The 55963-nt window shown below is 49.4% G+C and carries 44 protein-coding genes and 3 pseudogenes; 33 read left to right on the forward strand and 14 right to left on the reverse strand.

What is annotated here, in order from left to right; translation table 11 throughout:
- Nucleotides 1–62 precede the first annotated feature (62 nt).
- From J7439_RS17775 to J7439_RS17805, 8 genes and pseudogenes are all read left to right on the forward strand, one after another.
- Nucleotides 63–1925, forward strand: coding sequence for an RING finger domain-containing protein (locus tag J7439_RS17775; RefSeq protein ID WP_209203297.1), 1863 nt, complete (start codon nt 63–65; stop codon nt 1923–1925).
- A 205-nt stretch (nt 1926–2130) separates the two neighbouring features.
- Nucleotides 2131–3978 carry an RING finger domain-containing protein gene (locus J7439_RS17780; protein WP_209203298.1) on the forward strand — a complete coding sequence of 616 codons (1848 nt, stop codon included), beginning with the start codon at nt 2131–2133 and terminating at the stop codon, nt 3976–3978.
- A 226-nt stretch (nt 3979–4204) separates the two neighbouring features.
- Nucleotides 4205–4474 (forward strand): annotated as a pseudogene (locus J7439_RS27535) (IS982 family transposase); the annotation flags it as partial.
- A gap of 96 nt (nt 4475–4570) precedes the next feature.
- Nucleotides 4571–6076 (forward strand): hypothetical protein, encoded by a 1506-nt coding sequence (locus tag J7439_RS17785; RefSeq protein ID WP_209203299.1) that lies wholly within the window; start codon nt 4571–4573, stop codon nt 6074–6076.
- Between the two features lie 15 nt (nt 6077–6091).
- Complete coding sequence (locus tag J7439_RS17790; RefSeq protein WP_209203300.1) at nt 6092–6538, forward strand: DUF2306 domain-containing protein; 447 nt, start codon at nt 6092–6094, stop codon at nt 6536–6538.
- Nucleotides 6531–6956, forward strand: a complete 426-nt coding sequence (locus J7439_RS17795; protein WP_209203301.1) for a hypothetical protein — start codon at nt 6531–6533, stop codon at nt 6954–6956. Before J7439_RS17790 ends, J7439_RS17795 begins: the two co-directional genes overlap by 8 nt.
- Nucleotides 6957–7395: 439 nt before the next feature.
- The gene (locus tag J7439_RS17800) at nt 7396–9093 is read left to right on the forward strand and encodes an RING finger domain-containing protein (protein ID WP_209203302.1); all 1698 of its coding nucleotides are present in this window, start codon (nt 7396–7398) and stop codon (nt 9091–9093) included.
- 317 nt (nt 9094–9410) lie between these two features.
- Complete coding sequence (locus tag J7439_RS17805) at nt 9411–11027, forward strand: RING finger domain-containing protein (RefSeq protein WP_209203303.1); 1617 nt, start codon at nt 9411–9413, stop codon at nt 11025–11027.
- 76 nt (nt 11028–11103) lie between these two features.
- On the opposite strand, the gene J7439_RS17810 is transcribed toward J7439_RS17805, so the two are convergent.
- From J7439_RS17810 to J7439_RS17820, 3 genes are all read right to left on the reverse strand, one after another.
- Complete coding sequence (locus tag J7439_RS17810) at nt 11104–15108, reverse strand: YhdP family protein (RefSeq protein WP_286198425.1); 4005 nt, start codon at nt 15106–15108, stop codon at nt 11104–11106.
- A 204-nt stretch (nt 15109–15312) separates the two neighbouring features.
- Entirely contained in the window at nt 15313–16791 is a 1479-nt protein-coding gene (rng, locus tag J7439_RS17815) for a ribonuclease G (protein WP_209203305.1), read from the reverse strand.
- A 313-nt stretch (nt 16792–17104) separates the two neighbouring features.
- Nucleotides 17105–17692 carry a Maf family protein gene (locus tag J7439_RS17820; RefSeq protein ID WP_286198422.1) on the reverse strand — a complete coding sequence of 196 codons (588 nt, stop codon included), beginning with the start codon at nt 17690–17692 and terminating at the stop codon, nt 17105–17107.
- 275 nt (nt 17693–17967) lie between these two features.
- Here J7439_RS17820 and J7439_RS17825 point away from each other — a divergent pair, with 275 nt between their 5' ends.
- The 3 genes from J7439_RS17825 (at nt 17968) to J7439_RS17835 (ending at nt 22853) form a co-directional block, all read left to right on the forward strand.
- Nucleotides 17968–19137, forward strand: a complete 1170-nt coding sequence (locus tag J7439_RS17825) for a hypothetical protein (RefSeq protein WP_209203306.1) — start codon at nt 17968–17970, stop codon at nt 19135–19137.
- A gap of 473 nt (nt 19138–19610) precedes the next feature.
- Nucleotides 19611–20792: a hypothetical protein gene (locus J7439_RS17830; RefSeq protein WP_209203307.1), complete on the forward strand. Its 1182-nt coding sequence runs from the start codon at nt 19611–19613 to the stop codon at nt 20790–20792.
- A 1110-nt stretch (nt 20793–21902) separates the two neighbouring features.
- Complete coding sequence (locus tag J7439_RS17835; protein WP_209203308.1) at nt 21903–22853, forward strand: hypothetical protein; 951 nt, start codon at nt 21903–21905, stop codon at nt 22851–22853.
- Between the two features lie 102 nt (nt 22854–22955).
- Here J7439_RS17835 and mreD read toward each other — a convergent pair whose 3' ends face one another.
- The 3 genes from mreD to J7439_RS17850 all read right to left on the reverse strand — a co-directional run bounded on the left by mreD (nt 22956) and on the right by J7439_RS17850 (nt 25886).
- A complete protein-coding gene (gene mreD / locus J7439_RS17840) occupies nt 22956–23441 on the reverse strand; it encodes a rod shape-determining protein MreD (RefSeq protein WP_209203309.1) in 486 nt (161 codons plus the stop codon).
- The gene (mreC, locus tag J7439_RS17845) at nt 23441–24364 is read right to left on the reverse strand and encodes a rod shape-determining protein MreC (RefSeq protein WP_286198426.1); all 924 of its coding nucleotides are present in this window, start codon (nt 24362–24364) and stop codon (nt 23441–23443) included. Before mreC ends, mreD begins: the two co-directional genes overlap by 1 nt.
- A gap of 484 nt (nt 24365–24848) precedes the next feature.
- Complete coding sequence (locus tag J7439_RS17850; protein WP_020585121.1) at nt 24849–25886, reverse strand: rod shape-determining protein; 1038 nt, start codon at nt 25884–25886, stop codon at nt 24849–24851.
- Between the two features lie 527 nt (nt 25887–26413).
- Between J7439_RS17850 and gatC the strand changes: the two genes are divergently transcribed.
- The 4 genes from gatC to J7439_RS17870 all read left to right on the forward strand — a co-directional run bounded on the left by gatC (nt 26414) and on the right by J7439_RS17870 (nt 30641).
- On the forward strand, nt 26414–26701 hold the full coding sequence (gene gatC, locus J7439_RS17855) for an Asp-tRNA(Asn)/Glu-tRNA(Gln) amidotransferase subunit GatC (protein ID WP_209203311.1): 288 nt from the start codon (nt 26414–26416) through the stop codon (nt 26699–26701).
- Nucleotides 26702–26830: 129 nt separating this feature from the next.
- Nucleotides 26831–28282, forward strand: coding sequence for an Asp-tRNA(Asn)/Glu-tRNA(Gln) amidotransferase subunit GatA (gatA, locus tag J7439_RS17860; RefSeq protein WP_209203312.1), 1452 nt, complete (start codon nt 26831–26833; stop codon nt 28280–28282).
- Between the two features lie 24 nt (nt 28283–28306).
- The gene (gatB, locus tag J7439_RS17865; RefSeq protein ID WP_209203313.1) at nt 28307–29767 is read left to right on the forward strand and encodes an Asp-tRNA(Asn)/Glu-tRNA(Gln) amidotransferase subunit GatB; all 1461 of its coding nucleotides are present in this window, start codon (nt 28307–28309) and stop codon (nt 29765–29767) included.
- Between the two features lie 274 nt (nt 29768–30041).
- Nucleotides 30042–30641, forward strand: coding sequence for an acyloxyacyl hydrolase (locus J7439_RS17870; RefSeq protein ID WP_209203314.1), 600 nt, complete (start codon nt 30042–30044; stop codon nt 30639–30641).
- Between the two features lie 26 nt (nt 30642–30667).
- Here the strand turns inward: J7439_RS17870 and nhaD are convergent, their stop codons facing one another.
- A complete protein-coding gene (gene nhaD / locus J7439_RS17875) occupies nt 30668–32032 on the reverse strand; it encodes a sodium:proton antiporter NhaD (RefSeq protein ID WP_209203315.1) in 1365 nt (454 codons plus the stop codon).
- Between the two features lie 328 nt (nt 32033–32360).
- Here nhaD and J7439_RS17880 point away from each other — a divergent pair, with 328 nt between their 5' ends.
- Nucleotides 32361–32861 carry an aminoacyl-tRNA deacylase gene (locus J7439_RS17880; protein ID WP_209203316.1) on the forward strand — a complete coding sequence of 167 codons (501 nt, stop codon included), beginning with the start codon at nt 32361–32363 and terminating at the stop codon, nt 32859–32861.
- Between the two features lie 89 nt (nt 32862–32950).
- Here J7439_RS17880 and J7439_RS17885 read toward each other — a convergent pair whose 3' ends face one another.
- Nucleotides 32951–33919 carry a pentapeptide repeat-containing protein gene (locus J7439_RS17885; RefSeq protein WP_353623081.1) on the reverse strand — a complete coding sequence of 323 codons (969 nt, stop codon included), beginning with the start codon at nt 33917–33919 and terminating at the stop codon, nt 32951–32953.
- Nucleotides 33920–34200: 281 nt separating this feature from the next.
- Between J7439_RS17885 and J7439_RS17890 the strand changes: the two genes are divergently transcribed.
- From J7439_RS17890 to J7439_RS17915, 6 genes are all read left to right on the forward strand, one after another.
- Nucleotides 34201–34641: a DUF1499 domain-containing protein gene (locus J7439_RS17890; protein ID WP_209203318.1), complete on the forward strand. Its 441-nt coding sequence runs from the start codon at nt 34201–34203 to the stop codon at nt 34639–34641.
- Between the two features lie 325 nt (nt 34642–34966).
- A complete protein-coding gene (locus tag J7439_RS17895) occupies nt 34967–35311 on the forward strand; it encodes an ArsC family reductase (RefSeq protein WP_353620160.1) in 345 nt (114 codons plus the stop codon).
- A gap of 30 nt (nt 35312–35341) precedes the next feature.
- The gene (gene dapD, locus J7439_RS17900; protein ID WP_209203320.1) at nt 35342–36379 is read left to right on the forward strand and encodes a 2,3,4,5-tetrahydropyridine-2,6-dicarboxylate N-succinyltransferase; all 1038 of its coding nucleotides are present in this window, start codon (nt 35342–35344) and stop codon (nt 36377–36379) included.
- Nucleotides 36380–36489: 110 nt separating this feature from the next.
- Nucleotides 36490–37068 carry a lysophospholipid acyltransferase family protein gene (locus tag J7439_RS17905; protein WP_209203321.1) on the forward strand — a complete coding sequence of 193 codons (579 nt, stop codon included), beginning with the start codon at nt 36490–36492 and terminating at the stop codon, nt 37066–37068.
- 164 nt (nt 37069–37232) lie between these two features.
- A complete protein-coding gene (locus J7439_RS17910) occupies nt 37233–39485 on the forward strand; it encodes a hypothetical protein (protein WP_209203322.1) in 2253 nt (750 codons plus the stop codon).
- A 174-nt stretch (nt 39486–39659) separates the two neighbouring features.
- Nucleotides 39660–40403, forward strand: coding sequence for an NYN domain-containing protein (locus tag J7439_RS17915; RefSeq protein ID WP_209203323.1), 744 nt, complete (start codon nt 39660–39662; stop codon nt 40401–40403).
- Nucleotides 40404–40484: 81 nt separating this feature from the next.
- On the opposite strand, the gene J7439_RS17920 is transcribed toward J7439_RS17915, so the two are convergent.
- Nucleotides 40485–41225 (reverse strand): GNAT family N-acetyltransferase, encoded by a 741-nt coding sequence (locus J7439_RS17920; protein WP_209203324.1) that lies wholly within the window; start codon nt 41223–41225, stop codon nt 40485–40487.
- 120 nt (nt 41226–41345) lie between these two features.
- Nucleotides 41346–42725, reverse strand: coding sequence for a DEAD/DEAH box helicase (locus J7439_RS17925; protein ID WP_209203325.1), 1380 nt, complete (start codon nt 42723–42725; stop codon nt 41346–41348).
- A 190-nt stretch (nt 42726–42915) separates the two neighbouring features.
- On the opposite strand from J7439_RS17925, the gene J7439_RS17930 reads away from it, so the two are divergent.
- From J7439_RS17930 to J7439_RS17950, 5 genes and pseudogenes are all read left to right on the forward strand, one after another.
- A complete protein-coding gene (locus J7439_RS17930) occupies nt 42916–43404 on the forward strand; it encodes a hypothetical protein (protein ID WP_209203326.1) in 489 nt (162 codons plus the stop codon).
- 361 nt (nt 43405–43765) lie between these two features.
- Nucleotides 43766–44611, forward strand: a complete 846-nt coding sequence (locus J7439_RS17935) for an MIP/aquaporin family protein (protein ID WP_209203327.1) — start codon at nt 43766–43768, stop codon at nt 44609–44611.
- A 37-nt stretch (nt 44612–44648) separates the two neighbouring features.
- Nucleotides 44649–45707 (forward strand): methyltransferase domain-containing protein, encoded by a 1059-nt coding sequence (locus tag J7439_RS17940; protein ID WP_209203328.1) that lies wholly within the window; start codon nt 44649–44651, stop codon nt 45705–45707.
- Between the two features lie 132 nt (nt 45708–45839).
- Nucleotides 45840–46151, forward strand: coding sequence for a divalent-cation tolerance protein CutA (cutA, locus tag J7439_RS17945; RefSeq protein ID WP_209203329.1), 312 nt, complete (start codon nt 45840–45842; stop codon nt 46149–46151).
- Nucleotides 46152–46322: 171 nt separating this feature from the next.
- Nucleotides 46323–46670, forward strand: a pseudogene (locus J7439_RS17950) (DJ-1/PfpI family protein); the annotation flags it as partial.
- A 47-nt stretch (nt 46671–46717) separates the two neighbouring features.
- Here the strand turns inward: J7439_RS17950 and J7439_RS17955 are convergent.
- Nucleotides 46718–46966: a hypothetical protein gene (locus J7439_RS17955; protein ID WP_209203331.1), complete on the reverse strand. Its 249-nt coding sequence runs from the start codon at nt 46964–46966 to the stop codon at nt 46718–46720.
- A gap of 202 nt (nt 46967–47168) precedes the next feature.
- Between J7439_RS17955 and J7439_RS17960 the strand changes: the two genes are divergently transcribed.
- Nucleotides 47169–47660, forward strand: coding sequence for a DUF2753 family protein (locus J7439_RS17960; protein WP_209203332.1), 492 nt, complete (start codon nt 47169–47171; stop codon nt 47658–47660).
- A gap of 95 nt (nt 47661–47755) precedes the next feature.
- On the opposite strand, the gene J7439_RS17965 is transcribed toward J7439_RS17960, so the two are convergent.
- Nucleotides 47756–49054: an NAD(P)/FAD-dependent oxidoreductase gene (locus J7439_RS17965; RefSeq protein WP_209203333.1), complete on the reverse strand. Its 1299-nt coding sequence runs from the start codon at nt 49052–49054 to the stop codon at nt 47756–47758.
- A 428-nt stretch (nt 49055–49482) separates the two neighbouring features.
- On the opposite strand from J7439_RS17965, the gene J7439_RS17970 reads away from it, so the two are divergent.
- Nucleotides 49483–50367 carry a protein kinase domain-containing protein gene (locus tag J7439_RS17970; protein ID WP_209203334.1) on the forward strand — a complete coding sequence of 295 codons (885 nt, stop codon included), beginning with the start codon at nt 49483–49485 and terminating at the stop codon, nt 50365–50367.
- Here J7439_RS17970 and J7439_RS17975 read toward each other — a convergent pair.
- Nucleotides 50356–51852, reverse strand: a complete 1497-nt coding sequence (locus J7439_RS17975; protein WP_209203335.1) for an aldehyde dehydrogenase — start codon at nt 51850–51852, stop codon at nt 50356–50358. The genes J7439_RS17970 and J7439_RS17975 overlap by 12 nt on opposite strands.
- A gap of 92 nt (nt 51853–51944) precedes the next feature.
- Here J7439_RS17975 and J7439_RS17980 point away from each other — a divergent pair.
- Nucleotides 51945–52577 (forward strand): annotated as a pseudogene (locus J7439_RS17980) (aminotransferase class III-fold pyridoxal phosphate-dependent enzyme); the annotation flags it as partial.
- A 26-nt stretch (nt 52578–52603) separates the two neighbouring features.
- Here J7439_RS17980 and J7439_RS17985 read toward each other — a convergent pair.
- Nucleotides 52604–52774 (reverse strand): XapX domain-containing protein, encoded by a 171-nt coding sequence (locus J7439_RS17985; RefSeq protein ID WP_209203337.1) that lies wholly within the window; start codon nt 52772–52774, stop codon nt 52604–52606.
- A gap of 108 nt (nt 52775–52882) precedes the next feature.
- Here J7439_RS17985 and J7439_RS17990 point away from each other — a divergent pair, with 108 nt between their 5' ends.
- The 3 genes from J7439_RS17990 to J7439_RS18000 form a co-directional block, all read left to right on the forward strand.
- On the forward strand, nt 52883–53671 hold the full coding sequence (locus J7439_RS17990) for a gamma-glutamyl-gamma-aminobutyrate hydrolase family protein (protein WP_209203338.1): 789 nt from the start codon (nt 52883–52885) through the stop codon (nt 53669–53671).
- A gap of 25 nt (nt 53672–53696) precedes the next feature.
- Nucleotides 53697–55043 (forward strand): glutamine synthetase family protein, encoded by a 1347-nt coding sequence (locus J7439_RS17995; protein ID WP_209203339.1) that lies wholly within the window; start codon nt 53697–53699, stop codon nt 55041–55043.
- A gap of 108 nt (nt 55044–55151) precedes the next feature.
- Nucleotides 55152–55963 (forward strand): IS1634 family transposase (locus J7439_RS18000; RefSeq protein ID WP_209203340.1); only part of this gene is annotated, 812 nt, incomplete at its 3' end.

Here is a 55963-nt window from a genome sequence, read left to right on the forward strand (position 1 = left end):
GATATTTTTGAAATCAACACAGTCAGAGTAACAATCCCAAAAACGTAAGGGAGTTACCTGGCATGAACAGCGTTCCCTCCAGTGCAGCCGTTGTTGTACCCACCGAGCCCCCAATCTGCCCAATCTGTCATGATGGCCTCTACTCACCCAAAAATCGGAAGTTTGTGGGCAGGCGCGTCGCTATTGCCAGGCCCTGCGGGCATAAGTTTCACTTTAAGTGCCTTTCCCGCTGGACAAAAGACCATCTGACCTGCCCTTACGGGCGGGAAGTCATTAACAATATGGTGGTGAAAAACCTGCCCCTGCCCCGGGGCTGGCGGCGTCAGATGGTCAACGCCGCAAAGGAGGGTGATATCAAGATCATCCAGACCCTGCTGCAACGGGGGGCAAAGGTGGATGCGGGCCGGACTTCAGGAAAAACCCCCCTGGCCTGGGCCGCTGCCAATAAGCACCTCGATGCAGCCCTGCTGCTGGCCAGAAGGGGCGGATCCGACCCGATCGGTCTGAGCAACCTGGGGGGTCTTTTCGAGGATGGTGATGAGGGCATTCCGATAGATCTGCACAAAGCGGAGCACTGGTACCTCAAGGCGGCTGAGTTGGGGGATATTGCAGCCATGTGGCAGCTGGGCCACCTGTATCAGCATGGTGGCAAGGGCTTTCCGGTAGATCTGCACAAAGCCGAGAGCTGGTACCTTAAGGCGGCTGAGCTGGGGGATATTGCAGCCATGAGCAGACTGGGCATCGTCTTTGCAAATGGTGGCGAGGGCTTTCCGGCCGATCTGCACAAGGCCGAGAGCTGGTACCTTAAGGCGGCTGAGCTGGGGGATATTATAGCCATGAATAACCTGGGCTGCCTGTATCATAATGGTGGCAAGGACTTCGCGGTAGATCTGCGCAAAGCGGAGCACTGGTACCGTGAGGCGGCTGGATTGGGGGATGCCTGCGCCATGACTAACCTGGCCATACTGTATCTGGATGGCGGCGAGGGCTTACCAGCAGATCAGGATCAGGCAAAGTTCCTGTTGTTCAAGGCGGCTGGAATGGGGGATGTTGGAGCCATGACCAGTCTGGGCTGGCAGTATTTCAAGGGTAACAATGGCTTTGAGAAAGATCTGCACCAGGCGAAATCCTGGTGGCTCAAGGCGATTGAGCTGGGATGTGCTAAAGCCATGCTTCACCTGGGTTACCTGTGTCTTCATGGTGGCGAGAGCTTTCCGGCAGATCTGCACCAGGCGAAAATCTGGTTGCTCAAGGTGGTTGAGCTGGGGGAAGATCCAGCCATTGTAGCTTCAGCCATGTACCAGCTGGTTTACCTTCATAACTATGCTGACCAGGACTTTGGTTTAGATCTGCGTGAAGCGGAGCGATTGTACCTGAAAGCCATTGAGCTGGGGTCTCCTCTGGCCATGAGTAAACTGGGTAACCTGTATCTGGGTGGTGGCAAGAACTTTCCGGTAGACCGGTACAAGGGAAAACGCCTGTTGCTCAAGGCGGCTGAGCTAGGAAATGCGCCAGCCATGAACACTCTCGGCAACCGTTATGTGCTTGGTGACGTGGGCTTTGAGGCAGATCCGCACAAAGCAAAACATTTTTTCCTCAAGGCCGCTGAGCTGGGATATGTTTCAGCCATGAGCAACCTGGGCTGGTTATATCTGTATGGTCGCGAACACTTTCAGATGGATCTGCAGCAGGCGAAGTTTTGGTTGCTCAAGGCGGCTAACCTGGGTAACGCTTGGGCCATGTTCCACCTGAGTCATCTATATGAGCATGGTGGGGCGGACTTCCCGGTAGATCTGGACCAGGCGAAGGCCTGGTTGCTCAAGGCGGCTGAGTTGGGGAATGACCTGGCCAGCAAAAAACTGGAAAAAGTCTCTAAACCACAACCAGCTAAAAAACGCGGGTTTGATGAAGCCTTTCCTGAATGAATCTGTATCTCTATACCTCCTGCATCCATAAAATTGTGTACGTTATAACCGTATAACCCCCTTCTTTTCGGATATTTTGACCTGTTCTGGAATTCAGTAAATCTACAAAGCTGTTTTTTTGATATTTTCAGAACCTGCTACGGGATATTTTTGAGATCAACACAGTCAGAGTAACAATCCCAAAAACGTAAGGGAGTTACCTGGCATGAACAGCGTTCCCTCCAGTGCAGCCGTTGTTGTACCCACGGAGCCCCCAATCTGCCCGATCTGCCATGATGGCCTCTACTCATCAAAAAATCGGAAGTTTGTGGGCAGACGCGTCGCTATTGCCAGGCCCTGCAGGCATAAGTTCCACTTTAAGTGCCTTTCCCGCTGGACAAAAGACCACCTGACCTGCCCTTACGGGCGGAGAGTCATTAACAAAATGATGGTGAAAAACCTGCCCCTGCCACGGGGCTGGCGGCGTCAAATGGTCAACGCGGCAAAGGAGGGTGATATCAAGATCATCCAGGCCCTGCTGCAACGGGGGGCGAAGGTGGATGCGGGCCGGACTTCAGGAAAAACCCCACTGGCCTGGGCCGCTGCCAATAAGCACCTCGATGTTGCTCTGCTGCTGGTCAGAAGGGGCGGATCCGACCCGATCGGTCTGAACAACCTGGGGAGGCTTTTCCGCGATGGTGGTGAGGGCATTCCGGTAGATCTGCACAAAGCGGAGCACTGGTACCTCAAGGCGGCTGAGTTGGGGGATATTGCAGCCATGTGGCATTTGGGTTACCTGTATCAGCATGGTGGCAAGGGCTTTCCGGTAGATCTGCACAAAGCCGAGAGCTGGTACCTTAAGGCGGCTGAGCTGGGGGATATTGAAGCCATGTGCAGCCTGGGCGTCGTATATGCAAATGGTGGCGAGGGCTTTCCAGCCGATCTGCACAAAGCCGAGAGCTGGTACCTTAAGGCGACTGAGCAGTGGGATATGGCAGCCATGAATAACCTGGGCTACCTGTATCATAATGGTGGCAAGGACTTCGCGGTAGATCTGCGCAAAGCGGAGCACTGGTACCTTGAGGCGGCTGGATTGGGGGATGCCTGCGCCATGTATAACCTGGCCCTGCTGTATCTGGATGGCGGCGAGGGCTTACCGGCAGATCATCAGGATCAGGGAAAGTTCCTGTTGTTCAAGGCAGCTGGGCTGGGGGATGTTGGAGCCATGACCAGTCTTGGCTGGCAGTATTTCAAGGGTAACGATGGCTTTGAGAAAGATCTGCACCAGGCGAAATCCTGGTGGCTCAAGGCGATTGAGCTGGGATGTGCTAAAGCCATGCTTCACCTGGGTTACCTGTATCTTCATGGTGGCGAAAGCTTTCCGGCAGATCTGCACCAGGCGAAAACCTGGTTGCTCAAGGTGGTTGATCTGGGGGAAGAGCCAGACATTATAGCTTCAGCCATGAACCATCTGGGCTACCTTCATCACAATGCTGGCCAGGACTTTGGGGTAGATCTGCGTGAAGCGGAGCGCTTGTACCTGAAAGCCATTGAGCTGGGGTCTCCTCTGGCCATGAGTAAACTGGGTCACCTGTATCTGCATGGTCGCAAGAACTTTCCGGCAGATCCGTACAAGGGAAAACGCCTGTTGCTCAAGGCAGCTGAGCTAGGGAATGCGCAATCCATGAACACCCTTGGCAACCATTATGTGCGTGGTGGCGAGGGCTTTGAGGCAGATCCGCACAAAGCAAAAGATTTGTACCTCAAGGCCGCTGAGCTGGGATATGTTGTAGCCATAAGCAACCTGGGCTGGTTATATCTGTATGGTCGCACACACTTTCCGGTGGATCTGCAGCAGGCGAAGTTTTGGCTGCTCAAGGCGGCTGACCTGGGTAACGCTACGGCCATGTTCAACCTGAGTCATCTGTATGAGCATGGTGGGGCGGACTTCCCGGTAGATCTGGACCAGGCGAAGGCCTGGTTGCTCAAGGCGGCTGAGTTGGGGAATGACCTGGCCATCAAAAAACTGGAAAAACTCTCTGAACCACAACCAGCTAAAAACGCGGGTATGTGAATAATGATTTAGTTAAATTAATTCATTATCACAACCAACGACTAAGCTGGACCGAGCCTAACCTCAGATAGAGTATCTGTACCACATACCCCATCCCAAAATGCTACTATATTTTGCCTTTTTTGTAATACATTAACGTGAATTCGACGTAAAAAAGACAAGAGGCCTCCGGACTGCTTAGCCATCTTTCAGATACCAAACCTTAGAACAGCTAACCAGAGGCCCCATGTCTATGACCAGTGTATTCTGTGATATCGATGATTTCTGCCTGATTTTTGAACCAGAATGGCATAAACAACTTATCTGTAATGCCAATAAGCCTCCAGTTATATCAAAATTGTCGCTCAGTGAAATAATGACCATCATCATTCATTTCCACCAGAGTGCCTTTCGGGATTTCAAGCATTATTACCTGAATCTCATCGTTAAATATAAGTCTGACTGCTTCCCGAACCTGGTTTCTTACAATCGCTTATACCCGGCAGCCCAGAAAGCATCATATTGATATAACAGCACTGACAGAAGGTTTGCCTATGGCTTTCTGAGCATCGAACTCACGTTACATTAGAGGGCAATGTCAATGAAAAGAGTCATGAAACATATTGAACACAGACAAAATATATTCCAACAACATAAACTATTTTCCCTCATAACTTCTGACCAGATCCCTCTGGACAAGAAGCTCCAATTAATGCCAATCATGATCCTTTTTGTCATGAATTTTAGAGATATGAATAAATGGGTCATCCGCTTTGATGATGAAAATGATCAGTTTAAACAAACCATAAATGGCAATACACGAGAGGATGAAACACACTCTCGTCTGTTCTTGGAGGACTGGCGCAAACTTGGCTTCGATAGATCTTTGAACTGGCGTATCAGTGATCTGTTGTGGTGGTTATTTTTTGCGGAAGACACAGAAGTTTTCCGCAAATGTGGTGTAGAATTCATGCGCTTGAATGTTGCAGATCAGGGCGATCCACTCATACGCTTTGCCCACTCAGAAGCCGGTGAAGCATGTGGGCATGTCTTTTTCGAGACCATTACACCAATCGCAAAAGCCCTTACGGCAGATAACGGAATCGACTATCGCTATTTTGGCCAATATCATCTGGATCGAGAGACTGGGCATATTCTCAACTCCACGGGCGTTTTTGAGGATGAGGCACTTACTGACGACCAGTATCGTTTATCGATAATGCTATCCGATCAGATGTTTCATATTTTTGATACCATTCATGACAGTTTTTACCAATACATCACACAATATTGTCTGCCCGATCGTGTGCCAGAAAAGAACAATGCCATTTTTTTCGACATCCCCTGTTATCCTGATGCTTCTTTTGCCCTAAAGCTACCAGATGCCACCCAAACAGACGCCACACAACAGCCGCTGGTTAAATACCTGCTTGAAAGAAAGCAACGTGTTGAATCCCATGAATTTTATCAATGGCTGCAATTTGCCGATTTACCAGCCATAGACAAACTGCGTCGTTTCTTTCCCTTATGGATTTTTGACTGCCTCGGCTACCGGGATCTCAACCATTACATAATCAACTATTCTTCCCCTCAAAATGCGTTTGAGGTACATGTCAATACTGTATCAAGCAACCTGGCACGCCACAGTCGACTGGCAATGGCCGACTGGCTTGCACTTGAACTTGACGATCACCTGGGCTGGCGGGCCAGTGATGCCTTGGAATTTTTTTTCCTTGATCCAATGATGGACAAACACAGACGTGCATTAATTAAGTTTGGCATGCTAATGCTGCAGTTCGAGGATCCGTTTCTGCGCCTGTGGTTCCTTGAAATACTTGAAGCCAGTGGTCATGCATTTTTCCACCATTGCCAGCCTGTAGCCGTGACCGCTGAGCAGCAAAATGGTATTCGCCTCAATTACCTGGCAAATCGCCACCATTTGGTTCATGACCATAACGGCAAACTGTTGGATACCATTGCCATCAAGTCTATACCCATTCATCAAGAGCAGGTAAAGGTCATTACCATGTTTATAGACACAATATTTGATGCATTGGAGCAGAACCTGAGTTCATCACTCAAATTTGTGCAAGCCAATCGTTTCTTTGGCAATTGTTAGAATTCATCAAAATCAATGCAATACCTTGGTTATACCAGCGATTTCGCGGTAGTGTCACACATTGCTTTAGCTCTTGCGTCCATTATCCTCGGTGCGATTATCTTACTACTAAAAAAAGGCGGTAGATTACACCGGCGACTTGGGCACCTGTGGGTTGCCATGGTATCCCTGGTCGCCATTGGCTCATTCTGGATAAAGGTGCTTAATCCCAACAGCCGTCTGTATGGCTTAAGTGCTGTACATAGTCTCAGCTTTGCGACACTTGTTTTTCTTGCTTTAGGCATTTATTTCGCCCGAAGGAGAAAAATCCATCAACATGAATTTTGTATGAAACTGGTGTTTTACTTTGGTTTACTGCTGGCAGGGACCATGACCCTGTTTCCTGGTCGAATGCTTTCCTATTATTTGTTCAATCTGGTTCATAATTTTGTTGTGCCGTTATTGTCACTCCATCATGACTAAACGATTATTAGAATATCTGACTTGGCTGATTATTGGTGCCAGCCTGCTGATATCTGTGTATGTGGGCGGAACGTATTATTTTCAGGTCTTTTCCATTCTGGAGGGTATTACAGCAGCACTGGCCCATTCACAAAACCAGGCCAACGATCAAACTATCTCCCCTGTGGCATGTTGCAGCTTGCTACTCATTGAGCCAAATCAATATATTCTTGTTATTGACCAGCTTGATTATTTTGCTGATGAGCACCCTGCACTCACATTCCGGGTTCAGAACACAACCATTCAGGATTGTCGTAAAATAGCAGGAAGGAATGGATTATTCATTGCCGATATGTGGTTGCCTAAACTATGCCGAACCAACCAACACAGTGAATTACCCGTTCTGGCCATCAAGGGCCCTCTCCCAGGGGAAATCTGATTCCCAACAAGATAAAGAACAGGCAAAAGCAAACTGGTGATCGGAAACTCGATTCACAGTACATCCAGGCAGAGAATGAATCAGGAGGATTATGTCGGCCAGGTTATTTTTTAGGCTTATTGGATAATAGACTGTTCAGGGTTATTTCAGGATTCTCCCGGGATCATCAAAGGAGCCATGAATCCGGTTACCAGTGCCGGCCTGTTAAAGTCCAGGTCGACTTAAACGACAATGAATTTGTATCTCTATACTTCCTGCATCCATAAAATGGTGTGCGATATAACCGTATAACCGCCTTCTTTTCCGATATTTTGCTCTGATCTGGAATTAAGGAAATCTACAAAGCTGTTTTTTTGATATTTTCAGAACCTGGTACGGGATATTTTAGAGATCAACACAGTCAGAGTAGCAATCCCAAAAAGTAAGGGAGTTACCTGGCATGAACAGCATTCCCTCCAGTGCAGCAGTTGTTGTACCCACCGAGCCCCCAATCTGCCCGATCTGCCATGATGACCTCTACTCACCCAAAAATCGGAAGTTTGTGGGCAGGCGCGTCGCTATTGCCAGACCCTGCGGGCATAAGTTTCACTTTAAGTGCCTTTCCCGCTGGACAAAAGACCATCTGACCTGCCCTTACGGGCGGGGAGTCATTAAACATATGGTGGTGAAAAACCTGCCCCTGCCCCGGGGCTGGCAGAATCAGATGGTCAACGCGGCAGAGGAGGGGGATATCAAGATCATCCAGACCCTGCTGCAACGGGGGGCGAAGGTGGATGCGAGTCAAACTGCGGGTGAAACTCCCCTGGCCCTGGCCGTTGCCAATAAGCACCTCGATGCTGCCCTGCTGCTGGCCAGACGGGGAGGATCCGACCTGATCGGCCTGAGAAACCTGGGGTGTCTTTTCCAGAATGGTGGTGAGGGCATTCCGGTAGATCCGCACAAAGCGGAGCATTGGTATCTCAAGGCGGCTGAGTTGGGGGATATTGCAGCCATGTGGCATCTGGGCTACCTGTATCAGTTTGGTGGCGAGGGCTTTTCGATAGATCTGCACAAAGCCGAAAGCTGGTACCTCAAGGCGGCTGAGCTGGGGGATATTGCAGCCATGTGCAGCCTGGGCATCATGTATGCAGATGGTGGCGAGGACTTTCCAGCCGATCCGCATAAAGCCGAGAGCTGGTATCTTAAGGCGGCTGAGCTGGGGGATACTACAGCCATGAATAACCTGGCCTATCTGTATCATAAGGGTGACAAGGACTTCGCGGTAGATCTGCGCAAAGCGGAGCATTGGTACCTGAAGGCGGTTGGATTGGGGGATGTCTGCGCCATGAGTAACCTGGCCCTAGTGTATCTGGATGGCGGCGAGGGCTTACCGGCAGATCACCAGGATCAAGGAAAGTCCCTGTTGATCAAGGCGGCTGGGCTGGGGGATGCTGAAGCCATGACCAATCTGGGCTGGCTGTATGCCACCGGTCACAAGGGCTTTGGGAAAGATCTGCACCAGGCGACATCCTGGTGGCTCAAGGCGGTTGAGCTGGGACATGTCAGCGCCATGCAACCGCTGAGTAACCTTTATCTGCATGGTGGTGTGGGCTTTGAGGCAGATCTGCACCAGGCGAAAATCTGGTTCCTCAAGATGGTTGAGCTTGGGAAAGATCCAGCCATTATAGCTTCAGCCATGTACATGCTGGGTCGCCTATATCATTTTGGTGGCGAGGGCTTTGAGGTAGATCTGCATGAAGCGGAGCGATGGTACCTGAAGGCGGCCGGGCTGGGGGATGTTTTAGCCATGTACAACCTGGGTCGTCTATATCAGTATGGTGGCGAGGGCTTTGAGATAGACCTGCGTGAAGCGGAGCGCTGGTACCTGAAAGCCATTAAGCTGGGGTCTCCTCTGGCCATGAGTGGCCTGGGTCACATGTATCTGCGTGGTGGCGAGAACTTTCCGGAACATAGGTACAAGGGAAAACGCCTGTTGCTCAAGGTAGCTCAGTTGAGGAGAGACTTGGCCATCAAAAAACAGGAAAAAGCCTCAAAACCGCAACCCGCTAAAAAACGCGGGCTTGATGAAGCCTTTCCTGAAGAATCCGGCCGCCCCCACCCAGAGGGCGCATCCACGGCAGCAGACTGTAAGGCATAAAACGATGGTAGAGCAGGCTTCCCGATAGATCCGCCAAATGCCCATGGCGGGTGACAATATTTTGCGTCCCCCGGGAGCGAAAAAAGGTTCAGCAAAATATGTTTCACGACAATGAATATATATCTATACCTCCTGCATCGATAAAATTTTGTGCGTTATAACCTTATAACCGCCTTCTTTTCCGATATTTAGATCTGTTCTGGAATTCAGCAATTCCAAAAAGCTGGTTTTTTGATATTTTCAGAACCTGGTACGGGATATTTTTGAGATCAACACAGTCAGAGTAGCAATCCCAAAAAGTAAGGAAGTTACCTGGCGTGAACAGCATTCCCTCCAGTGCAGCAGTTGTTGTGCCCACCGAGCCCACAATCTGCCCGATCTGCCATGATGGCCTCTACTCATCCACTAATCTGATGTTTGTGGGCAGGCGCGTCGCTATTGCCAGGCCCTGCGGGCATAAGTTTCACTTTAAGTGCCTTTCCAGCTGGACAAAAGGCCATCTGACCTGCCCTTACGGACGGGAAGTCATTAAAAAAATGGTGGTGAAAAACCTGCCCCTGCCCCGGGGCTGGCGGCGTCAGATGGTCAACGCGGCAAAGGAGGGTGATATCAAGATCATCCAGGCCCTGCTGCAAAGGGGAACGAAGGTGGATGCGGGCCGAACTTCGGGTAAAACTCCCCTGGCCCTGGCCGTTGCCAATAAGCACCTCGATGCTGCCCTTCTGCTGGCCAGAAGGGGAGGATCCGACCTGATCGGTCTGAGAAACCTGGGGTGTCTTTTCCAGAATGGTGGCGAAGGCATTCCGGTAGATCTGCACAAAGCGGAACACTGGTATATCAAGGCGGCTGAATTGGGGGATATTGCAGCCATGTGGCATCTGGGCCACCTGTATCAGTTGGGCGGTGAGGGCTTTCGGATAGATCTGCACAAAGCCGAGAGCTGGTACCTTAAGGCGGCTGAGCTGGGGGATATTGCAGCCATGTGCAGCCTGGGCATCGTCTATGCACGTGGTGGCAAGGGCTTTCCAGCCGATCTGCACAAAGCCGAGAGCTGGTACCTTAAGGCGGCTGAGCTGGGGGATACTACAGCCATGAATAACCTGGCCTACCAGTATCAGCATGGTGGCAAGGACTTCGCGGCAGATCTGCGCAAAGCGGAGCACTGGTACCTGGAGGCGGCTGGATTGGGGGATGCCTGCGCCATGAATAACCTGGCCCTACTGTATCTGGATGGCGGCGAGGGCTTACCGGCAGATCATCAGGATCAGGGAATGTTCCTGTTGTTCAAGGCGGCCGGGTTGGGGGATGTTGGAGCCATGTCCAGCCTGGGCTGCCTGTATTACCAGGGTGAACAAGGCTTTGAGAAAGATCTGCACCAGGCGAAATCCTGGTGGCTCAAGGCGGTTGAGCTGGAACATGTCAGAGCCATGTATCACCTGGGTTACCTGTATCTGTATGGTGGTGAGAGCTTTACGGCAGATCTGCATCAGGCGAAAATCTGGTTGCTCAAGGTGGTTGAGCTGGGGAAAGATCCAGCCATTATAGCTTCAGCCATGTACCTGCTGGGCTACCTTCATCACTATGCTGACGAGGGCTTTGGGGTAGACCTGCGTGAAGCGGAGCGGTGGTACCTTAAGGCGGCCAGGCTGCGCAATGATTCAGCCATGAAAAAGCTGGGCAGCCTTTATCTCAATGGTGACGAGGGCTTTCCGATAAATCTGGACCAGGCGACCTTCTGGTTGCTCAATGCGGCTGAGCTGGGTAGTGCTTCAGCCATGAACAAACTGGGCACCCTGTATGAGCTTGGTAGAGAGGGCTTTGGGGTAAATCTGTATGAAGCGGAGCGCTGGTACCGTAAGGCAGCCAGGCTGGGGAATGCCAAGGCTATTAAAAATCTGAGGAACCTCAAAAGCAGTGTGGAGATAGCTTCCTGATAGATCCGCTAAAAGCCTTTGCGTATTCAGAGTACATTCAGGCAGAGGATGAATCAGGAAGATTATATCGGCCGGGTTATTTTTTCGGCTTATTGGAGAACAGCCTGTCCAGGGTCATTTTAGGGTCAGCAAAGGAGCCATGAATCCGGTAACGAATGCTGGCCAGCTGATCCACCTGTTTGCCCACCAGTCTGTCCGCAATATAAATAATGCCCGCCACCTGGGGAGCAGTTCCCAGCAGTACGCTGAGAATCGGCAGATTGGATGACACAGGCAGGGTAACCACCAGGCTCAGATCCAGCTGTTCAGTATTGGTATCAATAGTGCCATCCAGTTTGAAGTCGGAAGACGGCCCTTCGATCACCATGGGTGAATTGAAGGTAATCAGTCCACGGTTAAAGTTCAGGCTGCCCTTGATTTGATCAAAACTGATACCGGACGAGTAGAGATCGGAAAAGTCCAGCCTTATCCTTCTGGTCAGTGCTTCGGTATTAAAAATACCAAATAATTTAAGTGCTTCCGACGAGCCATTATCGACTTTGCGCAGCCGCCCTTTCTTCAGCAGCAAATCGATCCGGCCTTTCATGGTGGCAATCGAACCTCCAAGAGGCGATCCATCCCAGTTCAGGCTGGCCTCGAAACGGCTTTCCCTGGCCTCAAGAAAACCTGAAGAGCCCAGGGCTTTCTGCAATGCTGTGATGTCCGTGCCTTTAAGTTCTCCCTGAACCCAGCTGCGCTGTTCACCGTCCATCAGCACCCAGTCTGCCAGACCATTCAGCGACATACCCGACAGCTCACCGGTAATATGATCGATCTTGACACCGTTGGGTCCATGACGAAGTTTAAAACCGATGCTTGCAGGCGTTCGGCCGCCAACCTGAATATGGTTGATGTTCACATCAAGATTGGGCAACGTTGCCGGATTGATGTCTGCCAGGCTGTCCCCGGATTCTAAAGGACTCTCCCCGGAAGCGTTTTCAGAAGCAGGCTCTGGCAGATGTACACGGTCAATATAAAGAGACCACGGTGCAGTTTGCTGGTCAGGAATCCATAAATCACCTTTCAGTGTCTGTCCATCAACGGCCAGTTTCATGCCTTTTCTGTCAGACTGTGACCTCTGATTCTGAACCGCCTGCTGAAGTGAAACCGATATATCCGGCCAGAGATAATCCCCATACTTCAGTGAACCGAGGTGAACATTGTCAAGGGCCAGGCGTGAGGCCAACTGTTGCTCGACAGGACTACCGGGCTGCCCTTCAAAGCGGGCCTTCCAGGGACCGAGATCCAGTTCCGGCAAAGTACCGGTCACCAGAAATTGATTCCCTGAAGGCCAGACAGAAAAGCCTGTACCGGGATGGGAAGCATCGTCACCCAGTGTCATCAAGGCAGACTCCGGGGAAAACTCTGGCGTCATTCTCATGTCCAGCCGCCCCAGTTTGCCCAGCGTCACACCCAGCAGCTGGTGACCTGCTTTTTTGGTCAGAGAAAACGTCAGGGGTAGCGGTGTATCGGCTGTTTTACCCACCGGCGCTGGCAGCTCTATATCAACGCCAAGCAATTCACTGCCGACCCTGAGTTCCGTGTTATTGTCGTCTAATCCCAGGGATAAGCTGGCGCGATAATCCGTTTCTCCCTCCAGCAAACTGAGCCAATCCAGCTTCAGCCAGTCCTGAAGTGAAGACACTGAGGCTCTGCCTGACCAGACAATATCGGTGGAAACGGGTTGTTGATTCTGTACCATCGAACGTATCTGAAATTGAGCCGGCTGACCAAACAGCTGACCAGATAACTGTCGTGCCGTAAGTCCACGGTCAGTGCTGTAGGAGAGATCACCGGCAATGCCTTTTGCGGCAATCCCCACCTCAGGAATTCCGAAGGTAAACGATTCCACTGCACCACGGATATCCACTTCAGAACGGCCCGGGTCATCCAGAGGAAGTGTTAAATCAAGTCCGGCATCCAGCTGCCCCTGTAACGTCCATTGTTCTGCTGCACCCTTCATCCAGTCATTAATGGGTGTCCGGGTAAGAAAGTGCTGCAGTGTCTCGCCACTGGCATTCAGCTGACTGCGGATCCTGAGTATCGATGTCCCGTCCAGCGGCACTCGCGCCACGATATCATTCAGTTGGCCACCCGCTGACTCTGCCTGCTGGCCCAGTACTTCCACCCGGTCATCGTTAACATAAACCTGCCCGGCCAGGCCGGTAATCACAGGCCAGTCAGGCGCATAGTCCAGCTCGCCATTCTGGAGATCAAAAAACAGTCCCCAGCGGGAATCCTGTGGGCCGATATCTCCACGCTTACCACCAGACAGCGCACCGTTATAAATAAACCCGCCCCCTGAGATATCCGCCTTGCGAATGGCGGTATCCAGCCAGTGAACCAGGCCGCTGTTCATGGGCAGCAAGGCTGGCAGGTACTTGCCCGTATAGCGGGCATCACCATTGCTCATGCCCACCGTCAATGCCATATCCAGGGTGTCACCTTCATGCCATTTTAACGGGATATCGAGCCTGAGCTTGCCTTTCAGATCACCTTCAGCACCCACCAGGGCGATGTCATCCGACTTCAAAATATAAAAGTCATCAATAACATCCCAGTAAAGGCGTGCTTTGGCAGTAGCAAACGTCCAGGTTTCCCGGAACAGTTTGGGAAAGCCCAGCTGGAAGTTCCGGGTATCCAGATCAAGATACCCCTGCAGCAGGTTCATCCTTAACTGACCACTGACATTGCCCCCGGAAGGAGCGCCGTGCCAGGCAGCCACCGACACATTGTCAAGCCGGGCACTCAAGTCGAAATCAAACGGTTGACGGGATGGGTAAAAACGGATGGCCAGATCATTCAACTGGCCAATGGGATTCAGGGTATTCACCAGATCAGCAACCGGTTCCGGAAGCGCATCTGTATCCAGTAACCATCGTTTCAGCAGATCCAGATCCAGGTTTTCGGTCGCTACGGTTACCGCATATTCTTCAGCCAGGCCACCGGCCAGATACCAGCTGTTTTCCCACTGATAAACCGTCCCGTTATGCAGGCGGTTTTCCAGATTGAGGCCATTCAGCCAGATCTGCCAGCTGGATTCTGACAACGGCTCCCGGGACAAAACGCCCTGCATAAATACATGGGTCTGCCCGGAAAGATGGTTCAACGCACCAGCGTTATCCCGATACGTTACATCAGGAGAAGCGACCTCTCCCTGTACTTGCCAGACCCCATCATCATACAGCCAGCGGGTCTCCAACTGTACCACTGCTGACAGCACATCATCATAACAACCAGACCACAGGACACAGAGCTGCTCAGCATCAAGATCACTGGCGACGGCCGCTCCCTGCCACCGGGAAAACTGACCAGGGCTGGCGATGCCAGAGCCATCGATGGCAAGATAACCAGCACCCGCTTCAAGGCGGACCGACAGATTTTTCTGGTCACCATCCGTCACGACCGTCAAATGCTGGCCATGAATATCACTGCTCTCACCATTGGCTTTGCGCATATTCAGGCGGATATCACGAATATCCACCTTCTTTTGCAGGGCAAGCCATTCCATCGCAGAACTCTGTTGATATTCAGGAGCCTGTAATGATGACCCGGCAACCCGTTGAATACCGGATAGTGCCCACTGGGCACCATCTCCACGGACCAGCTCAACATTGACTCCATTGATTTCCAGGGATGAAAATACTGGCGTCCAGTGAAATAGTGACTCCTTCAGGCTCAGTTCCAAAGCCAGCTGCGAGATACTGAACCCGGCCTGATCTGCCTCTTTACCTTTAAGCGTCAACCCTCTCATGGATAACCATGGCTCACCATCATTCCATTGCGCAGACATGGACTCAATTTGCAGGTCAGCCTGTAACCGGTCGCTGAGAAAACCTGAAAGCTGAGGCAGCAGAACCGGTAAAGCACTAAACGTCAGTCGCCCGAGCCCCACCAGAATGACCAGAATGGTTAACCCGGTCAGCAGCAGCCGCCAGCTCCATTTCATCAAACTATTCAGTAGACGGAGAGTGCCTGATGGTGCTTTTTCACCATCTGCCCCCTGAATACCCGGAGCACTCCGTTTGAGGCTGTTTACCATCCGCTTCAACAACCGAGTTCCCGCCCTGACAAACCATTGGACAACTGACCATTAACCAGCCGTATAACAAAAGTGACGCTCAACAAAATATCAATCCAGACTCAACAGTAACCATTACCAAATGCTAAAAAAACACTACCCGCTTCCCGTTAACCGCGCCCCTGAGAAGCGGGGTAGCGGGCAGCAGGAAGCGGGCAGCGTTCGTTACACCAGAACTACATCAAACTGTTCCTGGGTATAGATCGGCTCCACCTGAAAACGAATAGGCTTCTGGATAAACTCTTCAAGATCGGCCACATTATTGGACTCTTCATCCAGCAGACGGTCTATCACGGTCTCAGCTGCCAGCACCGTATAACTGTCGCCATCATAGGCCCGGACAGCCCGGAGAATTTCCCGGAAAATCTCGTAGCATACCGTCTCTGCCGTTTTCAGGGTACCACGGCCTTCACAGGTTGGGCAGGATTCACACAGAACATTCTCCAATGACTCGCGGGTTCGCTTGCGAGTCATCTCCACCAGGCCCAGTTCACTGACGCCGGTAAAATTGGTCTTGGCATGATCCTGCTCCATGGCCTTTTCAAAAGCACGCTGAACCTGCCGCTGATGCTCCGGATCTTCCATATCAATAAAGTCGATAATGATGATCCCCCCCAAATTCCGTAACCGGAGCTGACGGGCAATGGCAACGGCCGCTTCAAGGTTGGTTTTAAAGATAGTCTCTTCCAGATTACGATGACCGACAAAGGCACCGGTGTTGACATCGATGGTGGTCATGGCTTCGGTCTGATCAATAATCAGATAGCCACCGGACTTCAGCTGAACTTTACGGCTAAGCCCCTTGTTGATCTCATCCTCAACGCCAAACAGATCAAAAATCGGGCGTTCGCCGGGGTAATATTCAACCCGGCCATCGATCTCAGGTACCAGCTTTTTGACAAATTTGGACACTTTTTCAAACGTTTCCCGGGAATCAATGCGGATCTTTTCAATGTTGGGGTTGACCAGGTCACGCATGGTTCGCAAGTGCAGCGGCAAGTCTTCATAGACATTGGCCGGTGCCTTACTCTCCCGGATATTCTCTTCGATGGTGGCCCACAGCCTGCGCAGAAAGAGAATATCGGCACGCACCTCAGCTTCGCCGATGCCTTCTGCAGCCGTTCTCAGAATAAAGCCACCGGCACCATCATCACCGCCAAGGCAAGACTCAACCAATTGCCGCAGACGTTCCCGCTCCTCAACATCTTCGATGCGCAGCGAGATCCCCACGTGGTTGTTTTTTGGCATGTGCACCAGATAGCGGGCCGGAATGGAGATATGGGTGGTCAGACGGGCACCTTTGGTACCCAGGGGATCTTTGGTTACCTGAACCACCAGCGACTGGCCTTCATGCACCAGTTCATAAATCGGGCGTTCCTGGGTCTCTTCCCCGTTTTTTTCATGGCGGCTGTCCTGCCTGGGCGCAATTTCACTGGCATGAATAAACGCCGCCCGTTCAAGGCCAATATCAACAAAAGCGGCCTGCATTCCCGGCAGGACACGAACCACCTTCCCTTTATAAATATTGCCGACAATACCCCGACTTCGGGCACGCTCGACATAGATCTCCTGCAGCACCCCATTTTCAACCAGAGCCACCCGTGATTCCATGGGCGTGATATTCATGAGAATTTCTTCGCTCATCCCAGTCCCTCAATTCCTTTAATGCATTGACCTGTGGTGCCTCTTCAGACGGACGATGAGTTTCGTCTCAGGCATCACAGGTCAATACACTTTCCACCATTCCTTAAGAGGCCGTCTGAGGTTGACGTACTGGTAGAAACAAAATAGATCAGTCGATCATACCAGTAATTTGCATCCGGTTTTTGCTTCCTGACAAACTTTATACCAAAAACCGTTCCATGATGGTGTGAGAGCGTATTCACGCTCTTTTTTGAACGGCAAAAACGGCGAGAAAATGAGACACCTTAGTTGGAAATAAGATACAGAGTACAGATCAGTACGCTTGCCAGAATGGCACATTAAAATCTGTCAGAAGTCGTGCAGTCTCCATAAGCGGCAACCCGACAACACCGGAATAACTGCCAGACAGACTCGCTACCAAAACCGCACCGTAGCCCTGAATACCGTAGGCACCTGCTTTATCGGTCGGCTCCCCGGAGGCAATATAATCATCAATCAACGAATCAGACAGGTCATTAAACACCACATCTGTGACTGACAACTCAGTTTGCAGCTGACTGCCATCGGTTACCGCTACTGCGGTCATCACCTGATGAGCATTGCCGGACAGCATCACCAACATACGACGAGCATCGTTTGAATCCTGAGGCTTGCCGAGAATTTGATCATTACAGACCACCGTTGTATCTGCTGCCAGCAAGGGCATTTGGACAGAATCCCGGGTTAATAATGCCTGCCAGCCTGCCGCTGCCTTTTCCCGGGCCATTCGCAGCACATATTCTGCTGGAGCCTCACCGGGGAATGGGGTTTCATCAATATCACAGGCCAGTTGATGAAAGGAAACACCGATTTGCTGTAACAGCTCAGCTCGACGCGGGGATTGGGAAGCCAGATAGATCATATTCAACCTTTTTTTGAACGACACAGAACCGTAGTCACTTAGCCCGGATAGATGCCCGAAGCCTAACGTAATAAAGACGGATTATAAAAGAGTTGGAACTTATTCATTAGTTAGTGGTCAAAAACACCAGTAAAGCTTTAATACCGTACACCCCATTCATCCTGAGCGGATTCGAAGGATGGGAGCACCGCACTTCACTCAGTGCGAACGGTATGGGTATCAAAGAATCAACTACTTATAACAATACTCTTAATAAAGAAACATAGGAGGTTTCTATGACAGGCCCCACTGCCGGTAATCCAGCGCTTAATTCCCCCCAGAATGCGCAAAATAGTGAATGGACCTGCGTAAGCTGGTTTAAAAAAATTTCTGACGCTGTTGCCAGTAAAACATCTCGCTTTTTTGGGCGTGTTGTTGCCGCTGTGGTAACTGTAGCCACCTTCATTCCTTCACTGGGCGTTGATCTTGTTTATGCAGCCAAGAGCCTGTATGACAGAAAAGTCACCAATCTCCAGGCCAAGGTAGAGTGGATAAGAGACATTCATGATGGCGATGTCAAAACTACGATGGGAAAACACAATCGTTTTCTGGCAAATAACGTCTTACACCATCCAGAGGCTATCCCGGAAGCAGCTCACCAACAACTGGTTAAGGCCCTGAATGGTGATATTCCAGTTGAGTTGATTACTCCAGACCAAAATGCTTTTACAACATTTAAGTTTGGGGAAGAGCTAAGAATTGGTGAATCAAGACGTTACTACGATATTGGAGATGGACAGGCACTGGCAATGAATAATTGCCCACACCAATTCTATGATGAATTAATGATGAATAGATACCTTGAAAAATTAGGTGTTCCGACCATTGAAATCAAACCCGCTGTTATTCGTTGGGAATTCGAGGGTGAAAAATACACAATGGCAACCTACATCACAACATCATTTAGCGAATACGCAAAACAAAATGCTTTCTTAATGCATAAAAGATCTACTTCAGAGGAAACTGAACTACTGGATGGTAAGAAATTGTTAGCAGTAGACGAAGACGAAGACAAGTATATACTGACTCCTGAGCACTGGGATGAGGTTTTAAAGCCACTGGTTAATGATGTTAGAACCCTGATTGATAATGGTGTTTCTACACATGCTTGTTACGGAATTTCGGCTACCCACAAAGCCATCGTTGTCGGAAAAGGCAATAAATTCCACTCAGGTGGGCCTGCTGATTATGAGATTCGCGCATTTCCATATGAATTCGTAGACGAGACGACTCAACTTGATCAACTTCCACCTAAAAAGCGGCTTACAGCTAAAGAGGAGAAAGAAATATTGAGACATTATATCGAGTTAGCCGCTTTTGTTCAATTTAACCCTAAGGCATGGCGCTTGCCAAAAGAGTGGAAAAAACTTGTTAAAGATCTTGTCGAAAGACATATTCGCCGATGAATCTTCCTGTGAAAAGGCTGCGTTGGTTTTCTACACTCCCGGGAGAATCGCGGTTTGGTGTTTTTGCCTGCAGTCGCCTTTTCCCGGCAGGGGACTCACCGGGAAAAGGGTTTTCATTGAAGGCCAGTTTCTGGCAGGAAACACCAATTTGTTGTAACAGCTAAGCCCGACGCGGGGATTGGGAAGCCAGATAGATCATATTCAACCTTTTTTTGAACGAAACAGAACCGTAGCCACTTAGAGGGATAGATGCCTGATGCCTAACGTGATGAAGACGGATTATAAAATAGTTTGAACTTATTCATTAGTTAGTGGTCAAAAGCACCAGTAAAACTTTAATACCCGTACACCCATTCATCCTGAGCGAAGCCGAAGGATAGAAGCACCGCACTTCACTCAGTGCGAATGGTATGGTTATCAAAGAATCAACTATTTATAACAATACTCTTAATAAAGAAACATAGGAGGTTTCCATGACAGGCCCCACTGCCGGCAATCCAGCGCTCAATCCCCCCCAGAATGCGCAAAATAGTGAATGGACCTGCGTATGCTGGTTTAAAAAAATTTCTGACGCTGTTGCCAGTAAAACATCTCGCTTTTTTGGGCGTGTTGTTGCCGCTGTGGTGACTGTAGTCACCTTTATTCCTTCACTGGGCGTTGATCTTGTTTATGCAGCCAAGAGCCTGTATGACAGAAAAATCACCAAACTCCAGGCTCCTGCTCCAAATCTTCCGGTTATTCCAGGAGCCAAAGTACAATGGCGAAGATACATTCATGATGACGATGTTAAAGCTACGATGGAACGTTACGATCGTTTTCTGGCAGAAAACCTCACACATCATCCAAACGAGATTCCTGAAGCAGCATATCAACAATTAAATGAGGCAACCAAAGGTGATATGCCCATTGAGTTGATTACTGAAGATGGTGTCACAACCGTAAAACTCCATAATAAGCTGGGAGGTGGTGGATCCAAGACATTCTACGATATCGGCGATGGCCAGGCACTGGCAATGATCAGGGCCCCACATCAATTCTATGATGAGTTAATGATGCAGCGATACCTGGAAAAATTAGGTATTCCTACCAATGAAATCAAACCCGCTGTTATTCGTTGGGAATTTGAGGGCACCACATACACAAAAGCAACCTATATCGCACCATCATTTAACGAATACCCAAAACAAAATGCCTTCGTATTGGACAGCAAAGCCCCTTTTAATATTACCGATCAACTGAACGGTAAGAAAGTGTTATCAGCAGGCCAGAATCCATTGATACCTGAGAACTGGGATGAAGTTTTGAATCCACTGGTTAATGATATTAGAACCCTTATTGATAATGGAGTTTTCACCCGGCATGATTCTCTAAATGCCATTCTTGTGGGAAAAGGCAACAAATTCCACTCAGGGGGGCAAGCTGATTTTGAGGTGCGTGCATTTCCATTTGATTTCTCAAGCAAAGTCGAGCAGTACGATCAGCTCCCTGTTAAAAAGCGGCTTAAAGCGAAAGAGGAGGAAAGAACATTGAGAGCATATATTGAGCAAGTCGTTTTTATTCAATTTGATGCCAAAAAATGCGCCTTGCCAAAAGAGTGGAAAGACCTTGTTACGGACCTTACCAAAAGATACCGTCGTCGAAGATACTTCCTGTGAAAAAGTAGCGACAGATTTCTATCCCGGGAGAACCCCGGTTCAGTATTTCTGCCTGCAGTTGCCTTTTCCCGGCTGGGGACTCACCGGGAAAAGGGTTTTCATTGAAGGCCAGTTTCTGGCAGGAAACACCAATTTGTGGTAATAGCTCAGCACGACACAGCCATTGGTAAGCCAGATAGATCTTATTCAATCTTAAAAGAATTGAAACTTATTCACTGCATAGTGGTCTTAACAGTAGATAATCAACTATATCTCCAATTTATTATTTACAACTACATGATTTAAAGAGAAACACAGGAGGTTTCTATGTCAGACCCGATTGTTGGTAATCCAGCACTCAATACCCACCAGACTACAGAAAAGCGTAAATGGACCTGCTCAAGCTGGTTTAACAGAATTTCTGAGGCTGTTGCCAGTAAAACATCTCGCTTTTTTGGGCGTGCTGTTGCCGCTGTGGTGTCTGTAGTAGCTTTTATTCCGTCACTGGCGGTTGATCTTGTTTACGCAGTCAAGAGCCTGTATGACCGAAAAGTTACCAAACCTCAAACTATGACTGAAAACCAGCTGCCAGTGAGCAGAACACAAACTACGGCTCAAAACCCGACACCAGAGAGAAGGCCACAAACTACAGCTCAATCCCCGGTACCAGAGCGCAGGTCACAAACTACAGCTCAAAACCCGACACCAAAGAGTGGGTCACAAACTACAGCTCAAAACCCGACACCAAAGAGCAGGCCACAAACTACAGCTCAAAACCCGACACCAAAGAGTGGGTCACAAACTACAGCTCAAAATCCGACACCAAAGAGCAGGCCACAAACTACAGCTCAAAACCCGACAACAAAGAGCAGGCCACAAACTACAGCTCAAAACCCGACAACAAAGAGCAGGCCACAAACTACAGCTCAAAACCCGACAACAAAGAGCAGGCCACAAACTACAGCTCAAAACCCGACACCAAAGAGCGGGTCACAAACTACGGCTCAAAACCCGACACCAAAGAGCGGGTCACAAACTACGGCTCAAAACCCGATACCAAAGTACAGGCCAAAAACTCCAGCTCAACGCCCAATACCAAAGAGCAGGTTTAAAAGTACAGCTCATAATCGAATGGCAGAGGGTGGTTCAAAAACGCTGACTTCAAACCTTCAAGTTATTCCCGGAGCCAAAGTACAATGGCAAAGATACATCGATGATGGCAATGTCAGAGATGCGATGGAAAGATACAATCGTTTTCTGGCAGTTAACGTTTCACATCATCCTGAAGAGATTCCAAAAGCAGCCTACAGTCAATTGGAGAAGGCAAGAGATGGTGATATCCCCATTGAGTTGATTACTCAGGATGGTGTTAAGACAGTAAAACTCAAGAAAAGTCTGGGAGCTGGTGCATCAAAGACATTCTATGATACTGGCGATGGCCAGGCACTGGCAATGAATGCGGCCCCTCACCAATTCTATGATGAGTTAATGATGCACAGTTACCTGAAAAAATCAGGTATTCCAACCCTTGACATCAAACCTGCTGTTATTCGTTGGGAATTTCAGGGTACCAAATACTCAATAGCAACCCATATCGCGCCATCATTTAGCGAATACGCAAAACAAAATACTTTTGAATTGCTCAGCAAAACCGGTCTTGAGATTTTCAATCACCTGAACGGTAAGAAAGTGTTATCAGAAGGCCAGAAGCCGCTTAAACCTGAAGACTGGGATGCGACTTTAACTCCATTGGTTAAGGATATTAGAAACCTCATTGATAATGGAGTTTACAACCCGGGTGATGCCTTCAATATAATTCTCGTGGGAAAAGGCGCTAAATTCCACTCAGGAGGTCCTGCTGATTATGAGGTTCGTGCATTTCCAATTGATTTCTCAAGCAGGTTTTTTCACTATGACCGTCTTCCCGTTAAAAATAAGCTGACAGCGGCAGACGAGAAAACAATACTGAAGGCACATATCAAGGAAGTGGTTCTTATTCAATTTGATGCCAATGCACACCAGTTGCCAGAAGATTGGGAAAGTCTTGTTGACAGACTTGCTGAAAGATACCTTCGCAAATGAAGCTACCTGTAAAAAGGTAGTGCAGGTTTCCAGGAGGCCAATGAAGGAGCCTCCAATAACATTGAAACATGTACCAGTGGCAAATCCCATTCACACCGGGAACTAAACCACGCGGAAATAGCGCCTCAAAAAACGCAGCCCGGACATAACCCAGGGCCAGATAAGCGCGCTGGATAATGAAGGCAGCAAATACCAGACAGAGGGAATCGTATCCCCTGCTGCACTGCGAACCCAGAGTAGCAGCAGCTGATAAAAACCCACCATCAGGAACACCATGAAGGCCTGTTGCCAGACAGGAAATAACCTGAGCCGTCGATGCAGACTGAGCACAATAAAAGCGACCATGATCATACCCAGGGAGTTCAGCCCAAACAGACTGCCATGAAACACATCCAGCAGTAAACCAGTAATAAAGGCAAACAACAAACCAAACCGCTCCGGCAATGCCAGAACCCAGTAGATAACCACCAGCGGAACCCATGCCGGGCGAACCAGTGATAACCATTCAGGTAATGGCATAATACTGAACATTGCCGCCACCAGCAGGGTCATCCACACCACCCAGTGGGCATTAGCCTGCTGAACCATTATCGCCGCACCTCATCTGTTTTCTTCTCCGCCTTTGTCTCATCTGTCTGGGCAGCATTGATCGGCTCAATCAGGCCGGAGACTTCCCGAAAAACCAGAAGCACAACCCGGCTTCTATTCACTTCAGCAAGCGGCTTAACTTCAATAGAGGCAAAGGCATCGCCGGAATCATGGATAACCCGGGTAACCATCCCCACCGGGTATCCCTCAGGATAAGTGCCCCCCAGCCCCGAACTGGTCAGCAGATCGCCCTCCTGAAAATCTTCAGTAACAGGAATATGCTGCAATTCAAGGCGATCCGTACGACCGGTCCCCGTAGCAATAGCACGATATTTGGTTCGGTGATTTTGCACAGGAATGCGGGCCGCCACATCGGTCAGCATCAACACCCGACTGCTGACAGGGCTGACTTCAATGACCTGGCCCATTACACCATGAGCATCAAGAATGGCCTGCCCTTCGTAGACCTTATCAATGGCTCCCTTATTAATGATCACCCGGTGCCGGAAAGGATCAGGGTCAACGCCAACCACCTCGGCAACCAATACTTGCTCATCCACCAGTTCAGAAGAGTTCAGCAACTCCCGCAGGCGGATATTCTGGGCTGTTAATGAGGCAAGCTTCTGAACCTTCTGCTCAAGAATCAGGTTTCGTGCTTTGAGACGGGCGTTTTCCTGAAGCAAGTCGTTGTGCGACATGACCACCTGTGAAGCGGTTCCCCAGATACGCCCGGGCAGATCGGCAAGAAACAGGACAGGCGTAGCAGCAACAGTCAGCCACTGACGAACCTGTGACAGGGCTCGATAGCTATGATCAAAATACAAAATCGCCAATGACAGGATGATCAGCAAAACAAAGCGCGTGACCAATGACTGGCGTTGACTGAAAATCGGTTTAATAACCTGCTCCTTACCAGGCCTCAGAACTTAACCCGGATATTTCATAAACATACTCCCGTTCTCGCTTGTCCTTTGCCGCTCTTAGGGAGTTTTGTTCAGTCGACCGTACTCCCCGGTACGGCGCTCCCTCACAAAATCCCTTAGAGCGACAAAGTCCTCGGCTTTAGCATCCTGCGTCGCCCTATCTCCCACATCCATGTGGTCGTGCGCGAGATTCGGGGCAGTTTATGAAATATCCGGGTTAACTGCCTTGAGAATGCCATATCAAAAACCTGAAGCACCGTCCGATCGACACCCATGTCTGGCTGACAATTTCCAGTGATCAGCTATTAAAGGTGATGAGTCCAACAACACTTCCCGGAAAAACCGCGATTACAGAAAAAACACTGATCACCTGAAGAGAACTGCTAACTTTGCCTGATGGCAGACCAAAATAGCAAATCAGCAATACCTCGGGAAGAAATATTGCTGATCATTTTCCAAAACAGGTGCTTGATTAACAGAGCAGTTAATCCGTGGATAACAGATCCATACGGTGCTTATCCATCATCTCGATTGCCCTGCCGCCGCCACGGGCCACACAGGTGAGCGGATCTTCAGCGACCAGAACCGGCAGGCCGGTTTCTTCACTGATCAGTTTATCCAGATCCCGCAGCAATGCGCCACCACCGGTCAGAACCAGGCCACGCTCGGCAATATCAGAAGCCAGTTCTGGCGGAGATTGTTCCAGGGCACTTTTGACCGCCTGAACAATCGCCGTCAGCGACTCCTGAAGCGCTTCCAGAATCTCACCGCTGTTCAGGGTAAAGCTTCTGGGAATACCTTCCGCCAGGTTACGCCCGCGCACATCAATTTCCAGCAGTTCATCACTTGGGTAGGCGATGGCAATTTCCTGCTTGATACGCTCAGCAGTAGCATCACCAATCAGGCTGCCGTAGTTGCGGCGGACATACGTCACGATCGCGTCATCAAAACGGTCACCGCCAATGCGCACAGATTCAGAGTAGACAACACCGCTAAGGGAGATAATGGCAATCTCCGTAGTACCACCACCGATATCCACAACCATGGAGCCACTGGCTTCTTCAACCGGAAGTCCGGCACCGATAGCGGCCGCCATGGGCTCTTCGATCAAATACACTTCCCGGGCACCCGCGCCCAGTACCGATTCACGGATCGCCCGCTTTTCAACTTTGGTTGATTTGCAGGGCACACAGACCAGCACACGAGGGCTCGGCTGAATAAAACTGTTCTCATGCACTTTGTTAATAAAGTGCTGGAGCATACGCTCGCAGACATCAAAGTCCGCGATCACGCCATCCTTCATTGGACGAATAGCGGTAATATTGCCGGGGGTTCGCCCCAGCATCCGCTTGGCATCGGCACCAACAGCCACTACGCTTTTTTGAGTACCGAGATTGCGGATAGCAACCACAGAGGGTTCATTTAACACTATGCCCTTTTCGCGGACATAGACCAGTGTGTTGGCTGTTCCAAGATCAATCGAGAGATCGCTGGAAAACAGGCCACGTAACCTTTTCAGCATGTTATGGTGTACCTTGATTCAAGGCTTGGGTAATTCCAGAAACTCTAACAATGCTGCATCCGGAGGGCAAGCAGCAATTGTGCTCTGTGGCAACTGTGCCTGAATCATTTATCTCAGTAAAAGCATTCAAACAGCGGCTTCTTAAGTAGTTAACCAAATGAAATCATATATTTCTGACTAAGTTGTCAATCACTCTGCGGCGTTGCAACTCCGGTCACATAGCTACTGCTATGCTCCCTGCGTTGCGCCTTGCATAGTAACTGCCCACTTAGCCAGAAATATACGATTCCATTTGGCCAACTACTTATAGTGGGATTTACCGAAAAACCGGGTGACTGTCCGTGTGTTTTGTTAAACTGCAATACTCTATTTTTACACCAATCGCCCCCCCATTTACCATTCCTGCAGAGATGTTTCCGGTAATCATCCCATAGATCACCCGATAAATCCTTGAGAAATAGGTGGGCAGCCCATACATTAGCTTCTTATTTGTTTGATTGTTATTCATTTATGGAGAACCCTTACCAATGGCCATCGACGCCTCTGGAGTTAAAAAGGTTGCAAAGCTTGCACGTCTGTCCATTGACGACGATGCAGTGGAAGTAACCGCTGCCACCATCAGCAGCATACTGGAACTGGTCGATAGCATGCAGGCCGTTGATACACAGGGCGTGGAACCCCTGGCACATCCTCTGGATGCCATTCAGCGCCTGCGCCCTGACCAGGTCACCGAAGAAAACCAGCGAGAGCAATTACAGGGCTGCGCACCTGCCGTTGAAGAAGGCCTCTTTCTGGTTCCCCGTGTTATTGAGTGACGTCAGAAAATATTGCAGCAGTGATCGTGGTAGAAACGCCGAAAAGGCATTATTTTCATAATAACTGCTCTGAGTCCGGTAGAAGCTGAGCCTCTTCTATACCATACGTCTTCCAACCGACCGAATCCCATGTACGATAAAACCATTGCAGAACAGAGCCGGGCATTAGCCAGTGGCGAAATATCCAGTGTCGAGTTGACACAAACCTACCTTGACCGAATCAGGCAGTTCGATGGTGACATCAACAGCTTTATTACGGTGACTGAAACGTTAGCCCTGGAACAGGCGGCAGCAGCCGACCAACGCCGTGCAGCAGGCGATGCCCACGCCATGACCGGCATTCCCGTTGCCCATAAAGACCTGTTCTGCACACAAGGCGTGAAAACCTCCTGCGGTTCAAAAATGCTGGACAACTTTATTGCCCCTTATGAGTCCACCGTCACCGGCAAATTCAGGGATGCGGGTGCCGTTATGCTGGGCAAAACCAATATGGATGAGTTTGCCATGGGCTCTTCCAATGAAAACAGCCATTATGGCCCGGTCAAAAACCCCTGGGATAAATCCGCAATCCCCGGCGGCTCCTCCGGCGGTTCTGCGGCAGCTGTAGCAGCCCTGCTGGCGGCTGGCGCTACCGGCACGGATACCGGTGGCTCCATTCGCCAGCCAGCCTCACACTGCGGCATTACCGGACTGAAACCAACCTATGGCCGGGTTTCCCGCTGGGGTATGGTGGCCTACGCATCAAGCCTTGACCAGGCTGGCCCGATGACCCGCTCCGCTGAAGATGCCGCCATTATGCTGAACACCATGGCGGGCTTCGATAACCGCGACTCCACCTGTCTTGACCATGACGTACCGGACTACACAGCAACACTGAATGACGCCCTGGAAGGTCTGACCATTGGGTTGCCAAAAGAGTACTTCGCGGCCGGACTGGACAGTGAAGTGGAACAGCAGATCCGCAATGCCATTGCCGAATATGAAAAGCTCGGTGCAAACGTCAAGGAGATCAGCCTGCCCAATGCCAGGCTGTGCATTCCTGCCTACTACGTGATTGCCCCGGCAGAAGCCTCTTCCAACCTGTCACGCTTTGACGGCGTGCGTTTCGGACATCGCTGCGAAGACCCAAAAGACTTGATGGATCTCTACATTCGCAGCCGCAGCGAAGGGTTTGGTGAAGAAGTCAAACGTCGTATTATTGTGGGTACCTATGCCCTCTCGGCTGGTTACTACGACGCCTATTACCGCAAGGCTCAGCAAATCCGTCGCCTGATCCGTGACGACTTCCTCAACGCCTTTAAAGAGTGTGATGTCATCATGGGTCCTAACGCCCCGACATCCGCCTTTGACATTGGCTCCATGAGCAATGATCCGGTCGCCATGTACCTCTCGGATATCTATACACTGTCGGTTAACCTGGCAGGCCTGCCCGGATTATCCGTTCCCGCTGGCATGGCAAACCAGCGCCCTGTCGGCCTGCAAATCATTGGTCAGCACTTTGATGAAGCCCGCCTGTTGAATATTGGCCACCGCTTCCAACAGGCGACCGACTGGCACCAGAAATCTCCGGCATTGGTTTAGGACACAGGTACAGGACACAGTAATATGCAATGGGAAACCGTTATCGGACTGGAGATTCACGTCCAGCTCGCCACCAAAACCAAAATATTCTCGGGTGCATCCACCGCTTTTGGTGCTGCACCCAACACCCAGGCCTGCGCGGTAGACCTTGGTCTGCCCGGCATCCTTCCCGTGGTGAACGAAGAAGCCATCAATATGGCCATTAAGTTTGGCCTGGGCATCGATGCCGAAATCAACAGGGTGAATGTTTTCGAGCGTAAAAACTACTTCTACCCGGATCTGCCAAAAGGCTACCAGACCACCCAGCTGGAGAAGCCAATAGTGGGCGCTGGTCATGTGGATATCACATTGGCGGATGGCTCCACCAAAAGCATTCGCATCCACCACGCTCACCTGGAGGAAGATGCGGGCAAAAGTCTTCACGAAGGTTCTTTTAATGGAGAGCATGGCATGTCAGGGATTGACCTGAACCGTGCTGGCACTCCTCTGATTGAGATTGTCACAGAACCTGATATCCGCAATGCAGAGGAAGCCGTTGCCTTTGCCAAAAAGCTGCACTCCATTGTCACCACGCTGGGCATCTGCGATGGCGATATGTCCCAGGGGTCCATGCGGTTTGATGTTAACGTCTCCGTTCGCCCTAAAGGACAAAAAGAGTTCGGTACCCGCACAGAAACCAAAAACCTGAACTCCTTCAAGTTTATGGAGGCTGCCATCTTCAAAGAGGTAGAACGCCAGATCGACCTGATTGAAGATGGCGGAACCGTTATCCAGGAGACCCGTCTCTATAACGGTGATACCGGCGAAGCCCGCTCCATGCGCAGCAAAGAAGAAGCGAACGATTACCGTTACTTCCCCTGCCCTGACCTGCTGCCGGTTATTATTGACGACAGTCGTCTTGAAAAACTGAAGGCTGAAATGCCTGAAATGCCAGATGCCAAAAAAGCACGTTTTATCGCTGATTTTGGCCTGAGCGATTACGATGCCGACATACTTTCCGCTGACCAGGGGACGGCGAACTACTTTGAAGCCACCGTCCGTGCCAGTGATGATGCCAAACTGTCTGCCAACTGGATTATGGGAGAACTGTCCAGATCCCTGAATCAGAACAGCATTGCCATCAGCGCAAGTCCGGTGACTGCCGAAATGCTCGGCGGCCTGATCAAGCGCATCAAAGACAACACCATCTCCGGTAAAATCGCCAAAGAGGTCTTTGAAGCACTCTGGCAGGGTGAGTGCAACACGGCCGATGCAGTCATCGAGAAAAAAGGCCTCAAGCAGGTGACCGATACCGGTGCCATTGAAGCCATGATCGATGACGTTCTGGCCAACAATGCCCGGCAGGTTGAGAATTATCGTGCGGCTGAGGAAGACAAGCGCGGAAAAATGATCGGCTTCTTTGTGGGTCAGTGCATGAAAGCGTCCAAAGGCAAGGCCAACCCCGGCCTGGTTAACCAGATTCTGAAACAGAAACTGGACGGCTGACCGAAGCTCTCAGGGGTGACATTAGCACCAGAAGTAGTCGCTAATGTCACCCCTGAAAAGCGTGATTAATTAACAAGACAACGTCCATCAAAACAGCCCCTCTCACTTCCGTCTGTGATTGCCCACCTGTTAACCTGAATACGACAGATGACAAACATTTTATAAAAAACAGTAGGCATATAAAACCGCATAAAATATATTGATAAAGAATAAAAACAACTATTCGGACTGTATTGCTTGATTTTAAGCCAACACAGCCAGAAAGGACTTCGTTATGAAACAGGCATTTTCTCTTGCTGTTATTGCCCTGATGCCCACGGTCACCCATGCTGACTGGCAGCCCGATAAAATAACGCTGGCTTTTGGTCAGTTTATAGCACCCTTTGATGATCGACAGGCTGATATCAATCAATATCGCCTGGCTCTTGCCTGGAACCTTTCAGACTCACTGTGGACATCAGAATCACTGCTGTTACAGAGTTATGCAGAACTGGCTCTGGGCAACTGGAAAAGCACTTTAAACCCAATGAGAAACAGCTATCGAGTGGGAGCTGACAGTGTCAAACAGATCAGCTTTAGCCCTGTTTTTCGCTTCACAGGCAATGGTCTGTTAATAGGTCAAACCTCACCGTTTCTTGATCTTGGCGTGGGCGTTAGCTATCAGAGTGAGAAAGATATTGAGCAACAGGACTTTTCCGGAATCAATATGGGCAGGCGCTGGCAGTTTGAAACCCGGGCCATGGTTGGCCTGACACTGGGCGAGGGTAATCCATTTGAAGTCAGCTATGGCTGGATGCACTATTCAAATGCCGATCTGAAAGACGACAATGAAGGGCTGGATTTCCAAACCCTTCAGCTGGCCTACCGCTTTTAACTGACAGTCAGTTTTTACTACCTGGATCAGCTATTAACCAGGAAGTGAGCCCAGATACTGGCCGCATACCCCAGGGCAATGGCCCAACTCCAGCGGAGATGGGTCATAAAGGTGTAGCCACCTTTTGATGTCCCCATCAAGGCAACGCCAGCAGCGGAGCCGATGGATAACAGGCTGCCACCCACACCTGCGGTCAGAGTTATCAATAACCACTGGAAGGCGTTCATTTCAGGGTCCATTCCGAGGATAGCAAACATCACCGGAATGTTATCGACAATGGCAGAGATTATACCGGCGATGATATTAGTCCACGTTGCCCCAAGATCGGCATACATGGTTTGTGAGGCAAGGTCGAGATAACCGAGATAGCGCAGGCCACCCACCGAGAAGATGACACCAAAGAAGAACAGCAGTGTATCCCATTCGGCATGGGCCACTTCCTGGAAGATATCGATTTTATCCTCTTTGGACCGGGGACGTGCCGTCAATCGGCGGTTACTGGTCAGCCCCTGAATTTGCATGACATAGGTATAGAGCATCAACAGGGCGAGACCGGTCATCATCCCCATAAATGGCGGCAGACCCAGCACTTTCTCAAAACTGACCGCCAGGAAGATGGTCACCAGAAAAAGCAGGCAGATGGTAATACCTCCACGGCGAATGGTGCTATCCACTCGCACACCGACCGGACGCCCTTTCTCAATGAAAAAGCTCATGATGATGGCCGGTACCAGATAATTAACCACCGACGGTATAAAGAGGCTGAAAAAGGTAAAGAACTCAACCTTACCTGCCTGCCACACCATCAGCGTGGTAATATCGCCAAAGGGGCTGAAAGCACCACCGGCATTGGCAGCAACCACCACATTGATCATAGCCAGGGTAATAAACGTCGGTTTGCCTTCACCTACGGCCATGATCACCGCGCCCATTAACAGCGCGGTGGTAAGATTGTCGGCCACCGGGGAAATAAAGAACGCCATAACGCCGGTTATCCAGAAAAGACTTCGGTAATTAAAGCCCTTGCTGATCAGCCAGCTGCGTAACGTGGCAAACACCTGCCGGTCTTCCATGGCATTAATGTAGGTCATGGCGACCAGCAGAAAGAGGAACATCGCCGCATACTCTTCCAGATCATGCATCACGGCCTGTTTGAGTTCTTCGTGGGAAACGCCCTTCTGTGTAGCAATAAAAGCAATCAGTGCCCAGATGATTCCCGCTGCCATAATCACCGGCTTAGACTTACGCAGATGAAGCTGCTCTTCGGCCATCACCAGGCAGTAGGCAATTACAAAAATGGCAATGCAGGCCCAGGCTAACGGGCTGGATGTTACCCCCAGCACATTATCGCCAGCCAGAGCAGTGGTCGGCAGGCAGGCTAGCGCTCCCATTGACAGGCGTCTTTTCATTATTGTCGTCATAACTTCGTCCCACAGGCTCAATCTGAAGCCAGTGCTAAATTGGTAAATTTAAAGATGGCGAAGGATACCTATACCGAGAGCAGAGTGCAAAAAAGCATCAAATAAAAGCAGCATGACGCAATGGCGGGATAAACAGACAAGTCGGTACGAAAGCAAATAGCGATATGAAAAAAAAGCTATTAATACTTTTTTAGCTTAAAAACTGCTTTATATTGAACAATATTTCAACAGGTTTGCGTATAGACTTTATAGAACAGCTGTTCAATATTTTCGAGAATGATTTTTGAGAGAGTGTCTGATGTCAATCGCTCCAAAACTTCAGGCTTTTTTAGCTCACAACCAGGTCGATTATGAAGTGGTCAGTCACCCTTATTCAGACCGTGCACTCAACACTGCCCATGTCGCCTGCGTTCCCGTTAAACATATGGCTAAAGCCATCGTTCTTCAGGATGAGGAAGGCTACGTAATGGCCATTGTTCCCTCCATGAACAAATTAATGCTGCGCTGGATAAATACAAAACTGAATCGCCATCTTCACCTGGTCAGCGAACAAAGTCTTGAGGAGCTGTTCCCGGACTGTGAGATGGGGGCAGTACCGGCAATGGGCATAGCCTATGGCATGAAAACCTGCTGGGATGATGAACTCAACGCCGTTCAGGATCTTTACCTGCAGGGAGGTAATCATCGGGAACTGGTGCATATTCAGAGGGAACAGTTTAAGCAGTTGCTGCAAGGCCAGCCTCATGCTGCCATCAGCTGTGATCCTGATGAAGCGGAGGCTTATGCAACGGACAACTAAGGAATTGGGCCTGAATAATTTCCTTTTTTGCCACAGAGGAAAAGCTTTTTGTTTTTCTCCGAGTCTCTGTGACTCCGTGGCAATCTCTTTTAGCGAATCATCTTCTTCACAAACAAAACAACAAAAAGCGCCAGGGAAAAGCTGCCGGTGAATGCTTCACAGGCAGCAACAATCCGGGACAGCCCCAGCGGGGTCAAGTCACCGTAGCCAAGGGTGGTAAACGTCACCACGCTGAAATAAAGACAATCAAGCCAATACCGGAGGTTCTGGAACAGATCCTGATTCTGGCTGAACCGGATAACCGTATCACCACCCTGAACCCCGGTGAACAGATAAAGGAAAGAGCAGAACACAATCAAAGCCACGGAAAAAAGCACCACTCGCAGCGGTGATTCACCATAGCCACTGATTCTGTCAACCAGGTAGGAAAGCACCCGTTGCCGCGAGCATTTTGGCATCTGCAACCGATGGAAGACCCTTTCCCGATAATAAAAATGACCGGCCTCCCTCATCATGCCGAGGTTTTCACAGTGTCGGCGAATATTTCTGGCAGACTCTTCCGCTTCTTCAAATAACGCCATGGCATTTTCAGGGTTGGCGGCAGCTTCCTGTTCCTGATAAAGCTTATCCCCCCACTTCACATGATCCAGCAGACTGTTGTTCAGATTCACACCCAGCAGATTACAGCCTTCAAGATTTGCCCTATGCAGATTGGCACTGGAAAGATTTGCTTTTAACAGTCGGGAACCCGATAAATCCACACGATAAAAATGCCCATTACAGAGGCTGGCCCTGCTCAAGTCGCAGTTAACCAGTTGATATGGCTTACCGCCACCGTGGTTCACCAGGTTAACGTTGTCCAGATTAGCCCTGCGGAGAATAAAGCCTTCCATGGGCAGCCCGGTTTCTGCCCTCTTTTCCAGCCTCGCTTTTACCTCATCTCCGGTTTTATCCACATCAGGATCATGCCAGAAGCAAAGCTGGCTGCCTGACTCCGCCACATCTTTGCAACGACCATATTGTCCGAAAAAAGAGCACTGATGCTCGGTCTTCTGCACCTGATTCAAACCCCGGTCCCTGTATTGCGACGACAGTTTCTGCTGAAAACCATCATCTTCCCTGCTGTGCTGACTATATCGGCCCGCTGATTATGGTATTTACATCGCCGGTGACTTTACAGACAGCAAACTTTTCAACACACTGAACGCTTCTCTGATCAATGTGGGACCCTCCATGAAAATTCTGTTTGTACTCTCCGCCCACGGTAAACCGGGGTCTATGAGTGAAAAAACGTGGAGTCATATATTTCACCAACACCTGCAAGAAGGAACCAAGAACAATGAATAAATCTGCGCATTACATCCTGCCTTTACTGTTATTATTTTCCAGCCATTGGCTGCACGCTGACGTCCCGGAACTTACCTGCCCTGAAAGCCCGAACTGCGTCAGCAGCCTCGCTTCTGGCAAACAGAATATTGCCCCCCTTTCCTTTGATCAGTCTGATACCCAGGGGATCAAGAAAAAACTGTTAGCCACTTTACAGAACTGGCCCAATGCAGAGATTCTCAGCAGTAATGACCAGATCATTATTACGGTGTTCACCACCCCGTGGCTGAAGTTCAAGGACGACCTGATACTGATTATTCGTCCGAACGGCACGGTTGATGTGCGCTCATCCTCTCGCGTCGGCTATTACGATTTCGGTACTAATCGTCGTCGTATCGAAAAGTTAAGAGCAGCGCTTGGTGATAAAACCAGCGCGGATGCAGAGTCAAAATAGGACCCGAATCCGTTTACAGGCCTCCTCTTAGGTTGGACATTAAGCTTATCCCTCCATTTTCATTGGGGTTTCGGATGGAACCACGAAGGACACGAAGAGCACAAAGAAGAGCCATTCTTTTCCTTCGTGCTCTTCGTGTCCTTCGTGGTTCCATCTTTAACTTGCCGAAGAGAGGAGTAGGCGCTTAATGTCTACCCTAAGAGGCCTCCTAGGCAAACACCTCCAGAAGAGTGTAAGCTTTGCTCGTTTTTTACAGCCATTACTGAGCGTCTCAACCTCAGTTTGTACAACGCATAGCTTATGGAATCTCACAACAGGAGGCACGGTGGTCACCCTATACGGCATACCAAACTGCGACACCATAAAGAAAGCACGCCGCTGGCTCGAAGGTGCTGGTATTGAATATCACTTTCATGACTACAGGAAAGACGGCCTGAGGAAAGAAATGCTCGAACAGTGGGCCAGTGAACTGGGCTGGGAGGCCCTGTTAAACCGCCGGGGAACCACCTGGCGGCAGCTTCCGGAAGAAGCAAAAGCAGCCATTAATGCAGAGCGGGCAATTACCCTGATGCTGGAGCAACCCGCCATGATCAAGCGCCCGTTACTGGATACGGGCAGCCAGAAGTTGCTGGGCTTTTCCGAAGAACAATACCGCAACTTGCTGGCATAACAGACGTTCTGATTAATTGAAGGAATGAGAATGAGCAAACCGCACTTCAGTCTGGCCATTGGTGTCGGCAGCAAAAACCGGAACGACCAGTGGCTGGAAGTATTCTACCCAAAACCTATTCTCAATCCAGCACCGGAACTGCTGGAGAGTATTGCCAAACTGGTTGGTTACCACGGTGGCAATACGTTTATTGAGCTTGACAGCAAAACCCTGCACGCATTGGAAGACCTGTTTGTCGATATCGAACAAACTGAACTGGCTGCCATCACCCGCAGCCTGGAAGAAAGTGTACAACCCCGTGTGATCACTATTCTGGCAACCGATGAAGCACCCACCAGCACCCCCGAGGCTTATCTCAAGCTGCACCTGCTGTCACATCGTCTGGTCAAGCCACACGGCACCAACCTTCAGGGCATTTTCCCACTTCTGCCAAATGTTGCCTGGACCAGTGAAGGCGCAATCGACCTGGAAGAACTGCCAGCCCGTCAGCTGGCGGCCCGGGCAGAAGGCCGGGTTCTGAGTGTCAACTCCGTGGATAAATTCCCGAAAATGACCGACTACGTTGTCCCTGCCGGTGTCCGTATTGCCCACACTGCCCGGGTTCGTCTGGGTGCTTATGTGGGTGAAGGCACCACCGTAATGCATGAAGGCTTTATCAACTTCAACGCCGGTACCGAAGGCAAGAGCATGATTGAAGGTCGTGTTTCTGCCGGTGTCATGGTGGGTGAGGGCTCTGATCTTGGGGGTGGCTGCAGCACCATGGGTACCCTGTCCGGCGGCAATAACATTGTGATCTGTGTCGGTGAAAACTGTCTGATCGGTGCCAATGCCGGCCTGGGCATTCCTTTGGGTGACCGCTGCATTATCGAAGCAGGCCTTTACCTGACGGCAGCCAGTAAGGTTCAGGTGCTTGATGATCAGAAAAAGGTCGTTGAAGTCGTGAAAGCAGGAGACCTCTCAGGCAAGTCCGATCTGCTGTTCCGCAGAAACTCCCTGACCGGAGCCCTGGAATGCCTCACCAACAAATCAGCCATTGAGCTGAATGATGAGCTGCACTCCCACAATTAAGCCCGCAATGATTGTGTATTGAAAATAACGCGGTGAAGAAAGGGTAGCGCATACTTATAGCCCCGGTGCATAATACTGGGGCTATTTATTAAGATCAGGTTTAAATAATAATGCGTCATACGATTTTTGATACACCCATCGTTAACAGCTGTTTTCGCTTCTTATCCCACCTTGGTCTGAAGCTATTCGGCTGGAAGCTGGAAGGCCAACGCCCAAATGCCCGGAAGTACGTTATTATCGCGGCACCCCATACCAGTAACTGGGACTTTATTCTGATCATTGCCTGTGCCTTCTGCTTTCGCATTAATATCTACTGGATGGGGAAAAACTCTCTGTTCAAGGGGCCCTTTGGCGGCATCATGACATGGCTTGGGGGAATTCCGGTTGACCGCAGCAAAGCCAATGGTCTGGTTCAGCAAATGGTCGACACCTTCCACAACTCCACGGACCTGGCCGTTGCCATTCCTCCTGAAGGCACACGCAACAAGGTTCGTCAATGGAAAAGTGGTTTTTACCACGTCGCCCACGGTGCTGAAGTCCCCATTGCGCTGAGCTTCCTGGATTATAAAAAGAAGGTTGGCGGTTTTGGCCCTATGTTCTTTACTACAGGGGACTATGCCTCAGACTTGAAAAAAATCCAGGAATTTTATCAACCTATGACGGGTAAGAACCCGGAAAAGTTTGCTTAGGCCATCTATTCCTAGCTGCATACTGAAACCAGACAGCATGTAGCTATCATCTTTAGATGAATAACTTTCCGTAATTTTATAGAACCATGGAACTATTTAATAGTAAGAGCATCTAACCCCTATAAAACCCATATAAAAAAACCGGATAACCACTTAATTAAATCATGACCATTCCAGCACTATCAACATCGACTGTAACGAAACACGCAACCTCTGACAAAAGTCTATTCGAGATAAAAAAAGAAGAAAAAAAATTTTTACCAACCGCTAAACAACGGCATGCTAGAAAACGTATCGCTTCGTTCAAAATTATAGAAAATACCCAAAGTACCAGTAAGTTTTCCGTAGAGGAGTTTTTAACTAACTTACCAGAAGCACTTAAAGTTGAATTAAACTCAATTCAAAGGTATTGCACCCTCAATAACAATCTCGCAAAGATACTTAATGGTCATGGAATCTTTTATAACAGACTAATCATCTTATTGAAAAAAATAGATCTTATTATGACTGAAAATGGCTTTTCTGATAAACACAAAACAAAGGTAGAGGAAAAAATAAATCAGTTATTGACAGAGGGTAAATTAAATTTACTCAGTGATATCGGAAGAGAACTAAATCATCTGGAAGAATATTATGACACCGGAAGCTGGCTGCCCGCCGCTGAAGACATACTCTTTTTTGATCAAGATGATAAAAACTGTAATGCACAGCATCAATCAGGTGATTTCTGCCCTGAATGGATGAAAAAAACTGAAATAGACCCTGAAATTCCAGCGTCAAAAGCAATGCTGGCTTACTGGAATTTCCGACATTCATCCAAAAATGCTAAAAGAAATCAACTGACCGACCTTATTGTCAGTAAATTAGATCCCGGACTTTTCCGCTTTATTTGCAAACTTCGAAAATTAAAAGCAGCCTTACACAATCCAGCTGTTGGTACCCCCTGCTTTCCAACAGGTTTAACCAGGTTTCATATTGATGCCATCGCTGCACGTTTTGATTATGCAGATACAATTGCCAACAGACAAGCAAAGACCAATCCTGCCTACAAGCTTTATTTCTGGGATAATCAAAGCCCTTGCACTGAAGAGCAGGAGAGCATGCAGCAATCAGAAACCGGTGAAGCTGCGGGGCAAACGTTAAATGGGATTGTCGAAGACAGCCCTGATGCCTCAACCTGCAATTTTGTTGAAGAAGAAGGCAACAAGCCTATCCACCAAACCACAGACCGTTCATTAAGAAAACGCAGGTCTTATCCAAACTACCAGGAAATTGTTGATGATCAACTGGCCATTTTGCCCAAAAAGAGAAAGAAAAAGAAAAAGAAAAAAAGCACATTACCATCGTCCTCTACAGCCAATAAACTTTCCAGAATAGATAAGGAAAACTTATTAAAAGAAACAGGCATCCCGGCATTTGAAAAAATTATCAAATCAGTACTTAAGGAGAGAGAGAAAGAATTAATTCCGAATCCAACGTCTGCCCCTCTCGGAGAGAGTGTTGAAGCCAGCTATCACAGAGAGCGTGCAGAAGTAATAGCCGCCCAGGATGAACTCAGCAGACTATATGATGCGTGCCGTCAACACTTTGGAATAAACAAATCACTCTACAGGTTTGACACAATTAAAAAATCAGTATCAATCACACCTAAAGAAGATAGAACTAATGACAGACCTGGCGAAGCGTATATCCCGAAACCCAATAAACCACCATATACAGATAAACCACCCACCCACATGAGCACTGCTGAAAGAAAGCCAGACTTCTCTGAAGCTCAAAATGCCTTCATTACCATGATAGAAAAATCCAAAGAGCTATCATTGAAACCTATAATCGAACCTGAAAGACTCCGAGGCCATGCTGAAGACTTTGGATACGCCCCTACCTGGCAACCCTTATCCACAGTTTTGAAACTTCCTATGCCTTTTTTGACAAAGTTCTTTGCAATAGAGGGTAATACAAACCCGGAAGCTACCATAAAATTAAAAGAGAGAGTGCCGGAATTAATTAAAGAAATTAAAATGATCATACGTTTATACCGGCATAATTCAAACGTCTGGTGTCCGGACGATGCCAGAGAAATGCTAAATCCGGTAATACAAAAAGTCCGGGAAGTTCAACACTGTTTCCCACAAATCATCCATGCTTTTGAAAACCGACAACAAGAACTGCTTAAATCAAGCCATCACACAACAGAAGATATCAACAGCGCTGAAAATCAACTGGAAAAGATTCAGGAAGCACTGGCAAAAACAGCTATAGTGCTGTCTTCACTTGAAGACTTCAGCGCATATTTAAAAACTAAAAAACAGCAAGAACTTTACCAACGTCTTGTAAATACCATAGAGGAATGGCGCACCTGTATAGCAAATACCCCTGAGAGCCTGTTACCAGCAGTTCGTCAACGGGTCAGTTAAACAGAGTCGTCCCTACCTGCCTCCCACACAGCGCAAGAAATGGGGGTTAGCGCTCTTCTGCACTGCTAACAACCCCTTTCATCATCATTACAGCGGCGCATTTTTGCAAATTTTATCAAATCAGAGGACACTGTTGACACATAAACAAAGAATTATAAGTAGCAGGAAGTGCCAATGGCAGAGTCTAACCAGAAGATCGCCCTCTTTATTGATGCGGACAATGCCCCCGCCAGAAAAATTGAGAAGATCCTCTCTGAAATGGCCAAGTATGGTGTCGTCAGTATCCGAAGGGCCTACGGCAACTGGAAGAGCCACACCATCAAAGGGTGGGAGGAACAACTCCACGAATACGCGATCCAGCCAATCCAGCAGTTTGATTTAACCAAAGGCAAGAACGCCACCGATATGGCCATGACCATTGATGCCATGGATACGCTTTACACCAGGAACATGGACGCCTTTTGCATTGTCTCTTCTGACAGTGACTTTACGCCACTGATCATGCGACTGCTATCAGCAGGTAAAGTGGTGTACGGCTTTGGTGAACGAAAAGCCCCATCCCCTTTCGTTAATGCCTGCTCCCGCTTTCTCTACCTAGATGAGCCCGGTGATGATCCGGAAAAAGTCGCTGCAAACGATAAAAAAAGCGGCCATGAATTGAAAGCCGATACCAAACTGATGAACCTGATCCGCAATGCCATCGATACAGAGCAGGACGATGATGGCTGGGCGTACCTTGGAAGAATCGGCGCAGTTATCGCTAACCAGGCTTCCTTTGACCCACGAAATTACGGTTATAAAAAACTGGGCGATCTGATCAGGGCTGTAGACCTGTTTGAAACTCAGGTTATGGATAATAATCAGATGAGTGTTCGTGATAAGCGACGTGGGAACCATATCCAGAATGGTGGCCATTAAGCGTGATGTGCAGTCCAGGAGGCTGTTCATCAGAATCGGCCAAGGCCTCCTGGTTACCCAAAGGGGGCGCTTTGCTATCCATCATCGAACGGGCTTCGATAGGGGTTTAGCATAAAAGTTTTTTATGGATTTCCCCTTCACAAATTGTTTCTCCAAGATACCTTCAAACTCAAATCCCAAACCGGTGAGTATCTTGACTGAACCCCTATTTTCTGGGGAGGCTGTCGCCGTCAGCCACTCCAGAGGCAGAGATTCCTGGGTATTATCTGGCAACGCACAGGTGACTTTAAAGCCCTGCTTTTGATATTCCGGAGCAACACCATTCACCATTGCAGCAGCCGCCTGTTTACCGTAGCCTTTTTTCCAGTATTTGTGATCAATCATAAAAGTCATCTCAGAGGATCCAGCTTCTGTGTTGCCGCCATAAGCCTTATTGTTCTCTCCTGATTTGAAGCATATGTGCCCAATAAATGGCTCAGAATCCTGCACCCCACTGACATTACGCTTGAAAATCGAAAACCCACTGAAAGGATTACCCTTTTTCCAATCATCACTCCATCTCTGCACTAGCCTTTCAGAGATGCTGTCTTCCCAAGGTTGGCCAGCACCGTAGTTTTTCATATTCTCAGCACATTTATAAAGCCCAATTGAATCATTAAGATCTGAAATCTCAACAGAACGAAGATGCAAATCATCGGTATAAATGTGGACAACCAGGCCCTGTTTCTCCTTTCCCGGGTCATCGTAAGAAGCCGGGTCAATACTGAGCTCAATAGAGCCACGGTAAGGATTGCCTGATGGGAATGTAATACTGCTGTTCATAATTTAATTTCTCCATATAATTAAGCATTTAGTGATCCATCACCTTTTTAGACTTAAAAGAGATAGCATAGTTCCCCGGCATAGCCTGACGACCTCAGCTCAGGGAGAATGAGGTCATATTTATACAGAAGCAGAAGTGCTTTTTGGGTTGGTCACTTTACGCCTTCCCGGCCTGCGGTGGTTTTCGGTAAACACACGCCCTGACCCCATTCCCCCGGACTTTCTCCTCTCATTACTCTGCCCTGCCTGCTGCTTAGGTACCTTGCCGTTGCTGCCACTCTCCTGCCCGGGCCTGCGAGTAGACTTCGGCTTTTTGGGCTTTTTAGGTTTCGGTGGCTTACCGGACAACTGAGTCACCGGCACCTCATTAACCGGCTCAAACCCGGAGATCATCTCTCTGGGTAACTGCTGATTGATCAACCGTTCTATGTCCCGAAGCTGCTTGCTCTCATCGGCACAGACCAGTGAAACCGCATGACCATCAGCCCCCGCGCGCCCTGTTCGCCCGATACGATGCACATAATCTTCCGGCACATTGGGCAGGTCGAAGTTCACCACCTGTGGCAACTGGTCAATATCCAGCCCTCGGGCAGCGATATCCGTTGCCACCAGGGCCGTAATGTCATTATTTTTGAAATCAGCAAGGGCCCTGGTACGGGCTCCCTGGCTCTTATTGCCATGAATCGCCGCTGCCAGAATTCCTTTACCTTCCAGATGACGGGTTAAGCGGTTGGCACCGTGCTTGGTCCGGGTAAAAACCAGCACCTGTTGCCAGTTATGCTCTTTAATCAACCGGGTCAGCAGTGCCGGTTTTTTACTTTTATCCACCGGATACACACACTGCCTGACCGTTCTGGCCGTTGTATTGCGCGGAGAAACGTCAATCTCTACGGGATGGTGAACAATGGTTTTTGCCAGCTGTCGTATTTCATCGGAAAACGTTGCCGAAAACATCAGATTCTGTCTTCCCTGGGGCAACAGCGCCAGAATACGACGAATATCGTGAATAAACCCCATATCCAGCATCCGGTCTGCTTCATCCAGAACCAGCACTTCCAGATGTTTGAACTTCACCGCATTCTGGTTGTAAAGATCCAGAAGTCGCCCGGGTGTGGCAACAAGGATATCCGCACCACGTCTCAGATTCATCATTTGCGGGTTGATTTTGACCCCGCCAAAAACCACTGAGGAACGTATTGGCAAATGCCGACCATAGGTGGCAACACTCTCTGCCACCTGGGCTGCCAGCTCTCGGGTCGGCGTCAGAACCAGCGCACGAACCTGGTTGGGCCTTGCCCGCTCGCCGCGACTGAGCAGCTCCAGTATCGGCAACGTAAAACCGGCTGTTTTACCTGTGCCTGTCTGAGCCGCCGCCATAACATCCTGTCCTGCCAGAACCGCCGGTATGGCTTCTGCCTGAATAGGAGAAGGCTGTTTATAGCCCTGTTCGGTAATGGCTTGCAGGATCGGAAGGGAAAGCCCGAGGTTGGCAAAGGTCATGGAATGTCTCATTAAGGGCCATACAACTAAAATGATTGATATTTCGTCAGTTTACCGCTGTTCTGTTACCACATGAATCATTCTGTGGATTACGCGGGAACTTTTCGAAGGAGAGGAACCTGGGAATAAAGAACTTTTTTCTGTATTCAGAGTCAGATTGATAAGGATACAAGCTATTCAGGATAATTTCATGCAACCAACAAGATCATTAGCTACATCTGTGCCAATGCTCCAGCCTCAGGCGGCGGCAGCCAATGAGCAGATGGGTAATTCAGAACAGATATTTTGCAAGCATCAAGTTTTTGGACGAACGGTTTCAATGTCAAAAATTACAGCTTTGAGTCTGTCTGTAGGTCTAACTGCAGGCCTGTCTTTTGTTGTGCCGGGTTTGATCATTTCCTCAAGCCTCGCTGGTATTTGTGTATCTTTGACCGTAGGTAGTTATGCTGGTTTGGCTGTTGGTGGTGCCGCCTCGGAGGTGTATCGTTGTCGTCAGCGTCGGCACACAGCAACCGAGCCCCCATCAGCAGAGTTATCCCGGGTTATCAGCCATGATCCTGAACCGACAGAAATACCCAGTGAAGTAGAAACAGACAATTACCCGGCTACGTTGCAAAACTATCCAGGACCGCCACCAGCATACACTCCTATAGAATCGCCACCACCTTACAGCCCTTAGACTGATGGTTTCCCAATCATTAAAGCGATTGACCGGTACTTCGATTGTTAATATTGATCTTCTGCAGTCTCAGTTCCAGTACTGACATTTGTTTGCAGTATAGAAAAAAACAGCTAGTTTTTAGTTGCTGTAACCAAACGAGAGAGACGAGGACGGTCAACTTCCTTGAGGAGATTTCAGAGAAAATGGAAGTGATGCTCCGCCTGTGGTTGGTAATAACCTTGTCGGATAATCTGGACAGTTTATGAGAAGCGTGTTCCGATCCATGCTCAAGAAGTCAGCAAAATATGGTTTTGCAAGGTACGGTTTTGCAAGATATGTAAGACGATTAAACGAACGTTGAACGATTTAACTTATACCCATGAATTATCTAAAGGGCTTTGCCGGAGAGTTTATAGGTACGTTTATCCTCGTCTTGTTTGGCTGTGGTTCAGTGGCCGTGACGGTGCTATTTTCTGCCCATGCAGGACTGTTTCAGGTGGCCATGGTCTGGGGGCTGGCAGTCACCCTGGCCATATACGCTACTCGTCGTCTCTCCTGTGCTCACCTTAATCCGGCTGTGAGCATTGCCATGGTAGTCAGTCGCCGGATGTCCATGACATTACTGCCCTGCTATCTGGTTGCCCAGTTTGCCGGTGCATTTGTGGCAGCCGCCCTGCTGTACCTGCTCTTCTCCAGCTCAATCATGCAGTATGAACTGACCCATAACATTGTCCGTGGTACCGAGTCATCCATAGCCAGTGCCATGATGTTTGGCGAGTATTATCCCAACCCCATGGCCGGGCAGGTTGCCTCCGTGTCCACTGTCAATGCATTTTTTGCCGAATGTACCGGTACCTTTGCCCTGGTCTTTATGATTCTCGTCCTGACCGAAGGCTGCAACACCGGGCGACCGGACCAGGCCCTCGCCCCCCTGTTTATCGGTTTAACCGTCACCGCCATTATCTCGATTATTGCGCCACTGACCCAGGCAGGACTCAACCCGGCCAGAGATTTATCACCCCGACTGCTGGCCTCTCTGTTCGGCTGGGCAAGTGCAGCGTTTCCCGATAAGCATTATGGTTTTTTGACCGTATATGTTGCGGGTCCGATTACCGGGGGAGTTATAGCCGCTTTATGTTTTATGGGTATTGTTGAGCCGCTGATGAAAAACACGACAGCGGAAGAACCTGGCAAAATTGACAGAACAACATCCCCGGACAAATAGCTCCCCTGATTCATGTACATTAACCAAGGCGAGAACAATGCATAACCACTCCAGTAATCATCAGGTCCTGAAGGAGTACTACGGCCGCGTTCTTGGCGGCACCACGGATCTTAAAACCAATGCCTGCTGTTCCGATCCTGGCACCATGCCAGCCCGTGTCCGGGATATCCTTAAGCAGATCGACCCGGCCATTACGGACCGTTTTTATGGCTGCGGATCGCCGATCCCATCGGCCCTGGAAGGATGCCGGGTACTGGATCTTGGCTGCGGTACCGGCAGAGACAGTTATATTCTTGCCAGCCTGGCAGGAGAACAGGGCCAGGTTATCGGTATCGATATGACCGATGAACAATTAATGGTGGCCACCGGGCATATTCCCTCGATGATGGAGAAGTTTGGCTTTCAGCAACCGAATATCGACTTCAGACAGGGTTATATTGAAGATCTGCAAACCCCGGGGATAGAAGACAATTCCATGGATGTGGTGATTTCCAACTGCGTGATAAACCTTTCGCCCCACAAGAAAGAGGTATTCAGGGAGATTTTCCGGGTACTGAAACCCGGTGGCGAACTGCTTTTCAGTGACGTGTTTGCCGGTCAGCGAATACCGGCCTCGTTAAAAGACGACCCGGTGCTGATGGGGGAATGCCTTAGTGGTGCTCTTTATATTGAAGACTTCCGTCGTCTGTTAACCGGGCTGGGTTACCCGGACTACCGGTTGCTTTCTGCCAGCCCGATCACCATTGCCAACCAGCAAATCGAGGAGAAAATTGGCAATATCGATTTTCAATCCCTGACCGTTCGGGTGTTCAAACTGGATAACCTTGAAGATATCTGTGAAGACTATGGTCAGGTGGCCATTTACAACGGTACCCTGCCGGAACACCCTCACTTTTTCCAACTGGACGACCATCACCGCTTTATCAATGGCAAACCGATGCTGGTCTGTGGCAATACCGCAGCCATGGTGCAGGATACCCGCTATGGCAGCCATTTTACCGTGCATGGCAACCGGAAGACCCATTATGGCCCTTTCAACTGTCTCCCGGCAGTGAGTGATGATGGGGCTGACTGCACAACTGGCGGTTGCGGTTGAGGGTCAGCCCTATCCATTGATCCATGAACCTGATAGATTACCAGGCCAGTGAGTTACAACGCTTTCTTTCCGCTATTAGCTATATTGTTAACCGGTTGCCAAATGCCCATAAAACCATCCAGCGGTTTTTGCATGGTACTGACCACCTGCCCCAATCAACAGGAAGCCGACACCCATGCCAGGGCCATCATTGAAAAGCGCCTGGCTGCCTGCGTTCAGAGCAGTCCAATCCACAGCCATTATCGATGGGATGGTGGAGTTCAATCCGACCCGGAAGTACTGCTTCGTATTAAAACCACCTGTGAGCGTTATCAGGCACTGGAGCAATACCTGAAAGCTGAACACAGCTATGATGTGCCACAGGTGATTCAGATATCCATAGAAAACGGCCTGCCAGAGTACCTTGATTGGGTAAGGGAAGAAACGGTGGTCAACGGCCAGTAAAGACGGTCAGATAGGATTCTTCAGGAAAAAAGATTTTTGTCCTTATACCGCAAGTCGGAGCGTGAAAGTATTGCTGGTCATATCCTGAAAAAGATAGCGGAGGCTATAAACGATGAATAAACGAGATATTGGTCAGTAAATCCTCGATGGACTGGATGAAATCAAGGCATTGCAGAAATGGATAAGCCCGGTGTTTTACAATGGATTTATTCTCAGGGACAACAGACCAGACTGAACGCTTCGGTTTGTACCGGCGCTTTCCTGATGGCAGCAGCCGGTTTACTGAGCAACCAGCAGAATATCACCACTCACTGGGAAGATATTCCGGATTTGCAAACACAGTTCCCTGATCTCAACGTTATCAGCAACGTCCGTTGGGTGGATGAAGGCTCTGTTATCACGTCAGCGGGTATTTCTGCGGGTATTGATATGAGCCTGCATATTGTCAGTCGCTTACACAGTGAGGTGCTGGCAGAAAAGACCGCCAGACAAATGGATTTCGACTGGCAAAAGGCCTGACAGTATCAAGTACCGCTTTCAGGAAAAGATAAACACAGTCATCGTAACTATGATACCAAGTGACTGCATGCCCTGTCGTACAATGATTTACCAATGTTGAGCAGTCCAGTCAGGCCACCCGTTGCAGAAAAGAAAGCCATTGATAACGCTGCCGATTGGGCAAAGTAAACCGCCATGCTTCGATCATGATCCGAATATTCAATGAATTGATTATAATCCATGGAATGCGAGATAAAATCATGGGCAGATTGATTCAATTTTGATTCAATCAGATTGCAGACTACAACGCTCATCATTTAAACAGCTCATTTCTTGCCGGGATCAAAGTAAAAACCAGTCTCCTGGATTTCCCAGAGCAGTCTCTTCGCCACTGGTCTGACACAATCACCTCCTGTTGCTCCAAACAATTTTGCGGGAAAAGTTTACATCAGCCACTTTTTATAATACAAATGATAACTATTCTCATTAAAATAAATTAATCAATACGGGATCCGGACAGTGAACCAGTGGCAACAGAAGCTTCATCAAGGGAATGTTAATTTTCATCAATGCAAATGGCGGTCAGCTGAAACAGCTTATCTGGACGCTGCCCGGATGCTGGAGCATGAATGGTTCAAGGATCTGGATAATCCTCAGTTAATGATGGCGTGGATTGCTGCCATGCATAATCTGGCAGCCCTTTATGAAAATCAGAAGATCCCCCAGAAGGCCAGTGAATTTCTGGTTTTCCCTTACCGGAGGATTATCACACTGATAAAGTCAGGAGGATTATCTGAGGCATTTCAGCCTCCGTTATTCAAGGCTCTGAAGTGTACTGTGATACCGCTGCTGGAGTTTTCCAAAAAGCATCGTATCTGTAAGTGCTGTCAACATTATCTCGATGAGGCCAAAGAGTGGCTAAGTCTCAGTTGGCCGGATCTACAATACTTACACAGTAACCAAAACCATATTGTTAACCAGTCTTCCCCAACGGATAGGACAATTCACTGACCCGGAGGGGGCGTTTGCACTTTGCCTGAGGCCAGGTCTCATGGAGAAAAAAAAGCCCCAAATGGCTGTTCAGCGTTATCAACGCCCAGCGCAGGCTAAACCATCTCTTTCAGCCGATACCACAGCATCCCAAGGGCCAGTAACGGCGAACGGAAATAGCGCCCACCGGGAAAAGTGATATGACGAATACTGGCAAACACATCAAACCGTTCTGCCTGGCCGGAAATAGCCTCTGCCAGCACCCTCCCCGCCATATGGGTGGCATTGACCCCGTGGCCAGAATAGGCCTGGGCAAAGTAAATGTTTGCCCCTGATCGACCAATCTGTGGCATGCGGTTGGCACCAATCCCGATCATGCCGCCCCACTGGTATTCAATAGCGACATTTTCCAGCTGAGGAAAGACCTGCAACATTTTCGGGCGAAGCGATGCGACAATATCTTTTGGATCCCGCCCAGAGTAATTGCACATACCACCAAACAACAGTCGTTTATCCGCAGAAAGGCGGAAGTAATCCAGGGCAAGGCTGACATCACAGACAGCCGTGTCTTGTGGTATCAGGTTTTGCCAAACCCTGTCCTCCAGTTGTTCTGTGGCAATGATATAACTGCCCGCAGGTAACACTTTCCCGCCAATCTTGGGTTCCAGGTTCCCCAGGTAGGCATTCCCTGCCAATACCAGGAACTGGCAGGTTACCGAACCTTTCGCCGTTTCGACCCCGGGCAGGTTACCCTTATGGATTTTCACCACCGGCGAATATTCGAAAAACTGTACCCCTAATCCCTCAGCGACACGCGCCTCACCCAGGCAGAGATTCAATGGGTGCAAATGACCACTTCCCGAGTCCAGCATGCCACCAATATACCGGTCAGTATTGACATATTGTTTGATATCATCCTGTGATAGCAGCCGCAGTTCATGGGCATAATGGCGTGCCTTCAGGAACTCATAATCTTCCGTAATCCCGGCCATCTGTTTTGGCTTGATCGCCGCATCCACATAGCCCATTTTCAAGTCACACTGAATGCCGTATTTCCGGACCCGCTCGCGTACCAGCTCAACCGCCTCAAACCCCATTCGATGGATTGCCTCGACCCCATCGGTACCGATCTGGTTGCGAAACTGCTCCGGCTCTTCCCCCATCCCCCGAATCAGCTGACCGCCATTGCGCCCGGTTGCCCCCCAACCGATTTTCCGTGCCTCCAGAACAGCAACGCGATAGCCACGCTCAGCCAGTTCCAGGGCTGTAGCGACGCCGGAGAACCCACCACCAACCACACAGACATCGACGGTCAGGCTACCTTCCAGCACCGGATAATCTGTTGCAAAGTTCAGTGACGCGGCGTAGTAAGACTGCGCATGGGCTTCGGTATGTACAGGTGCTTTGAGTTTCATAAATCATTGCCTGTTCTTATATTTCAACTTTTTCAAGAGGCAGAATTTCAGCAAACTATTCCTCACGAACTATTCCTCAGGGCCCCTGATATATCAAGGGAATTTTCAGTCTGTGTCAGAGTCTAAAAATTGATACTTATGACGAGCTTTTTTTTATGACACCCCTCAAGGAACCCGGCAAACAACATTTATCTTTCAGCACAAACCCGCCCCGGGGAGCCGTTGAAGAAACAGCGCGTCCTGCGAAACACAATCAATATTCGGTAAAACCGGATGATGGAGTAGCGATCGCCGGAAAAATTACCGGAGAATCCATTGACCTTCCTCTACCTGAAAAGGCACTTATCAATAAAAGAGCCAGTCGCCACTACACCCCACTGAATGAAACCGAACAGGTGATAGTGCAGCGCTTGCCCCTGAAAGAACCGGTGGAAAGCAGAAAAATCAACGAAGGAGGGTCTTCTGTGGTAAAAAAAGTATCGGATGGACAACAAACCATCGCTGTGAAGCTGTTAAAAGATAAAACAGCCTCAATAGAGCGGAGACTCATTCAGCAGAAAAACGGAGAGATATCAGGGCTGAATATTCCGGATCATCCGAATATTGTTAAAACTCTGGCGGTTTTAGTACGGCGAGAGGCTAAAAATGAATATCGTTTGATCCAACACGGAGATCCTGATTTTTCTCTGGCTCTCTACAGGCCCATGGCCTGCGTTCTCGAATATATTGATGCCATTGACCTGTGTGAAAGCCTTGTGAATAAAAAAGTCCAACCCGGTCTAGACCTTGCAGTTGATATTGGCAGAAAAATCTGTGCCGCATTAATGTGTATTCATGATCAGAATTTGGTGTATCGGGATATTAAGCCCGACAATATACTTTATGCCCCCCCAAAAGCCCCGGGGGAAGAAAGCATTGTAAAGCTAACCGATATGGGGCTCACCAAACACCTGAAAAAGGACGATTATACCAGAACCCTCTGTGGCACTGTTGACTATGTTGCCCCCGAGATTCTCTCTGAGAGTAGATATAATTATACCGTAGATGCCTGGTCACTCGGGGTGCTTCTATTTGTTGTATCCACCGGAATACGATTATATAACTCAAACGATCACTCTGAGGTTTATAAGGAAATCATCCGTTTCAATAAAAAAAATGAGGCACAAAAAAGGTCATACATGCTGTCAAGATTCAGATTTTTTCATCCTGAATTGTTGAACATCATGCTTTCGCTGTTTCGTCAACCGAGACAGCGATTGGCATTGCCAGAAGCGAAAGCAGCGTTGGACCGGTTAGCAGGCTTAAAGCAGTGAAATCCAGGTAGCTTTCAACTCCGTGTATTTATCAAAGGCATGGAGCGACTTATCCCGACCATTACCGGATTGCTTGAAGCCACCAAAAGGCACCGTCATATCGCCACCATGGTAGTTATTGATAAACACTGAACCGGCCCTGAGTCGCCTGGCTACCCGATGCGCTTTGCCAAGATTACCGGTCCAGAGCGCTGCCGCAAGGCCGTAGTCGCTGTCATTGGCAATGCGGATTGCCTCCTCCTCATCATGGAAGGTAATAACCGACAGCACCGGCCCAAAGATCTCTTCACGGGCAATGGTCATCTGATTATCAACCTGGTCAAACACCGTGGGTTCGATATAGTAACCACCCGTTTCCTCCATAACCCGGCTTCCCCCCATCACCAGCTTTGCGCCTTCCTGCCTGCCGGTCTCGATATAGCGGAGCACATCGCGGGTCTGAATATCATCAACGATGGCACCGGACCTGGTTTCAGGGTCCAGGGGGTGACCGGGTCGCCAGGTGGCCATCTGCTTTTTCAGCAGTGATATAAACTCGTCGTGTATTGAAGCTTCCACCAGGAGCCGCGACCCGGCAGTACATACTTCGCCCTGATTATAACCGATAGCCATGGCAGCATAGCTGGCTGCTTTTTCAAGGTCGGGAGCATCAGCAAAAATAACATGAGGACTTTTACCACCAGCCTCCAGCCATACCCGCTTCATATTCGACTCACCAGCATAGATCATCAGTTGCCGTGCCACTTTGGTAGAACCGGTAAACGCAAGGCAATCAACATCCGGATGAAGTGCCAGCGCTTTTCCAGCCGTGTGGCCAAAACCGGGCAGCACCTGCAAGACACCTTTGGGCAAGCCGGCCTCTGCGGCCAACTCTGCAATTCTGATCGCTGTCAGCGGTGACTTTTCTGAAGGCTTGAGAATCACACTGTTACCGGTAGCCAGTGCCGGCCCCAGTTTCCAGGAGGCCATGCTTAATGGGAAGTTCCAGGGAACAATGGCAGCAACAACCCCGACCGCCTCCCTGGTAACTAGGGCAAGACTGTCCTCACCAACCGGAGCTACTTCGTCGTATATTTTATCGATGGCCTCGGCACACCAGCGAATACAGTTGGCACTGCCGGGAATATCATCACCCAGGGCATCGCTGATGGGCTTACCCATATCAATCGATTCCAGCAGCGCCAGCTCCTCCAGATGCTGATCAATTTTGCGGGCAAAGGCCTGAAGAATTTTTTTGCGGGCGACCGGAGATTTGCGGGACCAGACGCCAGACTCAAACGTTGAACGGGCAGCAGCAACCGCACGATTGACATCCGTTTCATCACAGCTGGCTACACGGGTCAGAAGCCTGCCATCCACAGGAGAGAAACAATCAAAGGTGTCACCACTGGCAGCATCAGTGTATTCACCGTTGATCCAGGCCTGATGGCGGAGCTCCAGCCCATCGGCCATAGCCTGCCATTGCCCGCGCGCTCTGGTCGCCATAACTGCTCCTGTTATTATTGTTTGAGGGCATTTGTTGATAAAAGCACATTAACGAAATGCAGTACTTGATTCAATACAGATTGTTTGAAATATTGTACACACTGTTTGAAATCACTCGAAAGCACGGCATTCTGCTGATTTTTGATGAAGTCATTACCGGCTTTGGTCGGGTTGGTACAGCCCTTGCTTCCGAGCGCTGGGGGGTTGAGCCTGACATTATGACCACAGCAAAAGGACTTACCAACGGGGCCATCCCCATGGGTGCCGTCTTGGTCAGCGATCAAATACACGACACATTCATGACTGGTCCCAAAAACAGGATTGAGCTATTCCACGGCTATACCTATTCAGGCCCCCCGGTTGCCTGTGCCGCAAGCCTGGCAGCCCTTGATATTTATCAGACAGAGGGTTTGTTTGAACGGGCTATAGCGTTGGAAGACCTGTTTGCCGATGCCCTGCTGAGCCTGAAGGATCTGCCCAATGTGATCGATATTCGCAACACCGGACTGGTTGCGGCCATTGAGCTTGCACCGGAACAGGGCAAGCCCGGGGAACGGGGTTATAAAATCTTCAGGCACATCTACGAAAATGGCGTGCTCGTGCGTTGGGCTGGCGACTTACTGGCGATGTCACCACCTCTGATCATTGAACCTGCACATATTGAGCAGCTGGTATCGGCTCTCCGTGAAGGTATCCTGTTTTCCCATCAGGCCAAAGACCGGTGATTTTCAGCGCCGGATCAATCAATAAACTAACTGAAAAAACGTGTGATCAAAAACTGAAAGCAGACATGTCCCAGATAGACACCCACGATCCCTGTAACACCTGACAATACAGGGGGAGCAGGGATCGGCAAGCGGAAGTAGCTGAAGAGCATACCTACGGCAAAACCAGTGGCTGTAGCAATAAGGGCTTCGTTCATCAGGTGGCACCAGAAGAAACAGCAGGAAAACCTTATATTAGTCCATGAAAACAGCCCCTGAAGTCTGATTCAGGGAAGCGAAGCTTAAGCAACATAATAAGGTGGATTATGAAAACAGATACCCGGCCACTGATCGGTGTCACAGCAGACACGGCAATGGATGGCCTGCACCGTGTACATCAGGCTGGAGAAAAATATCTCACCTCTGTTGTTCATGCTGCCAATGCCATCCCTGTTATCATCCCTTCTCTGCCTGTTCCCATGGATAGTCAGGACATTCTTTCACAGCTTGACGGCCTGCTGGTTACTGGTGCTTATTCAAATATTGAACCCCGGCGCTACGGCGGTGCACCGGCTAACTCTGCTGTTTCACAAGAAAGCACACACCATGATAGCCAGAGAGATAACACAACTCTGCAACTTATCCCTGATGCCATAGCACTGGGTATTCCTTTATTAGGCATCTGTCGTGGGTTGCAGGAAATGAATGTGGCATTTGGTGGAACACTGCACGCGACACTGCACACAACCGGCCAATACCAGGAGCACCGTGAAGATAAAAAAGCACCGTTAGCGGTACAGTATGGACCAGCCCACCCCATCATTATTGAGCCCGAAGGTATACTTGCTGCTATCGCGGGTACTGGTGAGCAAATGGTCAATTCCGTGCATATGCAGGGCATTGATCGCCTCGGTGCAGGCCTGAAAGTTGAAGCCTGCGCGCCGGATGGCCTGATCGAAGCCATTTCCGTTGAAAACAGCAAAAACTTTGCACTCGCCGTTCAATGGCACCCGGAATACAGGGCTGAAGATAGTCTGTTTTCCATGAAGATCTATCAGGCATTTGCCGAAGCCTGTCGTACAAGGCATGACCAACGATTGCCTCGTCATCACTAAAAACATAACCATAAGCAAAGATACTATGAAAAAGCTGGCCAGCTGGTTAAAAGCGCAGAGAATCACCGAGGTCGAAGCGGTCATATCCGATTTTACCGGTATCGCCCGTGGCAAGATTATGCCCAGTAGCAAGTTTATTGCCGAAAAAGGCATACGACTGCCGGAAAGTTTGCTGATTCAGGGGGTGACCGGAGATTACGTCGATGATGAAATCTACTATGAGCTGATGAATGCCGCTGAAATCGATATGATTCTCAAACCCGATGAGTCCGCTGTCCATATGGTACCCTGGGCACTGGAGCCAACGGCGCTGGTTATCCATGACTGTTACGATAAGCAGGGCAACCTGATCAGCATGGCACCAAGGGCAGTACTGAAAAACGTTCTGGCGCTTTATGAAGCCAAAGGCTGGAAGCCCGTCGTGGCACCTGAACTGGAATTTTACCTGACCAAACGCACCGCTAATCCGGACCACCCGTTGCAGCCGCCGGTTGGCCGATCCGGGCGTCCTGAGTCTGGCCGCCAATCCTATAGCATTGACGCTGCCAATGAATATGACCCTCTCTTTGAAGATGTTTACGACTGGAGTGAACAGCAGGGGCTGGATGTAGATACCCTGATTCACGAAGAAGGTGCGGCCCAGATGGAAATCAACTTCCGTCACGGTGATGCGCTGTCTCTGGCAGACCAGGTATTTATATTTAAACGCACAGTACGGGAAGCGGCATTAAAACATAAGATTAATGCCACTTTTATGGCCAAGCCCATCAGTGGTGAACCGGGCAGCTCCATGCACCTGCACCAGAGTATCCTGGATAAACAGGGAAACAACATTTTCAGCAACGAAGATGGCTCCCCCAGCAAGATGATTTACCACTATATTGGCGGACTTCAGCAGTATGTCTCGGAAGCCATGCCTCTTTTTGCGCCGAACGTAAACTCCTACCGTCGTTTTCTCAGGGACACCTCTGCGCCGGTAAATCTGGCCTGGGGTATTGATAACCGGACTGTCAGTCTGAGAATTCCTGACTCATCTCCTGCCAACCGCCGTGTTGAAAACAGGCTGGCAGGGGCTGACGCCAACCCATACCTCGCCTTTGCGGCATCACTGCTTTGTGGTTACCTTGGCATGGTTAATGCCGCAGAGCCAACACAAGCCGTTACCGGAAATGCCTCTGATGATTCCAACGACAAAAGACTTCCACTTAATCTTGAGGAAGCCCTTGAGCTGATGGAAAAGAGTGAAATTCTCAAAAAGACCCTGGGAAGACGCTTTGTTCGTTCCTATGTTGAAGTGAAGCGCACTGAATACCAGAACTTCAAAGAGATTATCAGCTCCTGGGAGCGTGAATATCTGCAGATGACCGTTTAGAAAAATAATTAAACCAGGAACAACTCTATGACTGTCTTTCACCACCCCGATTGATATTTTCCTGAAATCTGATGTCAAAGGACTGATCAGATCTTCAGGAACACCGATATGCCGCCAGTTCAATACCAGTTTAAGAACCTTAATCATCTTGGCTTGGTTGCCGCCATGTGCCGGGAGCTAAAGATAGCCGAATATTTCGACGCACACATAACCAATGACTCGGAGGCACACAATGTCACCATTGGACAGGCTGTGGTTGCAATGATCATCAATGGGCTGGGCTTTACAGGGCAGACCCTCTACCTGGTCCCTGAGTTTTTTGAGGACAAGCCGATTGATCGCCTCATCGGGGAAGGCATACAGGCAGAACACTTAAACGACAAAATACTTGGCCGCTCTCTCGACAGTCTTTATGACGTTGGCGTCAGTGACTTATACCTGAATCTTGCCATTAAGGTCGTCAACCATCTAAAGCTGACCTGCAAGGCATTAAACCTGGACGGCACCAGTTTTCATACAGACGGTGTCTATAACAGTAATGAAAACCCTGATGACTTGAACTGCATCCATATCTGCCGCGGCTACAGCCGTGATCACCGACCTGACCTGAATCAGGTTGTCTTGCAGCTAATCACCGAAAATGAGGCGGGTATCCCTGTGTTTATGGCACCTGCGAGCGGTAATGTAAACGACAAGACTTGCTTTCAGGAAATTATCAAAAATTATTTGTCGTGTTTTAAGTCGGCTTTGAATAACCGTTATCTGGTTGCAGATGCAGCCATGTACGTTGCTGAAACCCTCCAGTTGCTTGATAAGCAAAAACAGCTGTTTATCTCCCGGGTGCCGCTGAATATCAAGGATGCCAGGGAGCTGGTCAGCAAAGCGCCTGCCATGGCACTGGAGCCTGTTGAAGGCTATGA

The organism is Salinisphaera sp. G21_0 (assembly GCF_017744115.1).
Lineage (GTDB): Bacteria > Pseudomonadota > Gammaproteobacteria > Pseudomonadales > Endozoicomonadaceae > Endozoicomonas.

Coding starts and splice junctions, on each gene's coding strand:
- J7439_RS17800 (WP_209203302.1), top strand. CDS start 7,396: ATGAACAGCATTCCCTCCAGTGCAGCAGTTGTTGTACCCACCGAGCCC.
- J7439_RS17830 (WP_209203307.1), top strand. CDS start 19,611: ATGACAGGCCCCACTGCCGGCAATCCAGCGCTCAATCCCCCCCAGAAT.
- gatB (WP_209203313.1), top strand. CDS start 28,307: ATGCAATGGGAAACCGTTATCGGACTGGAGATTCACGTCCAGCTCGCC.
- gatA (WP_209203312.1), top strand. CDS start 26,831: ATGTACGATAAAACCATTGCAGAACAGAGCCGGGCATTAGCCAGTGGC.
- J7439_RS17955 (WP_209203331.1), bottom strand. CDS start 46,966: ATGATGAGCGTTGTAGTCTGCAATCTGATTGAATCAAAATTGAATCAA.
- J7439_RS17935 (WP_209203327.1), top strand. CDS start 43,766: ATGAATTATCTAAAGGGCTTTGCCGGAGAGTTTATAGGTACGTTTATC.
- J7439_RS17820 (WP_286198422.1), bottom strand. CDS start 17,692: ATGATCTATCTGGCTTCCCAATCCCCGCGTCGAGCTGAGCTGTTACAG.
- gatC (WP_209203311.1), top strand. CDS start 26,414: ATGGCCATCGACGCCTCTGGAGTTAAAAAGGTTGCAAAGCTTGCACGT.
- J7439_RS17890 (WP_209203318.1), top strand. CDS start 34,201: ATGAATAAATCTGCGCATTACATCCTGCCTTTACTGTTATTATTTTCC.
- J7439_RS17930 (WP_209203326.1), top strand. CDS start 42,916: ATGCAACCAACAAGATCATTAGCTACATCTGTGCCAATGCTCCAGCCT.
- J7439_RS17925 (WP_209203325.1), bottom strand. CDS start 42,725: ATGACCTTTGCCAACCTCGGGCTTTCCCTTCCGATCCTGCAAGCCATT.
- J7439_RS17880 (WP_209203316.1), top strand. CDS start 32,361: ATGTCAATCGCTCCAAAACTTCAGGCTTTTTTAGCTCACAACCAGGTC.
- rng (WP_209203305.1), bottom strand. CDS start 16,791: ATGAGCGAAGAAATTCTCATGAATATCACGCCCATGGAATCACGGGTG.
- J7439_RS17870 (WP_209203314.1), top strand. CDS start 30,042: ATGAAACAGGCATTTTCTCTTGCTGTTATTGCCCTGATGCCCACGGTC.
- nhaD (WP_209203315.1), bottom strand. CDS start 32,032: ATGGGAGCGCTAGCCTGCCTGCCGACCACTGCTCTGGCTGGCGATAAT.
- J7439_RS17775 (WP_209203297.1), top strand. CDS start 63: ATGAACAGCGTTCCCTCCAGTGCAGCCGTTGTTGTACCCACCGAGCCC.
- J7439_RS17825 (WP_209203306.1), top strand. CDS start 17,968: ATGACAGGCCCCACTGCCGGTAATCCAGCGCTTAATTCCCCCCAGAAT.
- J7439_RS17990 (WP_209203338.1), top strand. CDS start 52,883: ATGAAAACAGATACCCGGCCACTGATCGGTGTCACAGCAGACACGGCA.
- J7439_RS17995 (WP_209203339.1), top strand. CDS start 53,697: ATGAAAAAGCTGGCCAGCTGGTTAAAAGCGCAGAGAATCACCGAGGTC.
- J7439_RS17985 (WP_209203337.1), bottom strand. CDS start 52,774: ATGAACGAAGCCCTTATTGCTACAGCCACTGGTTTTGCCGTAGGTATG.
- mreD (WP_209203309.1), bottom strand. CDS start 23,441: ATGGTTCAGCAGGCTAATGCCCACTGGGTGGTGTGGATGACCCTGCTG.
- J7439_RS17915 (WP_209203323.1), top strand. CDS start 39,660: ATGGCAGAGTCTAACCAGAAGATCGCCCTCTTTATTGATGCGGACAAT.
- J7439_RS17790 (WP_209203300.1), top strand. CDS start 6,092: ATGCAATACCTTGGTTATACCAGCGATTTCGCGGTAGTGTCACACATT.
- J7439_RS17965 (WP_209203333.1), bottom strand. CDS start 49,054: ATGAAACTCAAAGCACCTGTACATACCGAAGCCCATGCGCAGTCTTAC.
- J7439_RS17905 (WP_209203321.1), top strand. CDS start 36,490: ATGCGTCATACGATTTTTGATACACCCATCGTTAACAGCTGTTTTCGC.
- J7439_RS17975 (WP_209203335.1), bottom strand. CDS start 51,852: ATGGCGACCAGAGCGCGCGGGCAATGGCAGGCTATGGCCGATGGGCTG.
- J7439_RS17810 (WP_286198425.1), bottom strand. CDS start 15,108: ATGGTAAACAGCCTCAAACGGAGTGCTCCGGGTATTCAGGGGGCAGAT.
- J7439_RS17835 (WP_209203308.1), top strand. CDS start 21,903: ATGGCAGAGGGTGGTTCAAAAACGCTGACTTCAAACCTTCAAGTTATT.
- J7439_RS17795 (WP_209203301.1), top strand. CDS start 6,531: ATGACTAAACGATTATTAGAATATCTGACTTGGCTGATTATTGGTGCC.
- dapD (WP_209203320.1), top strand. CDS start 35,342: ATGAGCAAACCGCACTTCAGTCTGGCCATTGGTGTCGGCAGCAAAAAC.
- J7439_RS17850 (WP_020585121.1), bottom strand. CDS start 25,886: ATGCTGAAAAGGTTACGTGGCCTGTTTTCCAGCGATCTCTCGATTGAT.
- J7439_RS17910 (WP_209203322.1), top strand. CDS start 37,233: ATGACCATTCCAGCACTATCAACATCGACTGTAACGAAACACGCAACC.
- J7439_RS17920 (WP_209203324.1), bottom strand. CDS start 41,225: ATGAACAGCAGTATTACATTCCCATCAGGCAATCCTTACCGTGGCTCT.
- cutA (WP_209203329.1), top strand. CDS start 45,840: ATGGTACTGACCACCTGCCCCAATCAACAGGAAGCCGACACCCATGCC.
- J7439_RS17785 (WP_209203299.1), top strand. CDS start 4,571: ATGAAACATATTGAACACAGACAAAATATATTCCAACAACATAAACTA.
- J7439_RS17940 (WP_209203328.1), top strand. CDS start 44,649: ATGCATAACCACTCCAGTAATCATCAGGTCCTGAAGGAGTACTACGGC.
- J7439_RS17780 (WP_209203298.1), top strand. CDS start 2,131: ATGAACAGCGTTCCCTCCAGTGCAGCCGTTGTTGTACCCACGGAGCCC.